The 57,671-nt window shown below is 28.1% G+C and carries 55 protein-coding genes and 1 other RNA gene (1 of these 56 running past the window's edge); 31 read left to right on the top strand and 25 right to left on the bottom strand.

The window, feature by feature from the left end; genetic code table 11:
- On the top strand, positions 1-504 hold a 504-nt coding region (locus HZY31_RS05885), incomplete at its 5' end, for a 5,10-methenyltetrahydromethanopterin hydrogenase family protein (protein ID WP_297318497.1).
- Here the strand turns inward: HZY31_RS05885 and HZY31_RS05890 are convergent.
- The 5 genes from HZY31_RS05890 to HZY31_RS05910 form a co-directional block, all read right to left on the bottom strand.
- On the bottom strand, positions 501-698 hold the full coding sequence (locus tag HZY31_RS05890; RefSeq protein ID WP_297318498.1) for a hypothetical protein: 198 nt from the start codon (positions 696-698) through the stop codon (positions 501-503). The genes HZY31_RS05885 and HZY31_RS05890 overlap by 4 nt on opposite strands.
- A 188-nt stretch (positions 699-886) precedes the next feature.
- Positions 887-1,915, bottom strand: coding sequence for a type II glyceraldehyde-3-phosphate dehydrogenase (locus HZY31_RS05895; RefSeq protein WP_297318499.1), 1,029 nt, complete (start codon positions 1,913-1,915; stop codon positions 887-889).
- An 80-nt stretch (positions 1,916-1,995) separates the two neighbouring features.
- Positions 1,996-2,769 (bottom strand): adenosylcobinamide-GDP ribazoletransferase, encoded by a 774-nt coding sequence (cobS, locus tag HZY31_RS05900; RefSeq protein ID WP_297318500.1) that lies wholly within the window; start codon positions 2,767-2,769, stop codon positions 1,996-1,998.
- 2 nt (positions 2,770-2,771) lie between these two features.
- Entirely contained in the window at positions 2,772-3,461 is a 690-nt protein-coding gene (locus HZY31_RS05905; RefSeq protein ID WP_297318501.1) for a TIGR02253 family HAD-type hydrolase, read from the bottom strand.
- Position 3,462: 1 nt separating this feature from the next.
- Positions 3,463-3,762: an energy-converting hydrogenase B subunit P gene (locus tag HZY31_RS05910; RefSeq protein ID WP_297318502.1), complete on the bottom strand. Its 300-nt coding sequence runs from the start codon at positions 3,760-3,762 to the stop codon at positions 3,463-3,465.
- Positions 3,763-3,908: 146 nt separating this feature from the next.
- Here HZY31_RS05910 and ffs point away from each other — a divergent pair.
- From ffs to leuS, 8 genes are all read left to right on the top strand, one after another.
- Positions 3,909-4,225, top strand: an RNA gene (gene ffs / locus HZY31_RS05915) — signal recognition particle sRNA.
- Between the two features lie 78 nt (positions 4,226-4,303).
- Positions 4,304-4,780, top strand: coding sequence for a metallophosphoesterase (locus HZY31_RS05920; protein WP_297318503.1), 477 nt, complete (start codon positions 4,304-4,306; stop codon positions 4,778-4,780).
- An 18-nt stretch (positions 4,781-4,798) separates the two neighbouring features.
- Positions 4,799-4,960 carry a 4Fe-4S binding protein gene (locus HZY31_RS05925; protein WP_297318504.1) on the top strand — a complete coding sequence of 54 codons (162 nt, stop codon included), beginning with the start codon at positions 4,799-4,801 and terminating at the stop codon, positions 4,958-4,960.
- 61 nt (positions 4,961-5,021) lie between these two features.
- Positions 5,022-5,636: an IMP cyclohydrolase gene (purO, locus tag HZY31_RS05930; RefSeq protein ID WP_297318505.1), complete on the top strand. Its 615-nt coding sequence runs from the start codon at positions 5,022-5,024 to the stop codon at positions 5,634-5,636.
- 21 nt (positions 5,637-5,657) lie between these two features.
- The gene (locus tag HZY31_RS05935) at positions 5,658-6,287 is read left to right on the top strand and encodes a TIGR00153 family protein (protein ID WP_297318506.1); all 630 of its coding nucleotides are present in this window, start codon (positions 5,658-5,660) and stop codon (positions 6,285-6,287) included.
- Between the two features lie 51 nt (positions 6,288-6,338).
- Entirely contained in the window at positions 6,339-7,181 is an 843-nt protein-coding gene (locus HZY31_RS05940; protein WP_297318507.1) for an inorganic phosphate transporter, read from the top strand.
- 14 nt (positions 7,182-7,195) lie between these two features.
- Positions 7,196-7,714, top strand: coding sequence for a hydrogenase maturation peptidase HycI (gene hycI, locus HZY31_RS05945; RefSeq protein ID WP_297318508.1), 519 nt, complete (start codon positions 7,196-7,198; stop codon positions 7,712-7,714).
- 15 nt (positions 7,715-7,729) lie between these two features.
- On the top strand, positions 7,730-10,549 hold the full coding sequence (gene leuS, locus HZY31_RS05950; RefSeq protein WP_297318509.1) for a leucine--tRNA ligase: 2,820 nt from the start codon (positions 7,730-7,732) through the stop codon (positions 10,547-10,549).
- Between the two features lie 39 nt (positions 10,550-10,588).
- On the opposite strand, the gene HZY31_RS05955 is transcribed toward leuS, so the two are convergent.
- The gene (locus tag HZY31_RS05955; protein ID WP_297318510.1) at positions 10,589-12,127 is read right to left on the bottom strand and encodes a cell wall-binding repeat-containing protein; all 1,539 of its coding nucleotides are present in this window, start codon (positions 12,125-12,127) and stop codon (positions 10,589-10,591) included.
- Between the two features lie 120 nt (positions 12,128-12,247).
- On the opposite strand from HZY31_RS05955, the gene HZY31_RS05960 reads away from it, so the two are divergent.
- The 8 genes from HZY31_RS05960 to HZY31_RS05995 all read left to right on the top strand — a co-directional run bounded on the left by HZY31_RS05960 (position 12,248) and on the right by HZY31_RS05995 (position 20,121).
- The gene (locus tag HZY31_RS05960) at positions 12,248-12,937 is read left to right on the top strand and encodes a hypothetical protein (RefSeq protein ID WP_297318511.1); all 690 of its coding nucleotides are present in this window, start codon (positions 12,248-12,250) and stop codon (positions 12,935-12,937) included.
- Entirely contained in the window at positions 12,924-14,957 is a 2,034-nt protein-coding gene (locus HZY31_RS05965; RefSeq protein ID WP_297318512.1) for an STT3 domain-containing protein, read from the top strand. Before HZY31_RS05960 ends, HZY31_RS05965 begins: the two co-directional genes overlap by 14 nt.
- 101 nt (positions 14,958-15,058) lie before the next feature.
- Positions 15,059-15,286 carry a ribbon-helix-helix domain-containing protein gene (locus HZY31_RS05970; protein WP_297318513.1) on the top strand — a complete coding sequence of 76 codons (228 nt, stop codon included), beginning with the start codon at positions 15,059-15,061 and terminating at the stop codon, positions 15,284-15,286.
- A 54-nt stretch (positions 15,287-15,340) separates the two neighbouring features.
- Positions 15,341-16,489, top strand: a complete 1,149-nt coding sequence (gene sat, locus HZY31_RS05975; RefSeq protein WP_297318514.1) for a sulfate adenylyltransferase — start codon at positions 15,341-15,343, stop codon at positions 16,487-16,489.
- Position 16,490: 1 nt separating this feature from the next.
- Positions 16,491-17,423 (top strand): DHH family phosphoesterase, encoded by a 933-nt coding sequence (locus tag HZY31_RS05980; protein ID WP_297318515.1) that lies wholly within the window; start codon positions 16,491-16,493, stop codon positions 17,421-17,423.
- 4 nt (positions 17,424-17,427) lie between these two features.
- Positions 17,428-18,819 carry an alkaline phosphatase family protein gene (locus tag HZY31_RS05985; protein ID WP_297318516.1) on the top strand — a complete coding sequence of 464 codons (1,392 nt, stop codon included), beginning with the start codon at positions 17,428-17,430 and terminating at the stop codon, positions 18,817-18,819.
- A complete protein-coding gene (cysC, locus tag HZY31_RS05990) occupies positions 18,816-19,352 on the top strand; it encodes an adenylyl-sulfate kinase (RefSeq protein WP_297318517.1) in 537 nt (178 codons plus the stop codon). Before HZY31_RS05985 ends, cysC begins: the two co-directional genes overlap by 4 nt.
- 19 nt (positions 19,353-19,371) lie before the next feature.
- Entirely contained in the window at positions 19,372-20,121 is a 750-nt protein-coding gene (locus tag HZY31_RS05995) for a sulfite exporter TauE/SafE family protein (RefSeq protein ID WP_297318518.1), read from the top strand.
- On the opposite strand, the gene HZY31_RS06000 is transcribed toward HZY31_RS05995, so the two are convergent.
- The 11 genes from HZY31_RS06000 to HZY31_RS06050 all read right to left on the bottom strand — a co-directional run bounded on the left by HZY31_RS06000 (position 20,099) and on the right by HZY31_RS06050 (position 31,754).
- Positions 20,099-21,331: an oligosaccharide flippase family protein gene (locus HZY31_RS06000; RefSeq protein ID WP_297318519.1), complete on the bottom strand. Its 1,233-nt coding sequence runs from the start codon at positions 21,329-21,331 to the stop codon at positions 20,099-20,101. The two genes, HZY31_RS05995 and HZY31_RS06000, sit on opposite strands and share 23 nt — an antisense overlap.
- 149 nt (positions 21,332-21,480) lie before the next feature.
- Positions 21,481-21,981 carry a hypothetical protein gene (locus HZY31_RS06005; protein WP_297318520.1) on the bottom strand — a complete coding sequence of 167 codons (501 nt, stop codon included), beginning with the start codon at positions 21,979-21,981 and terminating at the stop codon, positions 21,481-21,483.
- Positions 21,978-22,352, bottom strand: a complete 375-nt coding sequence (locus tag HZY31_RS06010; RefSeq protein WP_297318521.1) for a hypothetical protein — start codon at positions 22,350-22,352, stop codon at positions 21,978-21,980. Before HZY31_RS06010 ends, HZY31_RS06005 begins: the two co-directional genes overlap by 4 nt.
- 38 nt (positions 22,353-22,390) lie before the next feature.
- Entirely contained in the window at positions 22,391-22,714 is a 324-nt protein-coding gene (locus tag HZY31_RS06015) for a hypothetical protein (RefSeq protein WP_297318522.1), read from the bottom strand.
- A gap of 251 nt (positions 22,715-22,965) precedes the next feature.
- Complete coding sequence (locus tag HZY31_RS06020; RefSeq protein WP_297318523.1) at positions 22,966-25,794, bottom strand: carbohydrate-binding protein; 2,829 nt, start codon at positions 25,792-25,794, stop codon at positions 22,966-22,968.
- Positions 25,773-26,441 (bottom strand): class I SAM-dependent methyltransferase, encoded by a 669-nt coding sequence (locus HZY31_RS06025; RefSeq protein WP_297318524.1) that lies wholly within the window; start codon positions 26,439-26,441, stop codon positions 25,773-25,775. The genes HZY31_RS06020 and HZY31_RS06025 overlap by 22 nt, the downstream gene beginning before the upstream one ends.
- Positions 26,438-27,553, bottom strand: coding sequence for a glycosyltransferase family 4 protein (locus tag HZY31_RS06030; protein WP_297318525.1), 1,116 nt, complete (start codon positions 27,551-27,553; stop codon positions 26,438-26,440). The genes HZY31_RS06025 and HZY31_RS06030 overlap by 4 nt, the downstream gene beginning before the upstream one ends.
- On the bottom strand, positions 27,554-28,966 hold the full coding sequence (locus HZY31_RS06035; protein ID WP_297318526.1) for an alkaline phosphatase family protein: 1,413 nt from the start codon (positions 28,964-28,966) through the stop codon (positions 27,554-27,556). It lies immediately after the preceding gene.
- Positions 28,948-29,883 (bottom strand): glycosyltransferase family 2 protein, encoded by a 936-nt coding sequence (locus HZY31_RS06040; RefSeq protein WP_297318527.1) that lies wholly within the window; start codon positions 29,881-29,883, stop codon positions 28,948-28,950. Before HZY31_RS06040 ends, HZY31_RS06035 begins: the two co-directional genes overlap by 19 nt.
- On the bottom strand, positions 29,876-30,991 hold the full coding sequence (locus tag HZY31_RS06045) for a glycosyltransferase family 4 protein (RefSeq protein ID WP_297318528.1): 1,116 nt from the start codon (positions 30,989-30,991) through the stop codon (positions 29,876-29,878). The genes HZY31_RS06040 and HZY31_RS06045 overlap by 8 nt, the downstream gene beginning before the upstream one ends.
- 31 nt (positions 30,992-31,022) lie before the next feature.
- Positions 31,023-31,754 carry a glycosyltransferase family 2 protein gene (locus tag HZY31_RS06050; protein ID WP_297318529.1) on the bottom strand — a complete coding sequence of 244 codons (732 nt, stop codon included), beginning with the start codon at positions 31,752-31,754 and terminating at the stop codon, positions 31,023-31,025.
- Positions 31,755-32,078: 324 nt separating this feature from the next.
- On the opposite strand from HZY31_RS06050, the gene HZY31_RS06055 reads away from it, so the two are divergent.
- From HZY31_RS06055 to HZY31_RS06110, 12 genes are all read left to right on the top strand, one after another.
- Positions 32,079-33,950, top strand: coding sequence for a KamA family radical SAM protein (locus tag HZY31_RS06055; protein ID WP_297318530.1), 1,872 nt, complete (start codon positions 32,079-32,081; stop codon positions 33,948-33,950).
- Between the two features lie 109 nt (positions 33,951-34,059).
- Positions 34,060-35,052: a ketol-acid reductoisomerase gene (gene ilvC / locus HZY31_RS06060; protein ID WP_297318531.1), complete on the top strand. Its 993-nt coding sequence runs from the start codon at positions 34,060-34,062 to the stop codon at positions 35,050-35,052.
- A 195-nt stretch (positions 35,053-35,247) separates the two neighbouring features.
- A complete protein-coding gene (locus HZY31_RS06065) occupies positions 35,248-35,946 on the top strand; it encodes a helix-turn-helix domain-containing protein (protein ID WP_297318532.1) in 699 nt (232 codons plus the stop codon).
- Between the two features lie 17 nt (positions 35,947-35,963).
- A complete protein-coding gene (locus HZY31_RS06070) occupies positions 35,964-37,001 on the top strand; it encodes a hydroxymethylglutaryl-CoA synthase (RefSeq protein WP_297318533.1) in 1,038 nt (345 codons plus the stop codon).
- Positions 37,002-37,053: 52 nt separating this feature from the next.
- Positions 37,054-38,232: an acetyl-CoA acetyltransferase gene (locus HZY31_RS06075; protein WP_297318534.1), complete on the top strand. Its 1,179-nt coding sequence runs from the start codon at positions 37,054-37,056 to the stop codon at positions 38,230-38,232.
- Positions 38,233-38,244: 12 nt separating this feature from the next.
- Positions 38,245-38,475, top strand: a complete 231-nt coding sequence (locus tag HZY31_RS06080; protein WP_297318535.1) for a hypothetical protein — start codon at positions 38,245-38,247, stop codon at positions 38,473-38,475.
- Positions 38,476-38,525: 50 nt separating this feature from the next.
- Positions 38,526-38,660 (top strand): hypothetical protein, encoded by a 135-nt coding sequence (locus HZY31_RS06085; protein ID WP_256441009.1) that lies wholly within the window; start codon positions 38,526-38,528, stop codon positions 38,658-38,660.
- A gap of 6 nt (positions 38,661-38,666) precedes the next feature.
- On the top strand, positions 38,667-38,840 hold the full coding sequence (locus HZY31_RS06090; RefSeq protein WP_297318536.1) for a CooT family nickel-binding protein: 174 nt from the start codon (positions 38,667-38,669) through the stop codon (positions 38,838-38,840).
- Between the two features lie 2 nt (positions 38,841-38,842).
- Positions 38,843-39,238 (top strand): Zn-ribbon domain-containing OB-fold protein, encoded by a 396-nt coding sequence (locus tag HZY31_RS06095; protein ID WP_297318537.1) that lies wholly within the window; start codon positions 38,843-38,845, stop codon positions 39,236-39,238.
- A 29-nt stretch (positions 39,239-39,267) separates the two neighbouring features.
- Positions 39,268-39,507, top strand: coding sequence for a DUF4040 domain-containing protein (locus HZY31_RS06100; protein WP_297318538.1), 240 nt, complete (start codon positions 39,268-39,270; stop codon positions 39,505-39,507).
- Positions 39,508-39,632: 125 nt separating this feature from the next.
- Positions 39,633-41,603 carry a tRNA guanosine(15) transglycosylase TgtA gene (gene tgtA / locus HZY31_RS06105; protein ID WP_297318539.1) on the top strand — a complete coding sequence of 657 codons (1,971 nt, stop codon included), beginning with the start codon at positions 39,633-39,635 and terminating at the stop codon, positions 41,601-41,603.
- A 10-nt stretch (positions 41,604-41,613) separates the two neighbouring features.
- The gene (locus tag HZY31_RS06110; protein WP_297318540.1) at positions 41,614-41,952 is read left to right on the top strand and encodes a gamma-glutamylcyclotransferase family protein; all 339 of its coding nucleotides are present in this window, start codon (positions 41,614-41,616) and stop codon (positions 41,950-41,952) included.
- 8 nt (positions 41,953-41,960) lie between these two features.
- On the opposite strand, the gene HZY31_RS06115 is transcribed toward HZY31_RS06110, so the two are convergent.
- The 3 genes from HZY31_RS06115 to HZY31_RS06125 are packed head-to-tail and all read right to left on the bottom strand — an operon-like array spanning position 41,961 to position 46,231.
- Positions 41,961-42,725: an NAD+ synthase gene (locus HZY31_RS06115; RefSeq protein WP_297318541.1), complete on the bottom strand. Its 765-nt coding sequence runs from the start codon at positions 42,723-42,725 to the stop codon at positions 41,961-41,963.
- Between the two features lie 22 nt (positions 42,726-42,747).
- Positions 42,748-43,782, bottom strand: a complete 1,035-nt coding sequence (locus HZY31_RS06120) for a potassium channel family protein (protein ID WP_297318542.1) — start codon at positions 43,780-43,782, stop codon at positions 42,748-42,750.
- 13 nt (positions 43,783-43,795) lie between these two features.
- Complete coding sequence (locus HZY31_RS06125) at positions 43,796-46,231, bottom strand: DEAD/DEAH box helicase (protein WP_297318543.1); 2,436 nt, start codon at positions 46,229-46,231, stop codon at positions 43,796-43,798.
- 76 nt (positions 46,232-46,307) lie between these two features.
- Here HZY31_RS06125 and HZY31_RS06130 point away from each other — a divergent pair, with 76 nt between their 5' ends.
- Both HZY31_RS06130 and HZY31_RS06135 read left to right on the top strand, forming a co-directional pair.
- Positions 46,308-46,499, top strand: a complete 192-nt coding sequence (locus HZY31_RS06130) for a class III signal peptide-containing protein (RefSeq protein ID WP_297318544.1) — start codon at positions 46,308-46,310, stop codon at positions 46,497-46,499.
- Between the two features lie 31 nt (positions 46,500-46,530).
- Positions 46,531-47,118 (top strand): AAA family ATPase, encoded by a 588-nt coding sequence (locus HZY31_RS06135; protein ID WP_297318545.1) that lies wholly within the window; start codon positions 46,531-46,533, stop codon positions 47,116-47,118.
- 260 nt (positions 47,119-47,378) lie between these two features.
- Here the strand turns inward: HZY31_RS06135 and HZY31_RS06140 are convergent, their stop codons facing one another.
- The 5 genes from HZY31_RS06140 to HZY31_RS06160 all read right to left on the bottom strand — a co-directional run.
- Positions 47,379-48,833, bottom strand: coding sequence for a hypothetical protein (locus HZY31_RS06140; protein WP_297318546.1), 1,455 nt, complete (start codon positions 48,831-48,833; stop codon positions 47,379-47,381).
- Between the two features lie 11 nt (positions 48,834-48,844).
- The gene (locus tag HZY31_RS06145; protein ID WP_297318547.1) at positions 48,845-53,524 is read right to left on the bottom strand and encodes a choice-of-anchor U domain-containing protein; all 4,680 of its coding nucleotides are present in this window, start codon (positions 53,522-53,524) and stop codon (positions 48,845-48,847) included.
- A gap of 44 nt (positions 53,525-53,568) precedes the next feature.
- Positions 53,569-54,303, bottom strand: coding sequence for a hypothetical protein (locus HZY31_RS06150; protein WP_297318548.1), 735 nt, complete (start codon positions 54,301-54,303; stop codon positions 53,569-53,571).
- Positions 54,304-54,362: 59 nt separating this feature from the next.
- Positions 54,363-56,219: a hypothetical protein gene (locus tag HZY31_RS06155; protein WP_297318549.1), complete on the bottom strand. Its 1,857-nt coding sequence runs from the start codon at positions 56,217-56,219 to the stop codon at positions 54,363-54,365.
- Positions 56,220-56,313: 94 nt separating this feature from the next.
- Positions 56,314-57,671, bottom strand: the 3' portion of a protein-coding gene (locus HZY31_RS06160) for a 2-isopropylmalate synthase (RefSeq protein ID WP_297318550.1). Its footprint extends 121 nt past the window's final position; only the last 1,358 of its 1,479 coding nucleotides appear in the window; the start codon falls outside the window, past its right edge; the stop codon is at positions 56,314-56,316.

The following is a 57,671-nucleotide window of genomic DNA, read 5'->3' on the forward strand; positions in this document are numbered from 1 at the left end:
GTTAATAAAAAACCTTATGTAGCTCCTGCAGATGTAGTTCCAGTAGTCGCTGATATGGGTGTGTTGGTTACTGCTATTGCATTGGCTGGTATTTTAGATTATTATAGTATAGGTACAAGAGTTATTAAAGCTCCTAAAAAAATGATTGAAAAGCAGGTATTTATGACTTTACAAACAATGGCATCAATTGTTGAAACCTCAGGTATAAAAGGGTTAATAAAAGCATTAAATCCTGAATTGTTAGTACAAAGTGCATATTCAATGAAATTGGAAAACAATCAGAAAGAGTTAGATGCAGCATTAGAATTATTACCTATCTTTTATAATGAATTAAAAAATGAAGTTGAAAATGTAGAAGTAAAACCAATAAAGTTAATAGCTGCTCAATCACTTGTAGAAAAGATTATGGAAGAACTTAAAAGAATAATTGGAGAAAATGCTGCAAAAGGTATTTTTAAGAGAAGTCTAAAAAGACTTATGGAAAAGTATGGATATAAAAATTAAGCTCTCATAGAGTATTTATAAGCTTGACAAGCCCAATAATCTAATACTTCTCTTATTGACTTTAATCTTTTTTCTTTTCTTTTTTTGACCCTTGCTAAGTTCCTTAGTATTTTTAAAGTTTTTTCTATTTCATTTTCACTCATTAAGGTGGCGTTAATTAATAAATTTATAGCCTTCTTATCAATGTCATCCATAGTACCACCTTTTAATATTATATCCTAAATTAGTATTATTATATATAAAATTTTTGGTTAAAAATATGAAAAATATTCATTATAATCCAAATTAAAATTTATTTTATTAATATTAAAATTTTTTGTAGTTTTATTAATTCAAATATTCAAAATATACAATTAACATTTTAAAAATAAAAAAATTAATTTTATTTGATTCCCATAGCCTTATTAGTTTTTTCAATTGATTTAAATTTATCTTCTTCTAATTGAAGCATAGATCTTATACAGTCAATATTCTCTGGAATAACTATACTCTCTTGATGAACTGCTTGCATTAAAAATATCTCATTATCTACAACATTAACACTTTCTTCCCAAACAACTAATTCATTTATATCATATCTCAATCTACCTAAATCTCTTCCATATTCTATTATTTGTGCGGTTGATGTAAATCCATCTTCATATTTAACAGTTATAATTCTTGGAGTTTTCTCAATAGATTCTAAAATATCATCTCTACTAACATTGTTTTCAACTTCAACCATCAATGTATGCTGATGCATCAAAGTTGTAGGAACAATAACTGCTGATGTTACTATCTTCCCCTCAAATTCAGGAACTACTGAAACTACATCAGGACCATGATGGGAAGGGACAGTTACAGGATTAGGAACTATGGCATTAATTGGTCCTCTTTTATCATCATTTGGATCTGCCGCTCTTCTAACTAATACTACTCTCGCCTTTTTAATGTCTGCAACTGAATTTATAGCATATAATATTCTACATAAACCAGTTGTGTTACAAGAGACAACCCTTACATAATCTTTTCCATAACATCTGTCATAACTCCAAAGAGCGTTAAAATTATCTTCAACATCCTTAGCCTTTTCTCCTCCTTGTAGTATAGCCTTAACTTTGTGTGGCTTGTAAATATTTTCTAAATTCTGCTTTCCTATCTTTTTTGGGGCACCATCAACGACAATATCAACATCTTCTATAATATCTAATATTGTTCCTTCTACAGGGATTCCAGCATCTTCAAATAATTTAACTCTCTCTTTATCTGGAATTGCTACAAATAATTTATAACCTTTCTCAACAGCCAACCTTGCTTCAAAATCAGGTTTGGTTTTAGTAACTCCTACAACCTTCATATCATCTTGGATTGAAACAGCATCTGCCACTCTTTTACCAATTGACCCATAACCGTTTATTAAAACATTAACCATTAAAACCACCTCATAATTTCCCAATTTTTAACAATAATTAGTTTTTATAACATTTATATAATTTATATAATTTTTATTATTTATTGAATAAAATGAGAGAGCAATAATAAATAGACTTTGATTGAAGCTATTATTGTCAATAATACAACTACCCTTGTTATTTCATTTGATGCTCCTAATATATCTCCATTTACTCCACCAAAATGATTTTTAGCAATTTTAGCCATACACAGACCAGTAATTATTGAGGATATTATAGCAATTATAACAACTTTTCTATAAATACCATCAAATAGAATTATTAATGGTAATGATAAAATAATCCCAACTGTTAAAAATTTTTCATCACTTTTTTTAACGAAGTATCTTCCAGTACCTTCAATTAATGGATTTCCAAAAGTTGAACAACTAAGCATTCCCAATTTTGCACAAACCTCTACAACAAGTAAGTATAATATATTTATCTCTAAAATGTAAGATATAGAAAATATTGCAATCAAATTGATAAATATTGCAAAAACTACACCTCCACATCCTATATATCTATCTTTCATAGCCATTAACTTCTTTTTTTTATCTCCAACAGCCATATATCCGTCTCCAAAATCAATTAAGCCATCTAAGTGATGGAATCCATTTAAATATTCTACAAAAAACAAAATTAAAATAGCCGTTAAAAGATTAGGTAAGAAAAAATTAAAAATGTAGCCAATTAACAAACTAAAAATTCCAAAAATATATCCAATAAAAACTATTAAATAAAAGTAACTTGCAACTCTGTCAAAATCAAAATCTTCAACATAGATAGGAAATCGTGTAAAAAACGATAATAAAGATTTAAACTCCTTAAACATTGTTATCCCTTTTGATATTTTAATTTTTTAACAATATCTATAAGTTCTTGAATTGAATTTATTTTATAATCACTATAATTATCTTTCATATTCTTATATTTTCCTTTTAATATTCTAACTGTTATCATCCCTAACTCTTTTGCTGGTTTTATATCTTTATCAACCCTATCTCCAACATATATAGTTTCTTCGGGCTTTAAACCCATTCTATTTAAACCATATTTAAAAAACTCTAAGTGAGGTTTTCCTAAGCCAAATTCTTCTGATGTAACGACATCATCAAAAAACATGTGAATTCCTAATCTAATAAGTTTTTCCCACTGCTTTATTGTTAGTCCATCTGTTATAACCCCTAACTTCAAACCCATAGATTTAAGCTCTATTAAGGTTTTTATTGCATGAGGATATGGTCTTAATAATGCCACTTTAACATTGTGGTAAGTTATAATTCCAGTAGTTATTATTTTTGGGTCATATCTTCCTAATATTGACTTAACTAAATCGTCAAAGTGCTTTCCATAGTTTGAACCCTTATCTTCAATAATTTTGTTTAATATATCCATTGCTTCTTCAAAACTAACATTTAAGCCAGCATCTATCATTGACTTAACAGCCTCTCTCCTGGCAATTTTTACGAACTCTGAAGAGTTATATAGAGTATCGTCTAAATCAAATAATATGCCCTTTATCATTTTATTCCCTTTTAGTATTATTTGGATTTTTTACTTTCTCTTTAACTAATTTGAATAAACCCACAAAATCATCATCTTCTGTAACAGGAACTACAATTAATCCTAACTTTCTATGCCTCTCAATCCAACATTCATCATAGGCTGGAACTTCTATTTTTATAGGTTCATCTGTTGGATTTCCTACAATAACATTTCTATATGGAAATGGCTTTATATCTTCATCATCATAAGGAAAAGTAGTTTCTCTAATATATCCACCCAAAGCCATCGTCATTTTTGGTAGTAAAACCATCTTTGGCATAGTATCACTTACTTTATACTTAACTATTTAATTCCAATTTTTACATAGTATATAATGTTTAATATAATTTATTAAAAATTAATTTTAAATCTACAAAATAACCACAAACTATATAAACCCGTATATACTATAATATAAAGTTGGTGTGCATGGCTAGGCCGGGGGGTTGGGCGTCCCCTGTAACCCGAAATCGTCCTCATGCGGGGGCCGAAAACCTGGGGGCGGTATGCCTTCCAGTCCTCTCTCCACAGGTCTCTCGATGATGCCTCGTCCCGTGGGGCTCGGCGGTGGGGGAGCACCTTCTGTAAGGAAGGTGTAACCCCCTTTACCTGCCGAACCCCGCCAGGCCCGGAAGGGAGCAACGGTAGGCAGGACGTCGGCGCTCACGGGGTAAACGGGGTTGAGAAGAGGCCTGTGGGTAGGAGGGGGCTGGAAGGCATACCCACCCCAGGGAAGCCATGCACACCACTATTTTTTATATATCTTAAATTTTATTTTCTGAATATTCTAATTAATAGAAACTTAAATATGAGGGAAAATAATGCTTATTGGTATAATCTCTGACACTCATATTTACGATAGAGCATATGAATTGCCAAAAACTGTTTTTGATGAATTTTCTAATGTTGATTTAATTATACACTGTGGAGATGTTACAGATAAAGAAGTTTTAGATTTATTGAGTGATTTAGCAGAAGTTATTGCTGTTAGAGGAAATATGGATTATCTTAATCTTCCAAAACAACAAATTTTAAATATAAATAAGTTTAAAATAGGGGTTATTCATGGAGATGTTATTTATCCAAGAGGAGATAAACTAAAATTAAGATTATTAGGTAAGGAGATGGGGGTAGATATATTAATCTCAGGACATACACATACACCATTTATAGATGACTGTGGAGATATTTTATTACTAAATCCCGGCTCTCCAACAGTTCCAAGGTGTCCTATAAAGTCAATTATGAAATTAAATATTGATGATAATATTAAAGTTAAAATAATTCCAATTGAATAATATATCTTTGGGATTAGAATGGAAATATTAAATAAATGTGTTGGATGTGGAAACTGTGTTGTATTTTGTCCAAAAAAGGCTATAAAAACATATGGAGAGGCGATTGTGAATAAAGATAAATGTGTAAATTGTGGTATATGTGTAAAATACTGTCCGATTGATGCAATAGTGATAGAGTGAAATATTTAAATTTAACTTTAAAATAAAAATTAATAATCCAATAATATAAGGAGGTTTAAAAATGTATATAGGAAGGTTTTTAGTGGTTGGTAAAACAAAGGATAGGAAACCCTTTGCCGCTTATAGAGTTTCAAGTAGAAGTTTTCCAAATAGGGTGGCTAAAAAAATAAACGATAATACAGTGGCAATAATTCCAAAGGACTTAAATGAAATTTTTAAAAATCCTTATATAACCTATAACTGCATAAAAGTAGTTAATAATACTGTTGTAGTCACTAATGGTTCCCATACTGATTTTATATGTGAGAAATTACATTTTGGTAAAAGAGATGCTTTAACTTATGTATTATCTGTTATGGACTATGAGAAAGATGATTACAAAACTCCAAGGATAGCGGCAATATTAGATAAAAATGAATGTTATATGGGATATGTGACTCATGAAGAAATTAGAGTTAAAAAGGTTGAATTAAAAGAAGGAAAGGGTTATTATTTAGGAGTATATAACTCCTGCAAAATAGATGAAAATCAAGTTATAGAGATTAAAGGAAATACTGCTGAAGAGATAGCAGAGTATATTTTAAACTACAAAGAGTTTGAGCATCCAGTAGCATGTGCTGTAGTTGTCATTGACGAAGATAAAGTAGAGATAGCAACTAAAAATAAAAATGAATAATTATTTTATTGCGTGATTGTTATGTCTATTTTTTTATTTAAAAGAGATAAAGAAAAAAATGTAATAAACAATATGAGACTACTTATTAAAATGGCTTTGAATAGTATTAATCTTTTGAAGGAGTATATGCACTCTAAGGATGAAAAACTATTAAAAGAAATTATAAAAATAGAAGAAAAAGGGGATGAAATAACCAAAAATATAAGAATAAATTTAGAAAATGCATTTTTACCAAATATGAAAGGAGAATTATCAAGATCTGCAGAACTATTGGATGAAACCTTAGACAGTTTAAAGCATGCATCTATGCTTTATGAGTTATTAAAATATAAATTAGATAGTTATTTAAAAGAGGAAATAAACCTCGTTCTAATAATTACTGTTGAAATGTTTAAACACTTAGAAAGGATTTTAGATGTTATTGAAAATGGAGGAGACTTGGATACAATAATTAAAGAAATTAAAGATAAAGAGAAATTTATTGACGACATCTATCAAAATAAAATTTACAAATATTTAATTAATTTAGAAATCAGATCTTTTTGGGATGGGAAGATACTATGTGATTTTATTGATAACATAGTGGATATTAGCGACTACATAGAGGATGTTGCAGATGAATTACAGATAATGTATTTCCATATTAAATAAGGTGATATTATAAATTCTCAAATTTTAAATTTAATTGTAAGTTTTTACTTATTGTTTATCTTAGGTGCTAACAATGTTGGAAATGCTATTGGCACAGCATATGCTTCAAAAGCGGCATCTTATAAAGGTTTATTAATTTTGTTTAGTGTTAGCGTTATAATTGGATCTATTTTTGCTAAAAATGTTGGTAATACTGTAAATAGTATTTCCTCAAATGCTTTAATTTCTTTATTAATATCATCCTTAGTTATGACAATATCAACATACAAAAAAGTGCCTATTTCATTACACACTATTATAGTATGCTCATTAATTGGCTTAAATTTTAGTTCTTCAAATTTAAAAGTGTTTTTTGAAATTCTATTGAGTTGGATTTTTTCTCCAATTATTGCTATAATTATCGCCTATGTATTTTATTTAACTTATGAAAAAATAAAAATTCCAATTTTTAAAAAATTATCTATAATTAGAACTTTATTATTGCTAAGTGCTGGAATTGTAGCATTTAACTTGGGAAGTAACGATTTACCAACAATTTTAGGAACTTTTACGACATCTCAAACAATTTATCTTATTGGAGCAGTTTTTTTGTGCTTAGGAGCTTATTTATATGGAAACAAAATTTCAGAAACATTTGCTATGATTACCAATTTGAGTGTAACATCTGCATTTATAGCCCAACTATCTGGAGGTTTGGCTGTAATTATATTTACTGCATTGGGAATGCCTGTTTCAACAACTCATGCAATAGTTGGAGGTATTTTAGGGGTTGGATTAACCAAAGGAATAAAAACAATAAAGTGGAGTGTATTTAAAAAAATTATTTTTTGGTGGGTTGTGGCTCCAATAATTGCCTTAATAATTGGGTTTATTATTAAGAAAAAACTAATGTAATTAAGGAGATTATTATGAACAATTTATTAGAACTTTTAAAAGGTTGTAAAAAATTAGTAATTATGGGTTTAGGAAATGGATTAAAAGGGGACGATGGTATAGGAGTATATGTGATCAAAAAATTAATGAATTACTTTATTGAAAATAATAATTTAAATAATGAAATTTTAAAAATAAAAAATCTATATTTAATAAATGCTGGAACTGTCCCTGATTTTTATACTGATATTTTGAAAGAGGTAAAGCCTACTCATCTCATAATTATTGACTGTGCTTTGATGAATGAACCTCCTGGCAAAGTTAAAATTATAAAAGAAGATGAAATAATAAATTACAGTTTATCAACTCACACATTACCTATATCATTTATAATTAAATATTTAAAGAATTTTGTAAATTTTGATGTAATAATTATAGGAATCCAGCCTAAGATTATAGATTTTTGTCCTATGTCTAAGGAGGTTATAGAATCTGGAAATAAATTGATAGAAACTCTTATAAACTGTATAAAAAAATTAAATCTAACAGAATAAAAGGATGTGATTGATATGATTGACTTTAAAGAAATAGAAAAAAAATGGCAAAAAAAATGGGAAGAGGCAAAGATTTTTGAGGCAGATCCTGATGATAGGGAGAAGTTCTTTATAACTGCGGCATTTCCCTACTTAAATGGTGTATTACACGCTGGGCATTTAAGAACATTTACAATTCCTGAAGTTGTTGCAAGATTCCAAAGAATGAAAAATAGAAATGTTTTATGGACTTTTGGTTATCATGTAACTGGAACTCCAATATTAGGTTTGGCTGAGTTAATAAAAAATAGAGATGAAAAAACAATTTGGGCATATACAAATTTACACGGAATTCCTGAAGAAGAACTTTTACAATTAACAACACCAGAGAAAATTGTTGAATACTTCTCAAAAAAGGCAACTGAAGCATTTAAAAGAATGGGATTCAGTTTAGATTGGAGAAGAAACTTTAAGACGGATGATGAAGTTTTCAATAAGTTTATTGAATGGCAATTTCACAAATTAAAAGAAAAAGGTTTAATTGTTAAAGGTTCTCATCCTGTTAGATACTGTCCAAGATGTGATAACCCTGTTGAAGATCACGACATATTAGTTGGAGAAAATGCCACTTTGGTAGAGTATATATTAATTAAATTTAGAACAGAGGATGGCTACATAATGCCTATGGCTACTTTAAGACCAGAAACTGTTTTTGGAGTTACAAATGTTTGGGTTAATCCTTCTGCTACATATGTAAAGGCAAAAGTTTATTTAGAGATAGAAAAAGAGGAGGGAGTTGAATTAATTGATAATGGAATTTGGATAATGTCAAAAGAATGTGCTGAGAAATTAAAACATCAAAATAGAAGAATAGAGATTCTTGAGGAGTTTAAAGGAGAGCAACTTATTAACAAAAAGGTTATAAATCCAGTAACTGGTAAGGAAGTTCCTATACTACCTGCTAAATTCGTAAAAACTAATATTGGAACTGGTTGCGTTATGAGTGTTCCAGCACATGCACCTTATGATTATATAGCATTAAGAGATTTAGGATTAGTTGATGAAATAGATTTAATACCATTAATTGATGTTCCCGGATATGGAAAGTATCCTGCAAAGGAAATTGTAGAAAAAATGGGTATTAAAAGCCAAGAAGATGTTGATAAGTTAGAGGAGGCTACTAAAAAAATTTATAAAGATGAGTTCCACAAGGGAGTTTTAAATGAAAATTGTTTAGATTATAAAGGCATTCCAGTTAGAGAAATTAAAGATAAATTAACAAAGGATTTAATAGATAAAGGTCTTGCTGAGGTTATGTATGAATTTAGTGAAGAAAAAGTTATATGTAGATGTGGAACTCCTTGTATAGTGAAGATGGTTAAAGGACAATGGTTTATAAAATACTCTGATAAAAAATGGAAGGAATTAGCTCACAAATGTGTAGATAAAATGAAGTTTATCCCTGAACATTTAAGACAAGTATTCCACGAAAAAATTGACTGGATGAAAGATAAGGCATGTGTAAGAAGAAGAGGATTAGGAACTAAGTTTCCATTTGAGGAAGGTTGGGTTATTGAATCTTTGTCAGATTCAACTATATATCCTGCATACTATACAATTGCAAAATATATAAATGAATATAACATAAAACCAGAACAACTAACCTTAGAGTTGTTTGACTATGTATTTTTAGGTAAAGGAGATATTGAGAAAATTTCCAAAGATACAGGAATTCCAAAGGATATTATTGAAGGTATGAGGAAAGAGTTTATTTATTATTACCCAGTTGATTGGAGATGTTCTGCTAAGGATTTAATTCCTAATCATTTAACATTTTATATATTTAATCATGTAGCAATCTTTCCAGAAGAGTATTGGCCAAGAGGCATTGTAGTCAATGGGTATGTTACAATTGAAGGACAAAAGTTGTCTAAGTCAAAGGGGCCATTAGTTCCAATGATAGAAGTGGCTGAAAAGTATGGGGCAGATGTTGGAAGGTTTTATATAACAACCTGTGCTGAATTACCACAAGATGCTGATATTAAATTTAAAGAATTGGAAAATACTAAAAAAGTTTTAGAAAGATTGTATTTATTTGCAAAAGACATTGCTGAAAGAAAGGATGAAGAAGGATGTGAATATAATTACATTGACAGATGGTTATTAAGTAGATTATATAGATCTGTTAAGTTATACGATGAATATATGGAGAACTTTGAACTTAGAAAAGCGGGAATATTACTCTATCAACTGTTAGATGACTTAAAATGGTATAGAAGAAGGGGAGGAAATAATATAAATGTATTGAGGGAGTTCTTAGAAGTTATAATAAAATTAATGGCTCCATTTACTCCACATCTATGTGAAGAAATGTGGGAAATGTTAGGAAAAGAAGGATTTGTTTCTTTATCTAAATTGCCAGAAGTTAAAGAGGAGTTTATAGATGACAGTATAGAAAAAGGAGAGGAATATTTAAAATCAGTAATTGATGACATAAAGGAGATAATAAATGTTACAAAAGTCCAACCAAAAAGAATTTATCTATATACTGCTGATGAATGGAAATATGATGTCTTAAAAATAATTAAAGAAAATGAAGGAAAGACAATTAAAGAATTAATGCCAATTATTATGAAAAATCCAAAGTTCAGAAAGTATGGTAAAGAAATTCCAAAGTTGGTTAATCAACTGTTAAAAGTTAATGCTGATATTATTAATGAAGTAGAAATCCTAAAAAATGCCAAAGAATTTATAAAAAGAGAGTTTAATGTAGATGAAGTTATTATCAATGGAGAAGATAAAGGTAACAAAAAGAGAGTAGCAATTCCATACAAGCCAGCAATTTATTTAGAATAAAACTATTTTTTATTTTTATTAGAAAAATAAAAAAGTAGTTTAATGGCTATTTACTGGTGCTAAGTTTCCTGCTAAGTTTCCAACATAATTACCAGCTAAGTTTCCTGCAATATTACCGTAGTTTCCAGCCAAGTTTCCATATACTACTTCATTTAATTCTGAACTTTCTCCAAGGATTGCATGAATTATACCAATAAACAGTTGAGTAATACTATTCCATAGACCAATTAGCCATCCTTCTATATTTTCTCCGCTAAGTGTTGCATTTACTGGATATACAGTGTTGTTGTTAGCCATTTCTGTTACATTTACTACATTACTACCTATATTTACTGTTTCATTACCTACATTTTTTATAATCTCATTTGCTATTTCTGTTTTGTTTCCTGGATTGTAACTTACATTTGCTGTTATTATACCTTCACTTGTATTTAATGTTATTTTACTTCCATTAATTGTTGCATTATATAATGTAATATTTACAATTGTTGTTATATTACTTTCATTTGTTGTGTTTAATGATGATGTATTTATTAATGTTACAGTTGTTGTCTGTGTAGTTGTTGTAGATGTTGGTGGTATGTAATAACCACCTCCAGAACTACCCCCAGACACACTATATGTCATTTCCGTTGCTGTTGATATAGATACTTTTGCTTCTTCTGATTTTGCTATTTTAATAATAACATTGACTATTTTATTTATTAATGTTGGAGATTCTCCTAATACTATTATATTAACATTAATTGAAATTACTTTACTTACAATATCAGAAACTATATTTTCATTTGTTGTTGTAATAGGTATTATAATTCCAACATATCCTTTTGTGAATTCAAGTATTGCATTTATTATTGGATTTTTAGAGTTTTCAAATACTACAATTGCAACTGGTTTTTTTATAATGTCAGGATTTAATCTTTTGACTATACTAATTGATGATTTAATAACATTTTCTGAATTTTTGTCTACATCAACAAGTAATGTTTTACTCATTTTTGAAACGTCATTTACTATTACTTTTGGAACTGATGTTCCAATAATTACTGCGTCATCAATTTTTACATTTGCTGATTTTAATGCATCAACTACTTCTTTTTCTTTATTTGGAGCATAGTATAATACAGGTGCATCAAAACTTACAGCAACTGGATATATTTTTTCATTAAATCCTTCTGCAATTACTAGATTTTTCGCAACATTAGGATCTTCTTTAACCCATCTTTCAAACAGTTTTATTGAAGTTTCAACTCTTGTTTCTCCCCAAACTCTTTCTGTTTTAATATTTAATTTTGATATTTCATTCTCTACTTTATTACTAACAGCAACAGGACCTCCGACAATTATTACTTTTTTAATATTATAGATTTCTAATTCTTTTTTAGCTTCATCTGACAACTCATCTGTTGGAGTATATATTAGTTTATAACCCATAGCCTTTGCATATGGTGCTGCAACAACAGCATCTGCTGGTGTTGATACTATTATAGCTACATTTTCATCTGATGTAGCAAATGTAAGAGGAATTACACTAAATACTATGAGCATCGACATTAATATAGAAATTTTAGATTTCAATTTCCTTCACCTCCTTATAAACGAAATATACAAATATATTTCATTATATTTTTAATTTTATTAAAATATAAATATCTTTCGGATATTTATTTTTAATCTAAATTAAAGAGGTGATTATTTATGAAATTTATAAAAATTTTGAGAATATGTGTTTTATTTCTATTTGGTATACTTGGGGTATCAATTATAAATGATGTTGGAGGAGTTTATAAATATCTATTAATTTTAATTTTTATACCTTCAATATTACATATCTTATTATTAACTAATACTTTTAAAAAGTTGGAAAATTTTCTAAATTATTATTGCCTCTCTACATTTATATTGGTATTAATTTTACTTGCAATCAATAATATTCAATATTTTCAAAAGGCTATATTGTTATTTGCTCTTCCTATATTATTATTACTACCTTCAATTAGGAGATCTCCAAAATTATTTACAAAAATATTTATCTCTACAACATCACTGTGGATTACTATAATTTATTTTAGAAATATAGGAAATATTGCTGTATTACTTTCAATTTTATCATTTATTTTAGTATATTTGGCATTAAATTGGAATAAAATTAAAAAAGTTGTTAATGTATCAATATTAAAAGATTTAGAGCCATCAGGAATTTTTATTTTAGGAGCTATATTTTGTTTGTTAGTTTCAGCAATATGTTTAATAAAGAATAACGAATATTTGGCAAATAAAATAGCAGAGTATGCATACTTTTTGTTAGTTGTTGGAGTATTAAGAGCACTTTATGAATATGTTAGAGACATAAAAGAAAATGAGGATGATAAACATGAAATATATTAATGGATTTAAAAACATCATTTCAAAAAATGTAAAAATTAAACTTTTACTTTTGTTTATTGTAATTGTAGCATTTCTCCTTAGAATTCAAACAGCTAAATATGATTTATTATTACTTGCTGATCCCTGGTATCACTATGCAATGATTAAGTTTATTGTAAATAATGGCTATTATATTCCATTTAATAATTTATCGAATCATCCCTTTTATGGAATATCTCCAAACCCTCCTGGCCTTTATTGGATTCCAGCAATTTTGTATTGGCTGGTTTCTAAAGTTTATTCTATAAAATTGTTAAGATTTGTTCAGATTATTCCCTCAATTATTGGTTCTTTAACAGTAATACCAATTTATTTAATTGGAAAAGAATTAAAAAATAAATATTTGGGAATAACTATGGCTTTTGTTTTTGCAGTATCTCCAATTATTGTTAAAAGTGGTCTTGCTGGATATTATAGAGGAGAGTTTTGGATGATATTCTTTGGAATGTTTTCAGTATATTATTTTTTAAGATATTTAAATTCGTTAAATTTAAAATATATATTTTATTCCTCGGTTTTTACAGTATTATGCTCCCTTGTATGGAATGGATGGGTCTATATTCCTGTAATAATTGGAATTATTCATTTTGTTTATGTTATTTATTACAAAAAAGATAGTTTTATTAAAGGATTCATAATTTATATGATATTTTCGTCTATCTTTGTGGGTATTTGGAAAATTATATTTTTTTATCACTATCTAAACCATTTATTAGTATTTTTAATATTACTTGGAATTTGTTTATTTGAGATAATATACTTAAAATATATAAAAATTAAAAATGTAAATGTTTATTTGGGGATTTTCCTATTGTTTTGGCTTATTTTAATTGTAGGTTTAAGAATGTTGGATATAGATTTAGTTTCTAAGATAATTTCTTTAATACTTACTGGCAAGATCAGTAAAGGTCCAGGAATTATTGTAACAGAAAGTTATTTCAGTTATTGGGATTTGTTATTAGGTTTTAGTGTCTATATATTTTTGATTTTAGTATTTATCTTTAAATTTATCAAGGATCTAATAAAAAATTCAATAACATTTGAGTATTTATTAGCATTTGCATTATTAGTTTCTTCTATTATGTTATTTCTCAAAGGAATTAGGTTTATATTTGTAAGCTCTTTAGGGTATATAATTCCAATTGGATTGATTTTTTCAGAGTTTTTAGAAAATCTTATAAAAAGAATAATAAATTTTAAAAATTATTCTACATTATTCTTAAAATTAAAAACTATATTTAGTATATTTATATTTTTGATATTGATATCTGTTCCTATAATTAGTTCAGAAAATCAAGTAAGTAAAATCACCCCATATATCTCAAAAGATTGGTATAAAGCAAGTTTGTGGATGAAAAATAAGGATGGAAAGACAATATTTACATTCTGGGATCAAGCAAATTGGTTTATCGCAATATCTGAAAAAACTGTTTTTACAGATACACAAACGAATTTTGGTAGTAATCCATATAAAGATGCTTATGTGTTCTGTGCTAACTATTCAACTGGCATTGAGAGATTAAAAAAGTTGAGAGCAAATTATGTTGCTGTTGATAAGAGGACTTTGTTGATGTGGTATTGGCTACAGTCATTTAATATGAATAAAAATGTCAAATTTAATGAATCCTTTCTTTATCATCTCTATTACGAAAATGTCTCTTCTAAGGATTTAAAACTTGTATTTAAATCAGATGATTTAAAGATTTATAGGGTTATATATCATAAACCAGTTATATACAATGTTTTATGCAATAACTCTAAAATAACGATATATAGTTATTCTCCATATTTATCTAAAATTAACGCCACTTTAAAAATATGTAAGTTTAATACAACAAAAGTCGTATTTAAGAAAAATTTCTCCTTTAAATGTTACGGAGATTGTAAAAAATCAATAGATGTCAATTTAAGTAATGGAATCTATGATGTTTATGTTTCCGATGGAGAGGTTATTATTAAAAAGGTTCTTGTAGTTAGATAAATATTTTAATTCATAAATAATCAGTAAAATATTTATAGAGTAAGATATATATACCTAATACAATTTAATTAAATATCATTAAATATAATTAAGGTGAAAAGATGCCTGATGAAAGAAAATATACAACTGTCTCAATACCTATTCAACTTTATGAAAAGATTAAAAAAAGAATTGAAGGTACTGGATTTACATCTGTCTCAGATTATGTAACCTATGTTTTAAGGGAAGTATTAGCAAGTCTAGAAGAGGATGAAAAAGAAGAAGTATTTAGTGAGGAAGAAGAGGAAAAGGTTAAAGAAAGATTAAGAGCATTAGGATATTTGGATTAACAAATCTATTTTTTTAATAATTAAACTTAATTAAATATAATTAAGGTGGATATAATGGTTTCAAAGCCACATGGTGGTAGATTAGTTAGGAAATTATTATCTGAGAAAATTAAAGAGAGAATTTTAGAAGAAAAAGATGAATATCAAAAAATAAATATTAGAGAAGGAACTGCGATAGATATTGAAAATATTGCACATGGTATATACTCCCCACTTGAAGGTTTTCTTGTAGAAAATAAATTTCAATCAGTTTTAGATGATATGAGATTACCTAATGACTTACCTTGGAGCATTCCAATAGTTTTAGATGTAAAGGAAAAGGATTTAAAATTTGATGTAGGAGATGAAATCCTTTTATATTATGAAAATATCCCAATAGCTGTTATGAATGTAGATGATATTTACAACTATGACAAAAAAGAATTTGCTCAAAAAGTCTTTAAAACTACTGATATAAACCATCCTGGTGTAGCAAAAGTTTATAATATGAATGAATATCTTGTTGGAGGAGAGATTAAACTTTTAAATGAATTGCCTAATCCTTTTGAAAAATACACTTTAAGACCAATAGAAACAAGAATTTTATTTAAAGAGAGAAAATTTGAAACTATAGTAGCATTTCAAACAAGAAATGTTCCTCATTTAGGGCATGAATATTTACAAAAATCTGCATTAACATTTGTTGATGGGTTATTTATAAATCCAGTTTTAGGAAAGAAAAAGAAAGGAGATTATAAAGATGAAGTTATTTTGAAAGCTTATGAAACATTATTTAAGCACTACTATCCAAAGGATTCAGCAGTTTTAGCAACTGTTAGATATGAGATGAGATATGCTGGGCCAAGAGAAGCTATTCATCACGCAATAATGAGAAAGAATTTTGGATGTACGCACTTTATTGTTGGAAGAGACCATGCAGGGGTTGGAAACTATTATGGACCTTATGAAGCTCAAGAAATATTTAAAAACTTCCCTGATTTGGGAATAACGCCAATGTTCTTTAAGGAATTCTTCTATTGTAAAAAATGTAAAGGTATAGTAAATGAAAGAATTTGCCCTCATCCTATGGAAGATAGAGAATATTTTAGTGGAACAAAAATAAGAAATATGATTGCTAATGGGGATGTTCCTCCTGAATACTTCATGAGAAAAGAGGTTTATGAAACAATAATGAGTTTTGAAAATCCATTTGTGGAGGAGTAATATGCTGATAATTCATCATTGGGACACTGATGGAATAACTTCAGCAGCTTTAACAGTTAAAGCCTTAAATTTGGAAGATTTTGTGAATGTCTCCCCTCCAATTGGAGAGTTTAGATTTGATAAGAGAATTGACAAGTATATTGAAAAATACAATAAAATATATGTCTTGGATTTAAATCTTCCACAAGAAGTAGAAAATATTACCAAGGAAACAATATTTATTGATCATCATATACAAAAAAAGATTAAAAATCCTAATGTTAAACAGATAAATCCTGTTTTAGATGGAAAGGATTATCCCTCAGCATCTTTTGTAGTTTCTGAATATTTTTCCATTTGGAACTATTTATCTACACTAGGGGCTATAGGAGATATTGGGGAAAAAGCATTTAGTATTTCAAAAGTTAAAAAACTTCTTGATATTGCTAATATAAATAAAAAAGAAGCATTAAAGTTGGTAAATTTAATCGATTCAAATTATATTGTAATGGAAAGAAACGAGGTTGAAAATGCTGTGAAAGTTATTTTAAACTTAGAGCCAAAAGATCTTTTAGAGTATGAAAAATGGAACAAGAATCTTGAAAAAATCAATAATGCAATAGAAGAGGCAATTTCAAATATGGAAATTAAAAATAGAATCGCATTTATTGAATTTAAAAGTAAATTCAACATTATTTCAAAAGTTGCAAGGAAAGTTGTTTGGAGAATGGGATATGATGGAGCAGTAGTAGTAAATGAAGATTTTAATGGAAAGGCACAGATATATTTCAGAATTTCATCTAATTTAATAAATAAAATCAATATGACTGAACTTATTCAAACATTAAAAAACAAAAATTACAATGTAGGAGGAAAAAAGGATGTTTTAGGATGTATTTGCGAAAAAGATGATATTAATGAAGTTTTAAAAATTATAAATTCATATTTAAGGTGATATAATGGAAAATGTTAAAAAAGTATTCGTTATTGGTTTGGATTCTGCACCTCCAGAACTTTTATTTGATAAGTTATTAGATAAATTGCCAAACATAAAAAAACTTTTGGAAAAATCAATCTATGGGCCTATGAAAAGTTGTATCCCAGCAATTACAATCCCTGCCTGGATGGTAATGGCTACTGGTAAAACTCCTGGGGAATTAGGACTTTATGGATTTAGACATAGAAAGAAAGGAACTTATAATGATATCTGGATTGCTCACAGTTTGATGGTTAAAGAAAAGGCAGTGTGGGATTATTTAGGAGAAGTTGGTAAAAAATCAATATTAGTTGGAGTTCCTCCAAGTTATCCTCCAAAGCCTATTAAAGGGCATTTAGTCTCTTGCTTTATAACCCCTGATGCATCAGTTGATTACACATATCCAAAATCTCTTAAAAGTGAGATAGAAAACCTCGTTGGAGAGTATATATTTGATGTAGTTTTTAGAAAAGATAATAGAGATGAAGTAAAGGAATTACTTTGGGAGATGACAGAAAAAAGATTTGAAGTTATTAGATATTTAATTCAAGAAAAAGAATGGGACTATTTCCAATTTGTTGAAATTGGTTTGGATAGAGTTCATCATGCATTTTGGAAATATTTTGATGAAAATCATCATTTATATCCTGGAGATAATAACCCATACAAAAATGTTATTCCAGATTATTACAAACTCCTTGATAAAGAGATTGGAAAAACTTTAAAACTTTTAGATTTGGATGAAACTGCTATTATTATTGTATCCGACCATGGTATAAAGGCGATGAAAGGGGCATTTGTAATAAACCAATGGTTGATTGAGGAAGGTTTACTAAAAATTAAAAATCCAGAGATTTTAAAATCTGGAAAACAGTTGAGATTTGAGAATTTGGATATTGATTGGAATAAAACAATAGCATGGGCTTGGGGGGGTTATTACGCAAGAATCTTTCTCAATGTTGAGGGAAGAGAACCAAATGGCATAATAAAAATGGAAGACTATCATAAAGTCAGAGAGGAAGTAGCAGAACTTATTAAGAGTATTAGGGGACCAAATGGAGAAAAATGGGATACTAAAGTTTTTTATCCAGAAGATATTTATCCAATGACAAAAGGAGATAAACCAGATATGATGGTGTATTTAGATAATTTAAGTTGGAGATCTGCTGGAACATTAGGTTATGAAAGTCCATATCTTTTAGAGAATGATACAGGGCCTGATGATGCGGTTCATTCTGAGTATGGAGTATTTTCTATTTATTTACCTGGAATGGATGAAAGTAAGCAAATTACCTCAACTATTTATGACTTTGCTCCTACAGTTTTAAAGATCTTTGGGATAGAAAAAAATCTAAGGGGGAGAAGTATACTATGAAGGAAAAATCTGATGTAGGATTTACAATCTGGCTTACAGGTCCGAGTGGGGCGGGAAAAACCACATTAGCAAAGGCATTAAAGGAAAAACTCAAAGAAATGGGTCATAGAGTTGAGATTTTAGACGGAGATGAAATAAGAAATTCCTTATATCCAAATTTAGGGTTTAGTAAAGAGGCAAGAGAGATGCACAATAAAGTAGTTATTTACATGGCTAAATTGTTATCAAGAAATGGAGTAATTTCTATAGTCTCTTTAATTTCTCCTTACAAATCTGTTAGGGAATATGCAAGAAAAGAAATTGGGAGATTTATGGAAGTTTATGTATATGCTCCTTTAAATGTAAGAATTAAGAGAGATCCAAAGGGACTTTATGCTAAGGCATTGAAAGGAGAAATAAAAGGATTAACTGGCTATGATGGAGTTTATGAAGAGCCAGATAATCCAGAAGTTAAAGTTGATAGTTCCAAAATGAGTGTTGATGAGGAAGTTGAAATAGTTATTAAAAAGGCTAAGGAATTAAACTATCTTTAAAATTTAAAAAGTGAGTTTTATGTCATTATACTTTATATTTATTGGATTTGTTGTAGGATATCTTGTTGGTTTAACTGGAATTGGTGGGGGCATTTTAATGACCCCTTTATTAATATTTTTGGGAGTAGAACCAATAATAGCGGTTGGGACTGATTTACTGTATGCTGCTATAACTAAGATTGTGGGAACTATTTTACATAATAAAAGAAGAAATATAAATTATAATATAGCAATAAAATTATTTTTAGGAAGTTTACCAGCCATAATAATTGGTTCTATAATTTTGAGATTGGTTAATAGATGTGAAATCAATTATTTTTTAACAATAATATTAGGTGTGATTTTAATTATAACTTCTATTATAAATTTGAAAGGACGTTTTGTGAAAAAAATAGGTTTTAATTCTTCTATTTTGGTATTTATTGGATTTATAGTAGGCTTGATAGTACAATTTACATCAGTTGGTAGCGGAGTTTTAATAACTCTTGCATTAACGAATTTCACAAAACTTTCTCCAAGATCAGTTGTAGGAACAAGTATTTTCTATGGTGTATTATTAACTTCGTTAAGTGCTTTGAGCCATATAAGTTTAGGAAATGTTGACTACAAATTAGCTTTATCACTAATTCTTGGAACCATTCCTGGAGTTTATGTTGGAACTCATATGAATTCTTATATTTCACAAGATAAACTTAGAAAATTTATAAATTTTTTAATATTATTTATGGGAATTTATATTTTAGGGGTTAATTTGTTAAAATATTTTTAATACTTTTTAAAAATGGGATTTGAACAATTATAGATAATATTGAGGTTATTAAAACGATATCTATTATTTGACTTATATTTTGATTAAAAAATGTGATTCCTACAATTTCGAATATTAATGTAATTGATAATAAATAAGATACTCTTGTAATTCCTAATGAGAGAAGATAGTTCATAATCAATCCTGATATTGCAAAGAAGAACATAGCCAATGCATATTTCGCTAAGTATGGAATTGCCTTTAAATATTTTGTTCCAAAGATAGTTTTTATAGTTAATTCAGGGAAGAATTTGAATAACAACAATATTGGTAACGTTAGGATAATTGTTAATATTAATGCCTTTATAAATAGATTGAAATGATTCAATCCTTTTTCTTTTAATTCTGATGCTTTTGGGAATAGAACTACTGCAATCCCCCCTGGAGCAAAAAGAATCATTTTTCCTAATACAGATACTGATGAATAAATTCCTGCTAAAAAATCTGTTAGGTAGTGTTTTGCTAAGATGGTATCTATTGAATAACTTGTTGTGTAAGTTAGTAAAGATAATAGAGTTAAAGTTGAGTATTTATAAAGATCTGGAATTTTAAATGGTTCTGGTTTTATTTTTATTAAATCTTTAAGGAAGTAAAATGAGATTATAAAAACAACTATATTTGCAATTAAAAATGGTGCCAATGCCCCGCTAACGCTAAATCCTAAATAAACCAATAAAATACCTAATATGAACTTCAAAAATGACCATAGTGTTTGAGTTAGCCCTAATGGAATAAATCTTTGAAGTCCTCTTAATATGCCTTGATTTGTTGGTAGTGCATAAGCAAATAATATAGATGAAAATAATATTAATGCTGGTAATTGAGATGGTAGATGTAAATAGTTTGATAAAAGAGGAGTTATTATAAAAAATAAAATAGTTGTTATTACCCCAAATATAAAGGATTTTTTTAATGCATATCTCCAAAAGTAAGAGAGTTTATTAAATTGATTTTTTGCCTTTAATTTGGATGTGTATTTTGTCATTGTAGTTTGGACTGTTGCTGATATAACACTAAAAATATAAAAAATATTTATTAAAGAAAATAAAATCCCATATTCCTCAGGAGTTAATAATCTCCCCATAAAAAGTTGATAGAGATAGTTAAAAAATGCTCCAGATAAAGTGAAAAATATCATTATTATACTATGTTTTGCTAACTTTTGATCCATAACTATCTCCTTTTATGATTAATTCGTAAGTCGTAGGCATAATTTCACCTTAATAAAGATAATAAATTAAATTCCTCCTCAATAGATTTTTTAAGATATAGATATTGAGAGTTCTTAGTTATTAAATACTCTTCTATTTCACCAAAATTTTAAACTCTTGGGAAGTATTTATATTTATTACCTTCTTTTTCTCCAATCTTCTTTAAATGTTTTAAAATATTTTCAAAGCCAACTACTCCATCGTATTCTAAATTGTTAAGAGCTTCAAAGATTTTGTAGGATAGTCTCTTTGCAATTCTAACTTTATTATATTTAACTGACATATCTGTGTTGTAATCTGCCAATTTTCTAATATTATGTAAATTATATAAATCCCAAGAAATATTTTTTAAGGTATTTGAATTAAGAATATTTCCAAGTTTTGATAAATAAACTCTAACCAAAAGATGAGCTTTTCCTGTTTTAAAATAATCATGGATTTCTTCTCTTTCATCAATTTTTAAAATTATATCTCTTATTTTTAAAAAGGTGTAGTAGTAATATCTTCCTATCGTAGTTCTATATCTTCCTTCGTATGGAAGAGTTTCAAAATTTGGAAGTTTGTCAGCTATTTCTTTAAACTCTTCAACATTAAATGTCAATCTTATCACCTGTAATCAGCAATGATAGCATTGTAATCTACTAAGCTTTTAAATTTTTTTATTGCGTTTTTTCTAACATCCCACACAGCGGTTAATAAGGTGTCTTCATTGATTGACTCATCGGCTAAGATTTTAATAATGTTTATATCTTCATCTAAATCATAATCCAATAGAATATCAAATTTTAAATCTTTGTAGTATCTTTTTAAATATCTATCAACATATTCAGCAATTTCATAGGCAGTGTCTTTATTTTTTGAATATTTTTCAAATAATTTAGTTTTTTTAAATTTCTTTTTTAGTGCCTCTCTTTTTAAAATCTCTATTGCCTCTTTTTTAGTCAATGATTGGGGAAGTTCTATTGTTATCTTTGTAGGCATAATTTCACCTTAATAAGAATTTTATAGAATTTTTCGGGTTATTTTCTAATTTTTATTTTTGATATTATATTATTTAGTTTTTTATTTAAATTGATTGCCCATTTATCTCCTTTTTCTCTTCTCCAATCGTAGATTAAGTAGAAGATACAGCAAATAAATGTTATTCCAGAGATTGCTAAACCAATATCAAACCAATCCTGTGGTTTGTATCTGATAATTATTTTTAGATTTCCTGTTTCATTTATGTAGAAGCCGTTTATTACTCCATATAATGGAACTGGGGAAACTTTCTCTACCAATTTTCCATCTTTATATACTCTTGCCTCCCATAGTGGATCATAACTTTCAGCAAATGACAGCATGAAAGGTTTTGTTGCATTTACTTGAACTTCCCATAAGGTTGGATTGATTTTTTTGTATGAAATTATCTTTGCTGGTTTTTCTTTAACTTTAAAGAGTTGTTCTATAGTTTCGTTGTTTTTGGTTGAATATAGCCAGATGACATCTCATTTTAAGTAATTGGAAGGTGAGATAGTTAAATATATATGTGAAATTCAAGGAATTTGTGTTTAGTTCATGTGTTTTTGTAATTATTCTTTGTTGCATTTTAAAGTTAACGTTTTTTCCACATCTTCATATCTCTGACTAGTACGAAGCAGTTTATAAATATAATAGCAAGCACAATAATACCATTCGTTAAATATATGATATTCCATGTATCTTGAGGATAAAATTTTATTTCTATGTGATGAAGCCCTGTAGTGTTTGTTTTTATCCAGAAATTATTTACAAATAATTGTGGTATAGGCTTGATAGTTTTTTTTCCATCTACGATAGCTACCCAACCTCCGTGATATTGTTCAGGAATAGTTATACAAAAACTAACATTTTGTATATGAGTTAATACATCCACAAAGTATTTGCCATTTTTATATTCTAACTTTGATACTGTAATAGTTCTTGGAGTGTTATTAAGTTTTTTATTTTCAAAATTTGAAGTATTATTGAACACTTCATCAAAGGATGAGTTTTTAACTAAATTAAATGAAATTATTTTCTTATGTTTTAAAAGTTCATCAACCTCGTTATAGAGGGTCACAAATTCCTCTTCTGGTATAATAACAACGATATTTATAGCATTTAATCCATTGACATTTTTAATCGTCAGAATATGAAATCCTTCAGAGAGTGTTACATTGCCAATAAACCATCTGAATGCATTCTCTTTTCCCTTAGTGGTTATATAGAATGTCTTGTTATCTATGGAGACATCTATTTTTCCACCTTTGTCATTTTCAAAATACCTTACTAATAATATATAATTTCCTTCTTTTTTGATGTTTACTGGGATTTTTAAGAAATCTCCAGGATTTTTAGATCCTACAAATCCCCAACTAAATTTAAAGCTGTGTTCAAAACTTGCATTTGGGAAATTCCAACTGTAGAATATTTCCCATTCTGCATGGTGTGGATTATCTATATAATAAGGATGCCATTTTCCTTTTTCAATGCCTTCCGTAAAGTGTGCCGGTACTATTATGTATTTTTCTTTTTTATTCGCAATGAGCAAATTTACAAGAAGGTTGAATTTGAGGTTGTCTATAGAGGGAGTAACTATAATCGGTGCTGAGTAGATTACATCTTTTGGAATGGGTAAGTCAGTAAAGAAGACTGCATAATTGCTATTCAGATTTGAAGATTCTATAAATTGCGATAAAGACTTAAGACCACCATCTATAATAACCGGTATAGTGCCTATGTGAATACTCTTAGTGGCCATTAGGTTTTCATATACATATATATGCTTTGTGTGTACTCTGAGTTTAAAGTAAGGGGAACTATCAAGGTTCTCTTTTATTCGCTTAGCTATCCCTTGTAAGCGATCCCACCAGTAGTCATCGTGAATAACTAAATATTTAACCCCAATATAGGAAAGTATGTAAGCGGCAGATTTTGTTTTATTGTTCTCTAAGATGTGTAATAGGAATGGGTAGAGATACTCCATTGGTTTTCTATAATAAAAGTATGTGCGAATTTTAAATGATGATTCTGGAATTGCCCATCCCTTGGTCTTAAACCATACTGGATTTTCACCTGGGGGATATCTCCCAGTTCTTGGAATCCATAGAGATCTGAAAGAACCTTCATTATCTTTTAGCCAGTTTGCTATTTGGGAGTATTCTTGGGGAATTAGTGTAACTTTTTTTTCGTGATTATTAATATATGCAGTCTCATATATCGATCCAAGCAACAGGAAGAATAATAGAGTTACTACTAGAGACTTTGTTAGTCTGTTTCTATTTATTTGGAATATGCCATACAGGGATATTCCCAGTAGAGATAAAAGTAATATGATTGCTATGCTCACAAACAATCTTGGAGTTCTAAAAATAACCCCCACATCAATCCATCCAAAAGATAACGTCGTAAGAAGATACTGAATACTTTTAAGAGGAGAATATTTGAATGTTATTAGAGATAAAAATACGAGAGCAAAAGTCGAGATAATAACGAATTTATTTTTCTTGTATAATAAAAGCGACAAAAAAGCAATAATTAGAATTGAGAATCCAAAAATTTCTAAATAAGTATTATCTGGGAATGTTATTCCAAATGAATAGAGGTAATTATATGGGCCCACAATAACTGGTAGGGGTATTCCTCTAGTATTTGAAAGAGAATATAGGTATATACTAAACATATTGGGTATTAATCGTAATATAAAAAAGAAAATAAAAAATACTGTTATTAGTAGAATTTTCTCCTTTAGATTTGTTAATAGACTTCTTAGAGATAAAAATCCTAAAGAGTATATGAAAATTAAGGATAAACCAGCTAATATTATTCTAATATCAAAAAGTGCTGCTAAAAATAAAGCCAAAAGTGAAGTATATGCCACTTTTACAAAAATAGGGCAATCATCATTATTAATACATTCTAAGATTTTTAATGTTAAAAATGGTACAATAGGAAGCACTGAGAGAAAACCCATTGTCCAAATATCTGTATTTTTTGATAGTAACATTAATTCATAAATTGCACCTACAAAGATTGAAGATAAATAAATGGAAGTATACCCTTCTTTTTTAGTAATTTTTATTAACATCTTCTTTATTAACAAGAACATGCAAACTGCTCCAATTATCGGTAATAATACCTCATAGAAAACCCATGCGATTTTTGGATTAAAAAGATACATCACAGATATTAAATTAGACGGTGGTGTTGGTGTTATTAGTATACTTATATATTCATCCCATAAAAGCCATGGGACATACGATACTGGCTTCTGGATTGGCATCGAACCATACACATATATTTGCCCTTTGCTAACATTTGTCAATAACCAAAGATTAGAAGTTATTGAAATGATGAAATATAATACTAAAACGACTATTCCTCTTACAACTTTAGAATTTGTTATTTTTCTCCAACTAACCATATTTGCCCACCTAAGCCAGTTTTATTCACTATCTTTTGTAACGGCTTTAGTAATGGATGAAATGGTGTTTCCAGTTTCACTACTTTAAATCCTACCCTCTCGACGAGAAATCGCAATGAGCTTGGTGTAAATAGATAAAGATGTGTCTTATCCCTAAAACCGTGCCAAGTCTTTTCTTTTCTTAAAACTTTTTTCAAAAATCTATCTATTGCGTTTAGATTAGGAGTTGTAATAATTATTTTGCCACTAACCTTTAAAACTCTATAAATTTCCTTTAAAACAAAATAAGGAGAATGTAGATGCTCTATAACATCAAACATTGTTACCAAATCAAAACTATCGTCTTCAAACATTGGCAATCCTTTGTCTACATCGTGAACAAATAATTTTGCATTGGTCTCCTTTTTTGCTTGGTTAATAGCATATTCTGAGATATCAATACCATAGGTTTCACATCCAATCTCATCACAACATTTAAGGAAATACCCATAAGCACAACCAATGTCTAATACTCTAGCTCCCCTAACGTTTACATTTTTAAGAACTTCAGAAAAGTAAATCCCTCTTATTACTTTTTCCCAGTTTTTATATGATCTGTAATTACTTTGTTTACCTCCTTCAAAATATTCTTTACTAAATGGTTTCATTTTACTACCTCCTTACATAATTCTTCTATTCTCTCTTTCATTTCAATCAAGTCTCTAACAACAATAACATTCTTGTAATGTTCAAAGCCTCTCGCTCCTATTTCAGTTGAAATTATAGGTTTACCATATTTCAAATAGTCGAACATTTTTACCTCTATCCCTGTATCTGATGTTATTTTTGGGTTAACAAAGATATCAGCAACAGCTAAATAAGGCTCAATACTTTCTACATATCCAGTAATAATTACATTTGGTGGTAAATTATTTTTATGCTTAAATTTCTCACCTACAGAACCAACAATAAGGAAAATCACATGTGGTAAAGATTTAGCAATCTCTATAAGATGTTCAACAGCAAGTACATTTACACTATAATCAGCTCCTAAAAAGCAAACCACAGGCTTACCTTTTATTATATTTCTGATTTTTCTTGGAAGTTGAGAAAAATCCTTATACTTAGTTATTTGCGGTATGTTAAATTTCCATACCAATATTTTGTTAGATGGAACACCATCATGAATAAGTCTTTGTTTATCTTTTTCATTAAAACAGAGTACCAGATCAGCATTTTTAGCCGTGGAGAGTTCTATAAACTTAAGAAGAGAAATAAATGGTTTTGATATTTTGCTGTTTAGTTTTTCTAAGTAAAAATAATAGTCAACATTATGTTCAGAAAGAACAAACATAGAATTCAATTTCTTAGAAATTAAAAAAACTGGGAAAGCTCCAAAAGATCCATTATAGATTACTATATCTGGATTAATTCTTTTTAATTTTTGACTAAGTCTTAGATATAATAGAACATCAAACCTTGCTAAAAAATCACCTATTAAAGATATTAATAAAGAAAGGAACCATTGTATTTTTTCCATTTTTAGAAATTTCCTCCTGCTATATTTCTTTTTTTGTATTCTTAAAAAATACAAGGAAATTGAAGGCACATCATGCAACGAGAGAACAGAACACTTAGATCCATTTTCTTCTAATTCTTCTCTAAGCTTTCTCACTAATCTACTACCACCAAATGTAGGATGTTCTATTTCGTCAGGGGGAGAACGAGTAACTATGATTACATGTTTTCCTCCCCAAATCACCTTTTCAGGATGTTGCAACTAAATCACCTCTTTTTTTATCAATTTTCCTACATCCCACACACACTCTACTTTTATTGGAGGTTCAAAATTGCTCATAAATATCCCAAATAAACCATGATCTCCTGGTCTACCATGAACATCTTCAAACAAGTAACCATTCATATTATAATCACATATTTCATAGCCTTCGTTTGGTAATAAGATAATTTCTGGAAATTCATAAGAATCTATACCTAAATCCCACTTCAAAAACACATTTCTAAAAACTTTTGTTCCTGTAGTAGGATCTACAATTTTTTCTAGTTTTGATTTTATTTCTTCACTTAATTTTACAACATCATTTATATTTACACAACCTTGTGGCTCCCTCCCCTCTACATTTATCTTTATCAAACCATTTGAACCCCTATAAAAGAACGCCTTTGTTTGACTCCAATCAGCATTAAACAAATACTGATGTGAACTACTTGGTAAAATTTTAAGCAAATGTTTTACAAATTTGCTATGTTCTATTTTCCCTACGATTCCTTTTAAGCCAAGTCTTTTCATAAAACCCCTTATTTTTTCAGCGTCAATGCCAAGTTTTAAAAGAGGATTATGACTTGACTTTAGTTTTAAATATCCCTCTTTTTCTAACCATGTATTCACATAAAATCTTTTATATACTTTTCTAAATCCATGATCTGAAGCTATTATGATTTTTATATCTTCCTTACCATTAACAACTTCTTCTAGGATCCTACCTACCAATTTATCAATCCTTTCATAATGTTTTTCTACAAACATTTTATTATCAAATGCAAAGTGTTGAATCACATCTAATGATCTTAAAACTATGGCACTAAAATCCCAATCATTATTATTTAATAAATGAATAAATAAATTAACTAGATCTTCTTCTGTTTTTATAATATTTTTTTCCAATTTATAGATACTGTACCCTTCTTCTAATTTTCCTTCGTTAAGATCAACATCAAAGTTTGGAAAATTATCAAGAATGAATTTCTTTAAAGATTGTGGATAAACAAAATTGGAATCTTTACCTGGAGAACCCAAACCAGTTATCATAATACCATTAATTCGCCCTGGAGGATACGAAAATGGAATATTTACAATGATAGATCTTTTGTTTTTTTCAGTAAGTAAATTCCAAATTGCTTTGTGTTTTCTATCTTTTGATGTAATGGGTTTATAGAAGTATTCACCCTCTTTTTGCTTTAAAAATCCCCAAATACCATGCTTATGTGGTGGTACTCCAGTAAATATTGATGTCCATGCTGCAGGAGATAATGGGGGAATTGTACTTACTAATCTTGAGAAGTAACCATTTTCAGATATACTTGCAAGGTTTTTTAATTTGTTATTGTTTAATAATTCCCTAACTATATTGAAATCAGCTCCATCTATTCCTATTAGTAAGAGTTTGTCCATTTCATTCCCTCCACAACTCCTTTTAAATAAACTTTTGCTATTTTTAACCTCTCCCTGAAGGGCTTTTTAGATTCAAACAGTATAACTTTTAAATAATATCCAGTTACAAGCCAATTATACACTAAAATAAAAATTAAACACTGCCACCATTTTGAGTATTTTTTATGGAAAATAATTCTATTTCTTCCCATATAATATGCTCTCTTTTCGTCATATATGTGGAATTGCCTATCTTTATCCATTTCTTCTGGAAGGGACATGTCATGATAAATAATGGCATTTTTAACTACTAAACATTTATATCCTTTTTGTCTTACTCTCATTCCAAAATCAGCTTCATCATACTGAATTGCAAATGTTTTTTCGTCAAATATTCCAACTTTTTCTACCACCTCTCGTTTTACCATAAAAGCATTAGGAAAGTCATCTGTTTCCCAAACATCCTCATTTGGTAAAGGTAGATCCCTACCAATAAAATAAGTCCTACTTGTTAACATGTTTCTTTTTGTTCCTGCCCACCAGATTCTTTTTTTATCTTTCCAATAATACATTATAGGACCAACCATTCCTATTTTATTATCTGAAATTATAACTTTTACTAAATTTTCAATACATTTAGTGTCCAATACATTATCATCATCAACTAAAAAAATCAATTCACCTTTTGATAAGTTTATACCTTTATTTCTACTACCTGCAAGCAGTAAATTTTTATCATTTCTTACAATTTTTAAATTAGTTAAATCATCAAAATTTTTTTTGATATATTCATAAGTTCCATCAGTTGAAGCATCATCTACTACGATTATTTCAATATTTTTATAAGTATTTTCTAAAATTGAATTTATTAACCGTTCAACCTGTTTTTTTCTATTATGTGTTGGAATTACTACTGAAACTAAAGGATTTTTATCCATTATTCACCACCATTTCCAAAATTCTCTTAAATTCCTCAGCACTCTTATCCCAACTAAACTGTTTAGCCCATTCAACGGCATTTCTACTTAATTTCATTCTTAAATCATCATCTTTCAATAAATTAATAATGGTTTCAGATAATTTCATAATATCTCCATCATCAACCAACAAACCATTATACCCATCTTTAATAGAATCTACCAACCCTGAAACCCTATATCCTACAACAGGAGTTCCCAAAGCATTTGCTTCAATAACATTTAATCCCCACCCTTCTTTAACGGAAGTAACTATCAAAATCTGACTTTTTTTAATTATTTCATTTCTCTTTTCAAAAGGGACATATCCAAAAAATTTAACATTATTTTTTAACCCTAATTTATCAACTAAAATTTTTAATTTATATAAATAACTTTCTTTCTTTGGACTTCCCAAAATCCACAACTTTACATTAGGAATCTCTTTTTTAACATAATAAACAGCTTTAATTGCATGTTCAACTCTCTTCATAGGAGTTAATCTTGAAACAAAACATATAGCATTTTCCTCTTTTTCTTCAAAATTAATCTTTTCTAATGGTTTAACATCGCATCCATTATAAATAACATAAATATTTTCCTCTTTAAATCCTAAGGTAATTAAATCTTTTTTTGTTGAAGGTGAAACACAAATTGTCGGAATGTTTTTATATAATCTCAAAAAATTCCTCTCTACAAATTTACCTATCTTGTTAAGCGGGAATGGCATTTCATAGTCCCAGCATATATCTTCATAATGATGGATAAAAAATATTATTGGTTCTTTTGCATATAATGGAGTAAAAAATGGTATGCCATTAATTTGATCAATAATAACATCAAACTTTCCTTTAAATTCAGAGTAATATTTTCTCCATGCATTTATATGTATTGTGTATATGTTAAAATCTCTAACAATTTCAATTCCATCAATAATTTCCCTTTCCAAACAACCTTTAAATTTTGGAACAAACCAAACACACTCATGACCTTTCTCTACCAACCTTTTTAGATACTCATAAGTAACGAATTCCGCCCCTCCCTTCCAAGGATGTTTTATACACTTCCACGACATCATTAAAATCCTCATTCTACCACAAATATATGCCTTTTTTGTAAATTTATTCTTTTAATTTCATTTTAAGTAATAAAATATCTCTTCCCATTTTATAAATTGTCTTAATTAATCCTATACTCCCTTTGATACCAGTAAATTTTTGATTATATATACAGGGAGCATAGGTTATTTTATAACCTCTTTTTCTGGCTAATACTAAAATACATACATCAAAAGAATAACCATTAAAAGATTTAAAATCATAAATATTATTAAACAAATCTTTAATTACATCATGTTTAAACATTTTAATACCTGCCTGAGTATCCTTAAGTTTTAACTCTGGAAACATTAAATTTACATAAAGATTGAAACAATAACTCAAAAATTTTCTAAGTGGTGGATATTCAAATACACTATTTTTATCTCTCCTATTTCCTATAACAATATCAGCATTATCATTTTTAATTTTTTCAAGAAACCATTTTAAAGCCTTTGGGTGATAATCTAAATCACTATCTAACAATGCCACATACTTTCCTTCTACAAATTTTAGGCCATACTTTATCGCATAACCTTTACCTCTATTTTTCTCATATCCAACAACTTTTAAATTATCAAATTCATTTTCTAAATTCTTCGCAATATCATAAGTTTTATCAACAAATCCATCTACAACCAAAATTATCTCAAAACTTTTGCAAAATTCAGAAACTACCTTCTCAACTGTTATAATAGAATTCTCAATAAATTTTTCTCCTTTATAACATGGCATAATAATAGATAACTTAACCATAGTTTCACATTTACAAGAATAGTTATAAAATAAAGCAAAAGTAATAAAATGGTATATATATTATATAAAGATTATTATTTATTTAATTAATGTTCGAAAACTTTTTATATGATTATTAATATAAATGTCTCACAACTATATTATAAATTATATAATTTCTTGTTTTACTTAATAAAACTTAATAAAGTTTCTAAATACAAATGGATTCTATTTTTTACTTGAATGGTCTGTTTAAAATTTTTGTCTCTACCTTCAATGTTATTTAAAAAACTATAATTAATACATTGAATAATTTAAATTAATAAAATGACATGGAGGGGGAATATGATATCTAATTCAACAATTGATAAAGAATACAAAATTACAAATAATTATAAATCTTTTTTAGAAATATTTTCTGAAGTTCCAGAGATTGGAGAAATTTTAGAAAAAAGTAAAAGTGTAGAAGAGGCAAGAGAAAAGTTATTTGAATTTTGTAAAGAGTTAGAGTGGAAAGTTAGAAGTGGAAATATAAAATTTAAAAATGAAATAGATAGATGGTTATCATTAAAATCTATTGAAATATTTTTAAATATAATCTCTAAACATAACGAAAAGTTATCTGGATTTAGCACATTGGAATATTTATGGAAAGCATATAAAGGTTATGAAGATGCTTTAAAAGAAATAAGGGAGGGATTTATTGAAGAATTTAGACATTTATTTATGGGTATGACAGGAAAGGCTAACTATTCCTTAGGTTTCTTAGGAGAAAGGTTATTAGATGAAAGCGTAGAATTTATAGATTTTAGTAAGATAAAAGGTAGAGAGGCGGGAATTGCGAGATCCAACTTTTTAGATAAGGTTTATGAAATTATGAGAGAATACATTAGTAAATATCCAAGTGGATTAGATAAGAGGATTATATTAAAAAGAAAAAAGAATAAAGAAATTTTAGAAGATTTCTTTGGAATTACTGATGATGAATGGTTTAACTATAAGTGGCAGTTTAAAAATGTAATAAAGGGCAAAAAAGGATTAGAAATTTTAAAAGAACTTAGAGAAGAGACAAACTTTAAAATATCTGATGAAGATTTAGAACTTATAGAAGAATGTATAAAAAATGGAATACCTTTTGGAATAACTCCTTACTATTTACATTTATTTGACTTCGAAAATCCTTATGTCGAAGATCTACCAGTTAGAAGACAAGTTATTCCTCCAAAATGGTATGTTAAAAAGATGATTGAGCATAAAGAGGATAGGTCAACATTCTTTGACTTTATGGGAGAGCATGACACTTCTCCATGTGACTTAATAACAAGAAGGTATGTTACCATTGCAATTATAAAGCCATATGAATCATGCCCACAAATTTGTGTCTATTGTCAAAGAAACTGGATGGTTCAAGATTTTGACGAAAAGGCATTTAAAGGTTGGGATAAAGTTGAAAAAGCATTAGATTGGTTTGCTGAGCATGAATCTATGATAGAAATATTAATTACTGGTGGAGATCCATTCAGTTTGAGTGATAAGGCAATTGAGAGAATGTTAAATAGAATCTCTGAGATGGATCATGTTATTGGAGTAAGATTTGGAACAAGAACAATAGTTACAGCTCCTATGAGAATAACAGATGAATTGGTAGAGATATTAGGCAATTATAAAAAGAGTTTAATGATTTCTACACATGTTGAAAGTTGTTATGAAATTACACCAGAAGTTAAGGAGGCAGTTAGAAAATTAGGAGAGAAAAATATTAAGGTTTATAATCAGCATGTATTTCATAGATATGTAAGCAGAAGATTTGAAAATGTAGCTTTAAGAATAGCTTTAAAGAAAGCAGGAATAATTCCATACTACACTTTTTATCCAAAAGGGAAGATAGAGCATAAAGATTACTTAGTTCCAATAGCAAGAGTAGTTCAAGAAGTTAAAGAAGAAGCGAGATTATTGCCAGGATCATTTAGAACAGATGAACCAATATTTAATGTTCCAAGAATGGGTAAAAATCATTTAAGAGGTTGGCAGGATAGAGAATTAATTGCAATAAAACCTAATGGAAGTAGAGTTTATTTAATGCATCCATGGGAAAAAGGGATATATCCTACTAAGCTATACACTTATGAAGATGTACCAATTAAAGAATACTTAGATAGTTTAAAGGAAATAGGAGAAAATATTGAAGAGTATAAAACAATATGGTATTATTATTAAGTTAGGTATTTCTATTTAGAAGAAAATCAAAATCAACCGAAAACCTTAATAACATTAAAACATTATTCAGTAATTAACTAAAATTATAAATTTTTTATGGGTGATAAATGTGGTTAAAATATTCTACGACAAAGATGTAACCTTTGACGCAGTTAAAGATAAAACAATTGCAGTTATTGGATATGGAAGTCAGGGGAGAGCACAAGCGTTAAATATGAAGGATAGTGGGCTAAATGTTATAGTTGGTTTGAGACCTAATGGAGCCTCTTGGAACAAGGCAATTAAAGATGGGCATACAGTTATGACTATTGAAGAAGCTTCAGAAAAAGCAGATATAATTCACATATTGATACCAGATGAGGTTCAACCATTAGTTTATAAAAAACAGATTAAACCTTACTTAACAGAAGGAAAAACAATAAGTTTTTCTCATGGTTACAATATACACTATGGGTTAATAAGACCACCAGAGAATGTTAATATAACAATGGTAGCCCCTAAAAGTCCAGGGGCAATGGTAAGAAAAACATTTGAGGAAGGTTTTGGAGTTCCAGGATTAGTGGCTGTTGAAAGAGATTATACAGGGGATGCCTTACAAATTGCATTGGGAATGGCAAAGGGTATTGGATTAACAAGAGTTGGAGTTATATTAACAACATTTAGAGAAGAGACAGAGACAGATTTATTTGGAGAGCAGGTTGTTTTATGTGGAGGAGTTACTGAATTAATTAAGGCGGCATTTGAAACATTAGTTGAGGCTGGCTATGCTCCAGAGATGGCATACTTTGAAACATGCCACGAGTTAAAATTAATAGTAGATTTAATTTATCAAAAAGGTTTAAAAGGTATGTGGGAAAACGTTTCAAATACTGCTGAATATGGTGGATTAACAAGAAGGTCAAGAGTTATAAATGAAGAATCAAGAAAAGCAATGAAAGAAATATTAAAAGAAATACAAGAAGGTAAATTTGCAAAAGAGTGGAGTTTAGAGAATATTGTAGGGGCTCCACAGTTAAATGCTTTAAGAAGATTGGAGAGAGAACATCTAATTGAAAAAGTTGGTAAAGAATTAAGAAAAATGTGTGGATTAGAAAAAGATTAAAATTTTACTTTTTTATTTTTTACTTATTCTTTATAATAATTTCTTTTTTATTTCAATCTCTATTTTATCTCTAAATTTTGACTTTTTAAGTTTTTTTATTTTTATATTCAACAACTACGACAATTAACAAAATACAATTCAACAAAAATCAAAAATTTTATATAATTTTAGAACTATTTTAATTCTGTGATTATTATGGAGAAGGTTATTACCTACATAATTGGAGATATTGTTTTGTCAGAAAATCCAGGAAATGCTCTAAAAAAATGGAGAAATCTATTCAATATCCAACAAATTGAATTAGCAAAATATTTAAATGTATCTCCTTCTGTTATTAGTGATTATGAAGTTGGAAGAAGAAAGAATCCTGGAGTTAATATAATAAAGAAATATGTTCTTGCATTGATAGAAATTGATAGAGAGAGAGGAGGACATACTATAAAAGCATTGAATAAAATCTTAAATAAAAGTCCTTCTATTAAAGCAATTTTATCAATAAAGGAGTATGAAAATCCAATTCCTTTAAAAGAATTTGTTGATTTAATAGATGGAGAATTTGTCGTAAATACTAACAACTTAGATATTCCAATTTATGGGCATACGGTTGTAGATAGTATAAAGGCAATATTAGAGATGAATGGAGATGACTTTTATCATCTATATGGTTGGACTACTGAAAGGGCTTTAATCTTTTCAAATGTCTCTACTGGAAGGAGTCCAATGGTCGCAGTTAGAGTTAGTATAATGAAACCAAGAGTTGTAGTTTTGCAGAGAATAGATAAAACGAAGATAGATAAATTAGCTATAAAATTGGCAGAAATTGATAATATTCCATTAATAACTACACAATTAGATTTAAAAGACCTTATAAAAGTATTAAATGAGATAAAATAAAATTTTTCGGTGGAATTATGGTAGGTATAGTTGGCTATGGAGCATACATTCCTAAGTATAGAATTAAAGTTGATGAAATTGCAAGAGTATGGAACAAAGACCCAGAATCAATAAAAAAAGGTCTTTTAGTTTATGAAAAGGCAGTTCCAAGTTTGGATGAAGATACAGCAACAATAGCTGTTGAGGCATCAAGAAATGCATTAAAAAGGGCTGAAATTAATCCAAAAGATATTGGAGCAGTGTATGTTGGAAGTGAAAGCCATCCTTACGCTGTAAAGCCAACTGCCACAATAGTTGCTGAGGCTATTGACGCTACTCCTGATTTAACAGCCGCAGATTTAGAATTTGCGTGTAAGGCTGGAACTGCTGGAATTCAAATGTGTATGGGATTGGTTGAAAGTGGATTAATTAAATATGGCTTAGCAGTAGGGGCTGATACAGCACAGGGGGCTCCGGGAGATGCGTTAGAATATACCGCCGCAGCTGGAGGGGCAGCCTATATAATTGGAAAATCTAAGGTTATTGCTGAATTCAATGGAACTTATTCATTTACAACAGACACTCCTGACTTTTGGAGAAGGGAGGGAAAACCTTATCCAAGACATGGAGGAAGATTTACCGGAGAACCTGCTTATTTTAGGCATGTTATAAATGCCGCTAAGGGCTTAATGGAAAAAATGGGAACAAAGCCAGAAGATTATGATTACTGCGTATTTCATCAACCAAATGGGAAATTTTACATTAGAGTTGCCAAAATATTAGGATTTAAAGAAGAACAGTATAAAATTGGATTACTAACTCCATATATTGGAAATACATATTCAGGAGCTGTTCCTTTGGGATTATCGAATGTTTTAGACAACTGCGAAGGAGGAGAGAGAATTTTAGCAGTTTCTTATGGTAGTGGAGCAGGAAGTGATGCCTTTGATATAACAGTAACAAATAGAATAAAAGATGTTAAAGATAAAGCCCAAAGAACTTCCTATTATATAGAAAGAAAAGAATACATTGACTATGCAATATATGCCAAATTTAGGAAGAAAATTAGAATGTAAATAATAATTCAAAATCAAAATTTAATCTTTTAAAATAAAATTGGGTGGAATAATGAGAGATGTGGCTATTATTGGTTATGGACAAACAAAGTTTGGTGAATTGTGGGAAAGAAGTTTTAGAAGTTTAATTGTTGAGGCAGGAGTTAAGGCAGTAGAATCTGCTGGAATTGATGGAAAGGATATTGATGAAATGTATGTTGGAAATATGAGTGCTGGTTTGTTCGTTGGGCAAGAACATATTGCTTCATTGATTGCTGAACACGCTGGTTTAAATCCAATTCCAGCAACAAGAGTTGAGGCGGCATGTGCATCTGGTAGTTTAGCATTGAGGCAGGCAGTGTTAAATATAGCAAGTGGTTACAGTGATATTGTCTTAGTTGGTGGAGTAGAAAAAATGACTGATGTTGTTGATGCTACATCAGCAATATCTTCTGCCTCAGATCAAGAGTGGGAGGCACTGTTTGGAGCAACATTTCCATCACTTTATGCTATGATGGCTCAAAGATACATGTATGAATATGGTTTAACAATGGAAGAACTCTCCATGTGGAGCGTAATTATGCACGAAAATGCTTCAAAGAATAGATATGCTCAATTTCCATTTAAGGTTACATTAGAGCAGGTTATGAATTCCTCTCCTGTTGCCGAGCCTTTGAGATTACTACATTGCTCTCCAGTTTCAGATGGGGCCGCGGCATTGATATTATGTGAGGCAGAAAAGGCAAAAGAATTTGTAAGTAGTGATGATATAATATATATTAAAGCAAGTGCCCAAGCATCAGACACTATTGCCTTACATAGTAGAGAAGATATTACAAGTTTAAAAGCCGCAAGAGTCGCAAGTGAAAAGGCATATAAGATGGCAAAGATTGAGCCAAAAGATATTGATGTCGCTGAAATTCACGATTGTTTTGCTATAAATGGTTTAATTTTAATGGAGGAATTAGGATTTTGTAAAAAAGGAGAGGCGGGAAAAATAGTTTATGAAGAAAAAATAGCAATTGATTATGATGAATTTCCAACAATAAACCCAAGTGGTGGATTAAAAGCCGCTGGGCATGCATTAGGGGCTACAGGAATTAGACAGGTTGGAGAAATTTATTGGCAGTTGAAGGGAGATAAGGAGGTTAAAGATAGACATGTTGAAATTAAAAATGGATATGGAATTACTGCAAATGTTGGAGGTACTGGAGGAACAGTTTGTATCCATATACTTTCAGATAAGAAATAATAGAGGGAAATTATGGATAAATTTTTAAAACTATTGATTAAATCCTTTGCATTATTTATTGGATTTGTTATATTAGATTTTATAGTAGAATATTACTTCATTGATGGATTGACAATACTATTGTGGGTTTCTGCAATAATATTTGCATGCCTCTGCATAGTTTTTGGATTAATATACGAAAAAATTAAAATAAATATTTCATATTTACCATTTAATAAAGAAGATAAGAATGTGAGAAATTGATAGAAAAATATTGTCCCTTTATAAAGGATATATGTAAAAAAGACCGTTGTGTGATGTGGATAGGAGGAGAGTGTAGATTAATATTATTAATAGATTTATTAATTTCTTCAAAAATTAACGAACTTTATGCATATGAAAATGGAACTATTGATATAGATGTTGAAGAAAACCAAGATGCGAGTTGATGAGTTATGTGCAGTTGCAACTTATACTTTAATGATGAGTTAATTATGGAAGATGTTATTATTGTAGAAAAAAAAGGAGATAAAATTATAGCCATTGACATATTTGGAGAAAAAAAAGAATTAGTTGGAGAAATAGTAAAAGTTGATTTAAATGAAAATAAAATTTTTATCAGGGGATAAATATGGTAGTAAGAAGTTGGAGGCATATAAAGGAGAGATACAACTTAATTGGAGTAAGATGTAAAAATTGCGGAACAATATATTTCCCAACAAGAAAAATTTGTCCAAAGTGTAGGAGAAAAACAGAGTTTGAAGAAATAAAATTAAGTGGTAAGGGGAAAGTTTATACTTACTCAGTTGTTCATGTAGCCCCTAAGGACTTTGAAAAACAAACTCCCTATGTAATAGCAATTGTTGAATTGGAGGAAGGACCAAAAATTACTGGGCAAATAGTAGATTGCAAGTCAGAGGAGGTATATATAGGTATGCCAGTAGAGGCTGTATTTAGAAGAATCAAAGAAGATGGAGACGATGGAGTTATAACCTATGGATACAAATTTAAACCTATTGAGAATTAAAACCTTTAAATCTTTTATATGGTGGTTTTATGGAAGTCATAAACTACATTGTTATAGTAATGGCTATATTGACGAGTTTAGCCGCTTTATTACAGAAAGATTTAATTAAATGTATAATATTGTCTGGATTTTTTGGATTATGTGTAGCATATCTATATTATGCTCTATTGGCTCCAGATGTGGCTTTAACAGAGGCAATACTTGGAGGGGCTATTTTACCAGCATTGTTTGCCTTTACCGTTAGAAGGACTCAAAGAATGGACGAATAGGTAAGAAAATTATAATAATTAAATTTTTTCTAATTTTTTTATCAATAATATTAATATTAAAAAACTATTTTTATAATTTCTAATTTTTATAAAAACTTTATTAAAAACTTTATTAGGTTGATAAAATGATGACTTTCGAAATTAAAAGTAGAGATGCCATGGGAAGAATTGGAATACTAAATATAAATGGTAAGAAAATTGAAACTCCTACGATAATGCCAGTAGTTCATCCAAATCCAAAAAAACAAGTTGTAGATATTGACTTAATAAACAAGTTGGCAGATGTTATTATCACAAATTCTTATATTATATATAAAACAAAACATTTAAGAGAAATTGCTATAAATAAAGGAGTTCATAAATTGGTAGGATTTGACAAGGTAATAGTTACAGATAGTGGTTCTTTTCAGTTGGGAGTTTATGGAGATGTTGATGTAGAACCATTAGAAATTGTAGAGTTTCAAGAGATGATAGGAGTTGATGTTGGAACTATTTTAGATATCCCAACTCCCCCAGATGTAGATAAAGAAATAGCAGAAAAAGATTTAGAAGAAACTTTAAGAAGGGCTAAATTGTCAATTGAGTTAAAAAAAGATAGAGGATTTAAATTATTGCTAAATGGGACTATCCAAGGTTCCACATATTTAGATTTAAGGCAAAAGTCGGCAAAGGAGATGGCTAAATTGAACTTTGACATATATCCTATTGGTGCAGTTGTCCCATTGATGGAAGAATATAGATATAGAGATGTAGTTGAAATTATTCTAAATTCAAAGATGTATCTTCCAACAAACAAGCCAGTGCATTTATTTGGTTGTGGGCATCCTATGTTTTTTGCTTTGGCTGTTGCATTAGGATGTGATTTGTTTGACTCTGCGGCTTATGTCTTATATGCTAAGGATGATAGATATTTAACTGAAAGGGGGACATTACATTTAGATGAAATTAAAGATTTAAAGTCATTTCCATGTTCATGTCCAGTTTGCTCATCTTATACTCCAAAAGAATTGGCAAGTTTAAATAAAAAAGATAGAGAGAAACTTTTGGCTGAACATAACTTGTATATAACTTTTGAAGAGATAAATAGAATTAAAGAGGCTATAAAAGAAGGTAGTTTATGGGAATTGGTTGAAGAAAGATGTAGAAGTCATCCTAAACTTTTAGAGGCATATAGAGTCTTAAAGAATTATATGGACTACATTGAAAAATTTGACCCTGTAACTAAAAAATCTGCCTTTTTCTATTCTGGCGTTGAATCAATGTTTAGACCAGAAGTTTTAAGACATAAAAAGAGATTGAAGAGAATTAAATACGAAAAAGTTTATGTTACAACAATATCAAGTTCCGTAGAAAAGCCATATCATGAAAATTTAAATGTAATTGAAACAGACATTGACATTTTAATAAAACATCCAGTATTTGGTTTTGTTCCATACTATATAGATTCTATGTATCCTTTATCTCAAAACGAAATTCCTGAACTTTATGAATTTGAAAAAGAGATAAATAAAAAGTTTTATGATGAATTCATTGATTGGTTAAAGAGAAAAATAGGGGAAGATAATATTTTAGATATAATGACCTATAACTATTACACAAGTTATTTCCAAAGTACTAAGAAAGGATTTAATTCAGACAATTTAAGAATTAAGAAAATGTTACAATATCAATATGGCTATGATATTATCGATGACGATTTAATTGATAAAATTAAAGTTGTTAGAAGTAAAAACACTGGAAGATTGAGACAGGTTTTAGATGAAAATAACAATATTTTATTTACAGTAAGAAGTAATGACAACTTATTAATACCCTCAGAAAGAGGGGCTAAACTATTATGGGAAAAAATACCATATCCAAGATATAGAGTTGTTGTAAATAAAGAGGCAGAGGAATTTATTAGAGAAGGGAGAAATGTCTTCGCTAAATTTGTTGTAAATTGTGATGAAGAGTTAAGGCCTTATGAGGAGGTTTTAGTGGTTAATGAAGATGATGAATTATTAGGTTATGGAACTACAATTTTAAATGGCATAGAACTTAAAGAGTTTAATTATGGGTTAGCGGTTAAAGTTAGGGGCGGAATAAAAAAGGTTTAAAGTGAGAATTATGGATTCTTTTGATAAAAATTATTATAATGTATTTGCCTATGGAGAGTTGATGAAAAAAGATGTTCTCTTAAAATTAATAAACAGAGTTCCAAAAATGATTAAAGGTAGAGTTTATGGATTTAAAAAGTTTTTTGATAAGTCAATTGGATACTATGGGGCTGTAAAAGAGGATGGAAGTTATATTGATGGAATTATTTTATTGGGAATTACTGAAAAAGAATTAAAAATTTTTGATGACTATGAGGATTTGGGAATATACTATATAAGGGAAAAAACTATATCTATTGGAGAAGATGGAAAAAAATATGATGTTTATATTTATTTGAGATATTTATAAAAAATTTATTATGGAGTTGGAGGAAGTGTTCTCTTATGCTCATTTTTTTTAATTAAATCAAATACATATTTAACCATATTTATGGAGATATTTAACTCTTTAGAAATTTCATCTGGGTTTTTTCCTTCTTCATACAATTTCAATATTTTATCTAAAACTTCATATTTAATTCCAAGTTCTCCTTCATCTGTTTGTCCTTCCCAGAGACCTGCTGATGGTGGTTTTTCAATAATTTCCTTAGGAACCCCAAGATATTTAGCAAGTTCTCTAACCTCTGTTTTAAATAAATTTCCTATAGGTCTTATATCACAGGCAATATCTCCATATTTAGTTCCATATCCTACATAAATTTCTGATTTATTAGAAGTTCCTGCAACTAATAGATTATATTTGTTTGCAAAATAATAAAGAATACACATTCTAATTCTTGCTTTTAAATTTCCATCTGCAATTTTGTCAAATTCTCTTGTAGGAATGTAGCCACCAGCACCAAATGCCTTTAAAACATCTGTTATGTCTGAGATAATATATTTTATATTTAACTTTTCAGCAACCATTTTTGCATGTTCAACATCTTTAGGATTTGTATTTTTCTCTGGCATTATTATACCTAAAACTTTATCACTTCCAAGGGCTTTGACACATAGATAGGCTGTGACTGTGGAATCAATTCCCCCACTTAGTCCAATAACTACACCATTGGCATTGGCTTCTTTAACCTTTTCTCTAATAAAATTTGTTATTTTCTCAACAACATCATTAATATTATTCATTGTTATCACCACTAATAATTAATTATGATTTTTCTTTTTTTCTTTTAATTAAACTCTCCAAATACTTTAAGTTTTCTTCGGTTCCAAATGCATATATTATATCCCCAGGTTTTAAAATAAATTCTGGATATGGATTTATATAAAGTTTGTCTCCTCTCTTTATTCCTAAAATTGTAGCTCCTGTTATTGCCCTTATGTTTGATTCTTTTAATGTTTTATATGCCAATTCCGAATCTTCTTCAATAACATATTTTTTTAAATCAATATCTTCTTTATACTCATTTTTAGCCACTTTAATAAATGTGCTTAAAAAATCTAAAACTCCCGGTCTAATAGAGACCTCTGCCATTCTTAATCCACCAATTAAATAAGGAGATACTACCCTATTAGCCCCTGCTATTTTTAATTTTTTTATAGCCTCTTTTTCATCTGCCTTTGCAGTTATTAAAATATTTGGATTTAATGATCTTGCAGTTAGGGTAATAAAAACATTATCAGCATCTGTTGGTAGTGTGGCAATTAAACCCTTAGCCTTATCAATCTTTGCTTTTTTTAATATTTCATCTTTTTTAGCATCTCCTACTATATATAAAAACTTATCAGGATGATGCTTTTCATATTCTTCTTTTAAAACATTTTCATTGATATCTATAACTACAAATGGAATATTTTCTTTAATAAATTTCTCTCCTACAACTTTTCCTAATCTTCCATATCCGCATATTATATAATGATCTTTTAATGTTTTAATTTTATGCATCATCTTTTTCATTTTCATAAACTCACCAAACTTTCCTTCAACTATAAATTCTGCTATTAAACTAAATAGATACATAACAATTCCAACACCAACACATAAGTAAATTATAGTTAATAACCTACCCAAAAAAGTTTTTGGAGTAAAATCTCCATAACCTGTTGTAGTTATTGTAATAACACTGAAATATAGGGCTGTGAAAAAATCAACAGACTCAATAATACTTATCAAGTATGCATAAGTTAAAATTAATGCAATTGTAAATATAAGTACAATTATTATCTTTTTTGATGTTTCCATATTTTCACATTTTTTAAGGATTCTCTATTCTTTCCTTTAATTTATGGACTTTTTCTGCATAATTTTTATTAAATATATTAGAAATTCTCTCTATGGCATCTAATAGATTTAAAAGTTGCTCTAAATAGTAATAAATATCCCCAGAGTATGTTTGAATCTTATAATCCATATATAGTGCCTTAGAAATTTGTCCGGGCGTTTTTTTATTTAATCTTAAATTAACAATTAATTCCAAAATCTTTTCTTCAACTTTTACTCCTTCGAATTCAACAATTATTGAAATTAAATCATCCTTTAATTTTTTGTCACCAATCTTTTCAATTTTTTGCATATTTTCTCTAATTACTTCCAAAGCGTCAAAGAATCTCGAAGGAATATTTATATTTAAAATTTTTGAAAGTTTTACCTTTAAATTATTTGATATATAGACATTTTCAAAAGGCATTATTTCTGTTATTAATTCAAGTATTGGTTTATTTTCTAAAACTCCTTCTTTAATTTTTTCAGCTATTTTTGGATATAAAAATGAAATAGCAACAGATTTTCCATAATTTGTTAGTTTTACTTTATCCTTGTATATTTTTATCATAGAATAACTCTCTAAATTATTCAAAATTTTATTCAATTGAAAAACCCTTCCAAGATAAGGAACTCTATCAATATCTTTTATATTTTCAATTCCCGCAGAAATTGTGGCTAATATTTGCTCTTCCTCTTCATCTTCACTATACTCAACTTTTACATCTTCTGGAACAGCGTTTAATAATTTAAATGCTACTTCATCCTCAGCATTCTCCATTTTCATGTGATACTTTTTCCCAATTTCTACCAAAAGATAAACCTTTCCAATTTCGTGCATTCCTTTTCTTCCAGCCCTTCCACACATCTGCTGAAACTCTGCTGGATTTAACCACTCAGCCCCCATAGCCAAACTTTCCAATATAACTGTTGAGGCTGGAAAATCAACACCCGCTGATAAAGCGGCAGTTGTAACCACACATTGAATTTTTTGATTAGCAAAATCTTCTTCAACTTTTCTCCTCCTTAAATACTCCATACCTCCGTGATAAAATTCAGCCTTAATCCCCTTAGATTTTAAAGATTTTGCTATATATTCAGCCCTTTTTCTTGAATAAGTAAAGATTAAACACTGTCCCCTATAACCAAACTTTGAGATTGTTTGCCACTCTCTTTTAACTATATCTCTAATTATACTTAATTTAGCAAACTCATTTTTACAGAAAATTATGTGCCTCTCTAATGGAACTGGCCTTCCATTGTATAAAACTAATTTAGCATTTAATTGTTTAGATAACTCCTTAGGATTTCCAATTGTTGCAGATAAATATATCTTTTGAGCATCTTTAAATAAAAATCTTAATCTACCAATTAATCCATCCAATCTCGCTCCTCTCTCCTCCATATTCAAAGAATGAATCTCATCAATTACAACAGTTCCAACATCCTTTAATTTTTTAGTTCTAATTAAATAATCTATACCTTCATAAGTTCCTACAATAATATCTGCATCTAATGATGTTTCAATATCATCTGACTTTTTTCCTATTCTTCCCAAACCTACTCTTAAACTTACTTTAAATCCTAATTTTTCATATCTTTCTTTAAATTCTAAATATTTTTGATTAGCCAATGCAACTAATGGGACTAAAAATAAAAACTTTTTTCCCTTCTCTATCAAATTTTTAATTCCTGCCAATTCTCCAATTAATGTTTTTCCCGATGATGTGGCTGAGACAATTAATAAATCCTCTCCTTTTAATAAACCTCCTTTAACAGCCAATGTTTGTACTGGCAAAAGTTCGTAAATTCCTCTACCTTTAATTATATTTTTAAGTTCTTCTGGTATATTTAGTTCATCTATTTTATAATTTCTAATTTTGTCCTCTTTGCTACAAGTTATTATGTCATATTTTGTTAATTCTGGATTATTGAGTGGATTTCTTATTCTTAATAAGGATAAAACTTTATCAACATCTTTAAATCTCCTTAAAAGTTTTTCTATAAATTCTTCATTAATTCTAACTTCCTCTCTAATCTCTCTAACTCCACAATCAATACATATTTCTAAATTTCCATATTTGCATCTATTATTTCTTGTTAATCTCTTATAAATGTTTTTTAATAAACAAAATGGGCATAATTTTATGTAATCAAACTTTAAATTGTAAGATTTTAAGAGTTCTTCAATTTCCTCATTTCCTTTTAATATAAATATATCTTCTCTTTTTAGCAGTTCTATAACCTTAGATGGCTGAATTAATTTGTCTCCTAATCTACATCTATACAATTTATATTTATTACCAATCTTTTTATAGTTTGCAAATATTTTTTGATTATCTTTAATTTCTACTCCTTCTTCTATCTTACCATCAACTTTGACAATTTCAATTTCCTCTTTCTTCTTTTTTGGTTTCCTAATAATAATCATAATAAATCACCACTAAAAATTTATATTGAAGATACTAAAATTTTATATTAAATATTGTCAGTTTAGGAGGAATACTATGAAAATTATAAAATCAAACAGAGGACAAATTTCTTTAGAGTTTTCTTTATTAGTTATGGTTGTTATAGTTTCAGCATTAATTGTTTCATATTACTTAATATCTTCTGCTATTGATGTAAGAAAAGCAGAAATAACTACAATCAATGCTACATCTAATGCGGCTAAAGAAGTTTTAAGTACTGTCTCATAATTAAAAAATAACCATATAATAAGGGAAAGATATGTTGCTAATAGGGATTACTGGAATGCCAGGGTCTGGAAAAAGTACAATATATGAAGTGGCAAAAAAATACAACTTGCCAGTAGTGTCTATGGGAGATGTTGTTAGATATGAAACAAAAAAAAGAGGTTTAGAACTAACTCCTGAAAATGTTGGAAACACTGCTATAAATTTAAGGAAAGAATATGGAAATGAGGCTATTGCAGTAGTTTGTTTAAAATACATTGAAAATAATTTAAAAGACAAAGATATTATTATAGTTGAAGGTATTAGAAGTTTATATGAAGTTAATTATTTCAGAAAACATTATCCATTAGTTTTAATAGCAATTCATTCCTCCCCTTTAACACGATTTAATAGATTGGTAAATAGGAGAAGGGAAGATGATTCAACAAGTTGGGAAGTGTTCGTAGAGAGAGATTTGAGAGAACTTAATTTTAGTATTGGGCATGCAATTGCTTTATCTGATTTTGTTGTCATAAATGAGAGTAGTATTGAAAATTGTATAAATCAGTTAGATAATATTTTAAAAGAGATTTTAAGTAATACTGAAAAATATAAAAAATATAATTTTATTTACGAAAAATAATATTTTATTAATATCACTCAACTACTATTGGAGGTATATAGATTATTAAATATATCCCCGTAGCTAAAAAAATTAATGAAATAATTAATAATAACAAACCAATATATATACTTGTTTCAAATATTTTAACAAATATAAAAACTGATATTTCTGATAATATAATAGATGTTGATATTAAAAATGAACCAATAATTAATCTTTTTTTTTTCTCATATTATTTTTTTTTAATATTTCTAATAATTTTTTATCATTTTCAGCCATTATTTCACCTTCCCACCTAAAAAAGGATAAACTTCTAATCCTATTTTTAATGCTATTTCTTGAGCTTTTTCATCACTTAAAAAAACTCTACCTCCATATTTAATACCTAATACAATAGCTTTTGCAGAATTAAGAGGAATATTATAAGTTTCATGTAAATTTTTTGCAAGATCTTTTTCAATGTCATTAAGTTCTACAATAGTAATACCACCTGGTAGTATTTTACCTAATTTGCAACCTTCTGGGACATACACTGTACTATATAACTCTTCAAGATCTTCAATAGTAAAAATTCCATTATCAACAATATCAACAGTTTTTCTAAATAGGAGTGAAATTAATAGTGTTAATAAGGATGTTACAATAGTTGTTGTAACACCAATAATAGCATATTTTATTTTTTTTTCATTAATACTAATTAATAAAGGAACGTTCTCTCTTTTTATTTTTTTATTTTTTGATGTAGTTATATTAGAAGTCTTTTGTTCTAAATTTGATTTCGAGGAAGTATTTTTTATTTCTTCTTTATTAGCAATACTAATATTTTTTTGAGTATTTTTACTTTTTGTTATTGTACTTATATACATTTTTTTTGATGTAGTAAAATTAATGCCTTCTACTTTTGCCAATCCAATAATATATGAGTTTCCTACTTTAAGAGCAGGCTTTATTGTTATATTTTCATATATATCTCTCCAATCATAAAATTTTATATAAAATATAGGTACATAATTCGAAATTATGCTAAATGTCTTAGTTATATTTTCATTAGGATATAAAATATAAGAGTAATTTCCAAAATTTATTTTTCTATTATTTACTTTTGCCCAATAACTAACATTTATATTTAATGGTACTGATTTGGTATTTTTTATTATATAAGTTGCAGTCCATTCTATTGAACCATTAATTAAAATTTTATTTGATTTTATTATAGAGAATGGTATTGGTATGGAATATCTTATTTTTACTTTTCCAGGAACATTAAAACTTATGTTATGTTCTCCAAAATGTAAAGTTGGAGAATTGTCAATTTTTGATAAAGTTATTATTTTGTAGGAATGAGATGGAACTAAAACTGAAATGCTTTTAATATTAAACCCATCTGGAAATGTAACATTAAATAATATATTATAGGAGTAATTATTTATTATTTTATAATATACTACCCATTTATCATTAATTTTATTTGCAGAAATGAATATAGATATTTTAAATTTTTTAGGAGGGAGGTTAATGGTTATGTTTTTTGGGTAGGGAATATAAATAGAAATATTCCTATAATATATATAAATGTTAAAAGACTCTGGATTTTCATAGTTTATATATAATTTAGAAATATCTACATTTTGAGAGCCATTTGGATAAAATACAACTCCTCTATACTCATATATTTCTCCATAGATTAAAGAAAGGAATAGTATTACTCCTATTATCAAATATACTAATTTCATATTCCCCTAAATTACTTTTGTTTTTTAAAGTATTTAATATTTATAGGTAAATACTCTTTTGGATCTATACCTATAATAAGTCCTTCAATTGTAGTAATGTTAGTTATAATTGTAATGTTTTTTGTTTCGTTTGCATTTATTGTATTAAATTCAAACCAATAAACATTATTATAAGATCCATTTAAATCAAAGTTTCCAGAAATATTTATTACACCTGTATTATTTGGTTTATACCAAAAAACATAAACATCTGTAGCATTTATAAAACTTTTAACAGAAATAAAGTATCTCTGAGGTAACATAGAAATACTTGAAGTTATGTTCATATTCTTAATAGGTGATATTACAGTTATTGTAATATTTTTATAATCATCAAAATCCCAATGTACATAATCATTTGTCGTATTTACAATTAGTGTATAATTACCTGGAATCACAGGAGATGTTAATGTAAAGTTTATAGCAACTGTTTGATTTGGTAATAGATATGGAATAACTTTATATGTTTCACCACTCCAACCAATTGGAAGTGTTATATTTACAGATACATTTGATAAGTCCATAGTTCCTGTATTTTTAACATATACTGTCATATTAAATGTTTCTGATATATTAACCAAAGTTTTAGTAGAAACATTAACTATTGATAAATTATATCGTGGATTACCTGAGAGAATTCCTGTTTTTGTTGTAGTAGCTATTCTATAAACATTCCCTCCAGTTATATAGTCATCATAATTTCTTATTTCATGAACAAAAATTTTCCAAACACCATAATTCTGATTAGGGTTAGTAACATTGACTATATAACTATACCAACTTTCATTTCCATATGCTGTAAATTCTTTATATTTTGTTCCATTTGGTAAGTATATAGAAACATTTATCGCTCCATCTCCATCATATACCGATAGATTAAATGAAGAAAGTCCTTTTGGTGTTGAGATATACCATGTTTTATTTCCTAAATTAGTTGTATCATCACCAACAATCATTGCATCAGGAGTACCATAGTAAGTAGATCCATTTATAAGATAAGTTTTATTTAATTTCAAAACAGGAGAATTTATAGTTAATAAAGAGTAATAGTTACCATTAATACTAGGCCAACTGTTTTCAAAAATATCTACAATCCACCAACCATACACATTACTTGTATTAATCAAAAAGTAATTTGGAGGTTCCCCAGCTTGTGCATTATTTGGTGCTATATATGAACCATACAATGTTCCATTTGGATAAGATACATTGACAATTAATCCATCTCCATCATAAATACCAACAGTAAAGTTTGATGTTCCATAAGGTACCATTACATAGTATCTATGAACCATGTTAGTTTGATTGTTTCTACATATTGTTGCCGTTCCTGAATCTGCTGATGATGGAGGTATTGGTATCTTAAACCACAATCCACCTGATAGATTAGTAGCAAGGATTACTTGATTATTTCCAAAACCATCGTCATCATAATATTGTTCTTGTGTTAGTTCTATTCTCCACCATCCAGTTTGCCCATGAATAGATATATTTTGAATAACCCATATTGGATTGTCAACTTCATTAAATGATGATAAAGTATTATCATATGGATAAAATGAATAATATAATGTGCCATTAGGGTAATAAACACTAACTTTTAATCTATTTTGAATTACTGGTATTGTTATATTTATTGGTATTGGAATAATACTAGATAAATTTATAGATCCGTTTAAGTTATCCGGATCAAATATTGCTATATTAAAGTCAGATGTTGCATAAACATAGAAATCATGATAACTAGAAGTTACTGTACTTCCATAACTCAACAATGTTGCATTAGGAGTGCCATAATATGTAGTTCCATTTATAACATAAGTTGTATTTACTTTAAGGTCTAAACTGTTACTACCACTAATATTTAGACCATAAATATTATAGGCAGAAACTGGTGACAAAGTATTATTAATAACAATTTTCCAAAATCCAAAAGAGCCATTTGTATATATTAAAGTGTAGTTCCAATTATTATTTGCAGATTCATTTAATGTTGTATATAATGTCCCATTTGGATAATAAATATTTACAATAAAACCGTCTCCATCATAAACTCCAAAACTAAAATTATTAATCCCCTTAGGTACATAAAGCCAATAAGTATGTACTTGCTGATTAACATTACTACCTATTGCTACATCCCATACATTATAATATCCTACCCATCCAACACCTCCATCATCTTCTATAATTCCATTTGTTTTATTATCATCATCTCCAAATTTTCCATCTTCTAATGTTAAATTAACTACAATTTTATTTTTATAAATTTTTATTATTGCAGGATATTTTTTCCACAATAGTGTATTTGGATTGAACTTGTAATATACTAATTTTAAGAAACTTGTATTTATTGTAAAATTATCTAAATAGGAAAGATTAGATCTTCTTATATTCCTGTTGATTATAGAAGATATATTAGAGTATTGATATACAATAGAAACATTGACTTTTTCTCCCTTGGAAATATTTGATATTTTAAACTTAATTAAATTAAGTGGCAAACTAACATTAATTTTAACTGGTATATCATTTTTATCAACAAATTTTAAATAATCCAATTTTCCTTTATTTGTAGTTACTGTTATGTTATACAGTTCATTTCCTTCTAAATCTTTAACATATAAAATTCCTGTTTTATTATTCTTAAATTCAGTTTTTACATTATACTTTGGAATATAAAGTTTAAATGGATCAATTATTATTCCATTTTTTCTTCTATCTTCATCTAATTCTCCACCATCTTTTAATTTAAATATTATAGTTCTTCTATCTTTTCCTATGGTGTAATTTATTAATACAGTTTTATTGTTTATTTTTTTCCAATAATAGATATACATTCCTTCTGGAATTTTAAAAGGTAATTTAACTGTTAAATTAACAGAATCTCCAACTGATAGGTTATTTATTATTAATAATATTCTTCCTTCTATAAATTTTAACTCTTTAAATTTACCTTTGTTGATTGAAATATTTATTTTATAAGTTTTATTTTCATAAGGAATTATAATAGTTTTAGAATCTGAAATATTCTCCAACTGTTTTATAGATTTTATCAGGATAGTTTTATTAACATTTCCACAATATATTATTACTTTTTCGGTGTTTTTTGGAAATTTAATAATAAAACTGCTATTATTTATTTTTATAGATTTAGTAATATTTTGAGGAATAATTGTATAATTAATGTATTTTGGAGGAATATATTTCCAACTTATATTACCAACAATTTTAGAACCATTTAAAGATACATTTATACTATAATTATCAACATAAACTTCTTTCATTATATTATCTACAATAATTTTATAAACTCCTGTATTATTGGCTTTAAAAGTTGAAACATATTCTTCTTTGTTAAATTTTGAAAAGTTTAAAGTTATGTTTTTATATGATGTAATTAGTTTAGCATTTTTTGGTTTGAAATTTGCAAATATTCTAATTTTATTACCTACAAATGCAAATTTTGGAACCTTTAATGATAGGTTTTTAATTTTAATCATTATTTTAGTAATAGCATTTCCACATTTCAAAATTACAGTATAATTTCCCTCTGTAAGATTTATAGGTATGCAAAAACTTCCGTTCTCAACCGTAACATTTTTACTTATATTTAATGGCATAATCTTATATTCAACAATCTTTGGCATAATGTAATGATAACTTACATTACCAAATATACAACTATTATTAAATTTAGCATTAATTTTGTAGTAATCTACGATAAATGTTTTTTTAATTCCATTAATTAAAACAGAATAATTTCCTAATATAACATTTTTATTTAACTTTGCTGATAGATAGTAATATTTTCCTTTTTTATGAATTTTTAAATTTATAGTCTTATTATTTGGAGTTATAATGTATGCATTATTTGGTTTAAAATTAGTTTTTATAATTATTTTTTCTGATGGGAAATATACTTTTTTTAAGATTATCGACATATTTAAATTATTTAAACTATAATTTTCAGAATAATTTAGAAATATTGTCTTATTTAATGTTTCATTATCAAATTTTGAATAAACAATTATGGTAGTATTTAATAACAAAGGGTAAATAATATAAATATTTTTCTTTATTTTTTTAAATTTTACATTTAAAGTTAAATTTTTATATTTAACAATTAGTTTTCCATTTGTTTTGACAATTAATTTAAAGTTATTAAACGAGACATTTAAATAGTGATTTTCTATTTTTGTATAATTTAAAATAATTGTTTTATTTAGGGTTTCATTACTAAATTTTGCATAGATTTTAATTGGTACATTTAAAATAATTGGTGAAATTACATAAGTTCCATTATTTATTTTAACAAATTTTAGGGAGATATTATTAGCAAATCCATAAGGCATTCCATTGGTTTTTACAATAACTTTATATCCTTTTACTAAAACAATTAAATAATGTATATCTTTTTTATAACTTTTATTCTCATCTTTTGTTTTGTTTATTGTATAATTTGTATTATTTTTAAGATTTTTAGTTATATTGTTTAAGTCACTAAAATTAGTTGAGAATTTACTAATATTTGAAAAATTTTCAATAGTTGAGTTTGATATATTAAGTGTAGTAATGTTATTTAATGATACTCCTACATTAATATATGAACAAAATAAAATAATAAATATAAGTATTAGGATGTTCCTCATAATAATCCCTTATTTATAAAACAATTTCTATAATTAAAAATAATTTATTTATTTTCCATTCTTTTTTTATTTTTCAAACGTAGTTCAATATATACCATCAATATTACAAAGATCATTAAAATTGTAAGCCAGAATAATATATATCCATAAGTTGGTAATCTTGGCAATGGTAGAATGGAAAACTCCGCTTTAATTATAAATAATTTATCTTTTGGTATTTGAAAATTTTTTCCATCTGGCTCCAAATAAGTTAAATGATAAGGTGACTTAAAAATTATATTAAATTTTTTTATATTTAAATCACATCCTACTGGAATTGAAATAGTTTTGAATAAAATTCCATTATTAACTATATTAGCATCATATTCAATAACTAAGGTAACATTTTTTCCACTTTCTATTGGTCTCCATATCTGATATTCTATAACTGTATATGTACCCTTATAACTTACATTGACTTCCATTGGATATTTTTTATTTCCAATTATATAATACCCTTTTAAATTTTCAATCTTTACAGGTTTTTTTTCATTTTTAGAAGGTATAGGAATTATAAGAATCTTTTTTGGTACTTCTTTTTGTAGTCTTAATTCTCCAAAACCTGGAACTATTGGATATTTAGCAATATTTTTTATTGTTATTATATTTATTATATGAGGAGGATTTTTAGTTAGATCTACTATCATTTTATAGTTTGAAATTTCTTCTACATCTGCAAATACTGGTGACATTAAAACTAAAAATAACATAAAAAATAATAGTAGTAGATTTTTTTTCATTTTCTCCCTTTATTATTTTTGTTATTAAATTTATAAAAAATAATCAAAAAGAGATATAATTAGAGAGCATATTTTTTCAATCTTAATATAGTACCTAACCCAACTATTGTTGTTAATAGAGCTAATAACGGCTCATAGTTGTTTTCAATAGCTCCACTTACAGCAGTTATTTTTGGTGATGTCGTAGGTAGTAGAGAGTTTCTAGGGTCAATCCCTACGATGTATACATAACTTGGATAGAATGTACCAGTTCCATTTAATGTATAATGAATTACTACTGTTTGGTTGTTTTGAATTTCTATAGCATTCCAATATCCATCTCCATTAGCTCCTGGATAGAGTGAATGTAATGCCCAATAATAACTTACATTATATATTCCAGTTGATACAACTGTAAATCCAGTATAATTTATAGATAGATTATTGTTATAGTGTTGTGCTAACATACTTGATTGATTGACCCAAATATCTGATATAGTAAAGTTATATGGAATCATGTCATAGACATAGACATAGTCAGGAGTTTTTTGAGAACCTATGTTTTCAACTACTATATATACATCATATGTTCCGTTTCCTTCAGGAATTACATGTTTAGTTACTTTAAGTAAATATGACCCAATAACATAGATTTTTTCAACTATTATATATGAACTTCCAAACTTTGGAGAATATTCATTATCACTTTCATTTAATACTGTTATGTTACTATTGACTACTCTAAATGAACAGTTAGCCCAAACTACTGGGACATCATTAAATATGAATTCATATTTAGAAGTATTCCAAATTTCTCTTGGACTAAGTAATATTGAACTAATAGAATGCTCTGATCCTGGGATTATGTTAAATGGATTTATACTATTGTTTGCTAAATCAAGAGTACTTATATTTGCTGCCCAGATTGTTAATTTTGTAATATTAAAGTAATATTTTGTAGCTTTATTGGTTACATTAGCTTGTTCATACCATATGTTATATACCCCAGAAGTTATGTTTTTAATAGGACCTTCTTTGAATGCACTAATACTAATTAACCCAGATGCATATGCACCATATACTCCTGTTCCAGATTTAGTTCCATTATATTTGAAGAATATAACTGCAAATCCATATTGTGCAAGAATATCTGTTCTATTAGCATATGTATAGTTTCCTTGTATTGTAATATTTATAGTTGCATTCTGAGTAGAGTTTAATATAATTCCTGTCCAATTTAAAGAATCATTTGTATTTCCTGTAAAGTATGGCCCATTCCATAAAACAACAGTACCCTGAGAAGGTGTAGCGTTTGTTATATTTAAGAAACTCCAATTACTATCTCCATAATAATTTGAACTGTTACTTAAATATTTTGTTATATTGACATAAACTACTGTATTTGTATTTGGTAATGCAGAGATATTTCTACTTATATTCAAAGTAACAGTCCAATTAACAATTTTTCTTGCAGGAATTTTTAGTGTATTATAACTTTCCTTAATTATCAATGGAACACCAACTTTAGATTCATTAATGTTGATTTTAAACTCTAAATATGTATTATTTGGTAATGTTGGTATATGAATATATGTTAAATTACTGGGTAATTCAGTATATGAAGGGGCTTTATTATAGATAGAGTAGTTTAGATTATATGGATTAATAGGTTCTAAGCCAGATTCATTATTTGATACATTTATTGCAACCCAAACATCTAAGAGAGTATCATTTGCAGTGTCTCCTGTATTGTTAATTACAAGATATCCAGTTACAGTAATATTTTTTATATATATAACTCCTTCTCCCGTAGTATTTGCAGTAATATTATATTTTTCATGATATGTAACAAATAAAGGTCCGTTATTTCCCCATCCAAATACGGCTGTTAAAGAAAATAATCCTAGCAATATTAACAATAATATAGTTCTCTTCATACCTATCCCCTAACCATATTTTTAATAAATTTTTAATAACATTAACAATATATGACAAACAAATATATATAGTTTATTACAATAAATAAAAATTTTAATTTAATAGCATATTAATTCCTTCCATAACAGCATTTACAGATGCCCTAATAATATCTACATCTGATTTTCTAACTTCTACAATTTCAGAACCTTTTCTTAACTTAACTATAACCTCTACTAACGCATCTGTTCCTCCACCAATTGCCTCAACTCTATACTCTTCCAACTTAATATCTGCTACTCCACTTATAGCCTTTTTTATTGCATTTATTGCCGCATCTACTGGACCTATTCCATAGGCAGTTTCAATTAAGAATATATCCTCCCCTATGTGATGAAGTTTAACTGAGGCAATTGGAGTTATCTTATTACCAGAAACAACTGTTAATTCATCTAATTTAACTTTTTCTTCTATATCCTTACCTAAAACCTCCCTAATTATAGCTAATAAATCAGCATCTGAGATATATTTACCTAAATCTCCCAATTCTTTGATTTTATTGTATATTTGATTTAACTGCTCTTCATTAACCTTTATGCCCATTAAGTCAAGTTTATACTTTAAAGCCTTTCTACCAGAATGCTTTCCTAATATAATTCTCCTCCTATTTCCAACCATTTCTGGTTTTATAGGTTCATAAGTTTCAGTATTCTTTATTAAACCATCAACGTGTATTCCCGCCTCATGAGCAAATGCATTATCTCCAACAATTGCCTTGTTTGGAGGAACAGGAATTTTCATCAATCTTGAAACGACTCTTGAAACCTCATACAACTTTTCCATTCTTACATTTGTCTCATATCCATATAATACTTTCAAGGCAGTTACAACCTCTTCCAATGAGGCATTTCCTGCTCTTTCTCCAATTCCATTAACCGTTACATGGCATTGAATTGCTCCTCCTAAGATAGCAGAGCATGTATTTGCAGTAGCCATTCCAAAGTCATTGTGGCAATGAACGGATACTGGCAAATTAACATTTTCAGTTATTTTTTTAAATAATTCTTGGCTTTTTTGAGGAGTTAAAACTCCTACAGTGTCGCAAACACAAACTCTATCCGCCCCTACCTTTTCCCCCTCATTAAATAACTTTATTAAAAAATTAACATCACTCCTTGTAGCATCTTCTGCAGACAATTCTACTATTAATCCGTGATCCTTAGCATATTCAACTGCCTTTAAAGCAGATTCTAAAACCTCATCTTCTGTCTTTCTTAACTTATATTTCATATGGATTGGAGATGTAGGAACTACTAAATGAACGCTATCCACATCACACTCTAAGGCGGCATCTATGTCAATTGGCAAAGCTCTAACAAATGAACATATTTCAGCGTCTAAACCCTCTTTTGTTATTAATTTTATTGCTTCTCTTTCTCCTTTTGATGTCATTGCAGAACCTGCCTCTATAA

This window comes from Methanocaldococcus sp., from assembly GCF_024490875.1.
Taxonomy (GTDB): Archaea; AGJL01; Methanococci; order Methanococcales; family Methanocaldococcaceae; genus Methanocaldococcus.

Coding starts and splice junctions, on each gene's coding strand:
- HZY31_RS05960 (WP_297318511.1), top strand. CDS start 12,248: ATGAAATTTATAAAAATTTTGAGAATATGTGTTTTATTTCTATTTGGT.
- HZY31_RS06025 (WP_297318524.1), bottom strand. CDS start 26,441: ATGAAACCATTTAGTAAAGAATATTTTGAAGGAGGTAAACAAAGTAAT.
- HZY31_RS06000 (WP_297318519.1), bottom strand. CDS start 21,331: ATGGATCAAAAGTTAGCAAAACATAGTATAATAATGATATTTTTCACT.
- cobS (WP_297318500.1), bottom strand. CDS start 2,769: ATGTTTAAGGAGTTTAAATCTTTATTATCGTTTTTTACACGATTTCCT.
- HZY31_RS05895 (WP_297318499.1), bottom strand. CDS start 1,915: ATGGTTAATGTTTTAATAAACGGTTATGGGTCAATTGGTAAAAGAGTG.
- HZY31_RS06090 (WP_297318536.1), top strand. CDS start 38,667: ATGTGCAGTTGCAACTTATACTTTAATGATGAGTTAATTATGGAAGAT.
- tgtA (WP_297318539.1), top strand. CDS start 39,633: ATGATGACTTTCGAAATTAAAAGTAGAGATGCCATGGGAAGAATTGGA.
- HZY31_RS06015 (WP_297318522.1), bottom strand. CDS start 22,714: ATGCTGTCATTTGCTGAAAGTTATGATCCACTATGGGAGGCAAGAGTA.
- HZY31_RS06120 (WP_297318542.1), bottom strand. CDS start 43,782: ATGGAAACATCAAAAAAGATAATAATTGTACTTATATTTACAATTGCA.
- HZY31_RS06010 (WP_297318521.1), bottom strand. CDS start 22,352: ATGCCTACAAAGATAACAATAGAACTTCCCCAATCATTGACTAAAAAA.
- HZY31_RS05970 (WP_297318513.1), top strand. CDS start 15,059: ATGCCTGATGAAAGAAAATATACAACTGTCTCAATACCTATTCAACTT.
- HZY31_RS06075 (WP_297318534.1), top strand. CDS start 37,054: ATGAGAGATGTGGCTATTATTGGTTATGGACAAACAAAGTTTGGTGAA.
- HZY31_RS06140 (WP_297318546.1), bottom strand. CDS start 48,833: ATGAAATTAGTATATTTGATAATAGGAGTAATACTATTCCTTTCTTTA.
- HZY31_RS05965 (WP_297318512.1), top strand. CDS start 12,924: ATGAAATATATTAATGGATTTAAAAACATCATTTCAAAAAATGTAAAA.
- HZY31_RS06020 (WP_297318523.1), bottom strand. CDS start 25,794: ATGGTTAGTTGGAGAAAAATAACAAATTCTAAAGTTGTAAGAGGAATA.
- HZY31_RS06155 (WP_297318549.1), bottom strand. CDS start 56,219: ATGAAGAGAACTATATTATTGTTAATATTGCTAGGATTATTTTCTTTA.
- HZY31_RS06080 (WP_297318535.1), top strand. CDS start 38,245: ATGGATAAATTTTTAAAACTATTGATTAAATCCTTTGCATTATTTATT.
- HZY31_RS05995 (WP_297318518.1), top strand. CDS start 19,372: ATGTCATTATACTTTATATTTATTGGATTTGTTGTAGGATATCTTGTT.
- HZY31_RS06135 (WP_297318545.1), top strand. CDS start 46,531: ATGTTGCTAATAGGGATTACTGGAATGCCAGGGTCTGGAAAAAGTACA.
- HZY31_RS06035 (WP_297318526.1), bottom strand. CDS start 28,966: ATGGACAAACTCTTACTAATAGGAATAGATGGAGCTGATTTCAATATA.
- HZY31_RS05935 (WP_297318506.1), top strand. CDS start 5,658: ATGTCTATTTTTTTATTTAAAAGAGATAAAGAAAAAAATGTAATAAAC.
- HZY31_RS06110 (WP_297318540.1), top strand. CDS start 41,614: ATGGATTCTTTTGATAAAAATTATTATAATGTATTTGCCTATGGAGAG.
- HZY31_RS06115 (WP_297318541.1), bottom strand. CDS start 42,725: ATGAATAATATTAATGATGTTGTTGAGAAAATAACAAATTTTATTAGA.
- HZY31_RS05985 (WP_297318516.1), top strand. CDS start 17,428: ATGGAAAATGTTAAAAAAGTATTCGTTATTGGTTTGGATTCTGCACCT.
- HZY31_RS06125 (WP_297318543.1), bottom strand. CDS start 46,231: ATGATTATTATTAGGAAACCAAAAAAGAAGAAAGAGGAAATTGAAATT.
- HZY31_RS05910 (WP_297318502.1), bottom strand. CDS start 3,762: ATGCCAAAGATGGTTTTACTACCAAAAATGACGATGGCTTTGGGTGGA.
- leuS (WP_297318509.1), top strand. CDS start 7,730: ATGATTGACTTTAAAGAAATAGAAAAAAAATGGCAAAAAAAATGGGAA.
- HZY31_RS06055 (WP_297318530.1), top strand. CDS start 32,079: ATGATATCTAATTCAACAATTGATAAAGAATACAAAATTACAAATAAT.
- purO (WP_297318505.1), top strand. CDS start 5,022: ATGTATATAGGAAGGTTTTTAGTGGTTGGTAAAACAAAGGATAGGAAA.
- HZY31_RS06050 (WP_297318529.1), bottom strand. CDS start 31,754: ATGGTTAAGTTATCTATTATTATGCCATGTTATAAAGGAGAAAAATTT.
- HZY31_RS05905 (WP_297318501.1), bottom strand. CDS start 3,461: ATGATAAAGGGCATATTATTTGATTTAGACGATACTCTATATAACTCT.
- hycI (WP_297318508.1), top strand. CDS start 7,196: ATGAACAATTTATTAGAACTTTTAAAAGGTTGTAAAAAATTAGTAATT.
- sat (WP_297318514.1), top strand. CDS start 15,341: ATGGTTTCAAAGCCACATGGTGGTAGATTAGTTAGGAAATTATTATCT.
- HZY31_RS06100 (WP_297318538.1), top strand. CDS start 39,268: ATGGAAGTCATAAACTACATTGTTATAGTAATGGCTATATTGACGAGT.
- HZY31_RS06130 (WP_297318544.1), top strand. CDS start 46,308: ATGAAAATTATAAAATCAAACAGAGGACAAATTTCTTTAGAGTTTTCT.
- HZY31_RS06095 (WP_297318537.1), top strand. CDS start 38,843: ATGGTAGTAAGAAGTTGGAGGCATATAAAGGAGAGATACAACTTAATT.
- HZY31_RS06070 (WP_297318533.1), top strand. CDS start 35,964: ATGGTAGGTATAGTTGGCTATGGAGCATACATTCCTAAGTATAGAATT.
- cysC (WP_297318517.1), top strand. CDS start 18,816: ATGAAGGAAAAATCTGATGTAGGATTTACAATCTGGCTTACAGGTCCG.
- HZY31_RS05925 (WP_297318504.1), top strand. CDS start 4,799: ATGGAAATATTAAATAAATGTGTTGGATGTGGAAACTGTGTTGTATTT.
- HZY31_RS06045 (WP_297318528.1), bottom strand. CDS start 30,991: ATGAGGATTTTAATGATGTCGTGGAAGTGTATAAAACATCCTTGGAAG.
- HZY31_RS06040 (WP_297318527.1), bottom strand. CDS start 29,883: ATGGATAAAAATCCTTTAGTTTCAGTAGTAATTCCAACACATAATAGA.
- HZY31_RS05920 (WP_297318503.1), top strand. CDS start 4,304: ATGCTTATTGGTATAATCTCTGACACTCATATTTACGATAGAGCATAT.
- HZY31_RS05980 (WP_297318515.1), top strand. CDS start 16,491: ATGCTGATAATTCATCATTGGGACACTGATGGAATAACTTCAGCAGCT.
- HZY31_RS06145 (WP_297318547.1), bottom strand. CDS start 53,524: ATGAGGAACATCCTAATACTTATATTTATTATTTTATTTTGTTCATAT.
- HZY31_RS06150 (WP_297318548.1), bottom strand. CDS start 54,303: ATGAAAAAAAATCTACTACTATTATTTTTTATGTTATTTTTAGTTTTA.
- HZY31_RS06065 (WP_297318532.1), top strand. CDS start 35,248: ATGGAGAAGGTTATTACCTACATAATTGGAGATATTGTTTTGTCAGAA.
- HZY31_RS05890 (WP_297318498.1), bottom strand. CDS start 698: ATGGATGACATTGATAAGAAGGCTATAAATTTATTAATTAACGCCACC.